Origin of the sequence: Campylobacter sp. RM12651, from assembly GCF_022369475.1 — a bacterium.
Classification (GTDB): Bacteria; Campylobacterota; Campylobacteria; order Campylobacterales; family Campylobacteraceae; genus Campylobacter_E.
Window position 1 is genome coordinate 2017138 of record NZ_CP059600.1, and the last position, 41227, is coordinate 2058364.

A 41227-nucleotide genomic window follows, 5' to 3' on the forward strand; every position below is an offset into this window, starting at 1 on the left:
GTAATTATTAGATTTGTTTTCCAATCTTTTGCGTTTGGTTGAATTACTACATCTTGATTGTCAGAAAACGATACTAAATTACCATTGCTATCTACCATAGTTTGCTCTTGTGCTTTTGCAATATATGCTTGTGGTTTTATAAATATAAAATTAGTATCTGATTTAATAGACCAGCCTTCCAAAAAACCGCAAACTATATTTATAATTCTTTCATCATGAGCAAATTTAAGCATTGAAATATAGCCATTTTTAGCTTTTATTTCATATACTTCATTAGCATTAAACTCTGCAACTTGAATTCTTTTATCTTCTTTTGTAGGTTTAGGAATATTTACACAAAAACCATAAATCGTAAAAACTGTAATTAATAATATAACTTTTTTCATATCATTGTCCTATTTCGTAATCTAATCTATAATTTAACACTTGAAAGCTAAGTGGGTTTTCAAGTCTTGTAGCTTCATCTAATCTTGTATTTGTTAAATAATCGTATGTAATAGTGGCGATTTTATTACTCTCTTGTTCTACACCACTTCTTAAATCTTTTGTTATTGTTTTAAACCTAACTGTAGCTAATTTAATACCAGCACTTTCACCTAAAACGATTGATTTTATTTTTACATTTATTTCATAAGAATTTTTTAATTTTTCTAATATAGAATCAGAACCTTCAAATAACCTTATATATTCTTTCTTAACTTCATCAGATGAATATAATTGAGTTTTTAAATAATCTTTTTCAAGTATATTGTAATAATAGCTTTCTCGTGTTTTAACATAATCACCAATAAAAAACTTATCTAAAGCTTCACTACTAGTAAAATTTTCTTCATTTAATATTGTAATAACACTTGTTTCACCCGTTTTATTATCAACTTTTATTACATAAGGCTCAACTGTTTTTAATGGTGTTAATAAACACACTGCAACTACACTAATGATTGCAATAATTATTGATATAAATGATATAGTCCAAGCTCTTTTATTTGATACATCTAGCAAATATCTAAGACTTGCTTCATAGCTTAAAGCAATATTTTCATCATTTGTTTTTTTCATTATTACTCTCCGTTTTATTTACAGCTTCCCAATTAGTTCCATCAAATAATTTGTCAAAATTTTTATTATTTATAGAACAAGCATTTAAGATTAATATTAATAGTATTGTTGGCAAATACTTCATTTGCTATTTCTCCATTTCGCAGTATTGTTTCTAATTGAATTAATTCCATGTTTGGTTTTGCTATAAGCATTTTTAGCCCTTTGGTATCCGTTTTTAACTGCTCCAAATTCTTTTTTACCTTGATTTACTATTCCACTAGGTAATAATCTACTCATATAACCTAATTTAGCAGTTGCACCAGCAGTTACTAAAGAGCCTACACTAGTTGAAGTTTGGGCTGACTTTACAGCACTATCTAGGCTAACAGATGATAATTGTTGTGCTAATTGAAGAGCTAATGTTGTTCCGGTGCGTAAAATTACACCTGAAACTATACAAGAAATAACCACTAAAATAATATTAGGATTTTTTCCATAAATTTCATCATTTGTTAAAGACATAACAAACTGAATAATAACGCTTGCAAAAATATTTATAAATAAAAGTGCTAAAAAATTACTTATTAACAATGATATATATTGTGAAAATACTTGTTTGGTTGATTTAAGCAATAAAAATGCAAACATTAATGGGGCTATCATTATTAAAATAGAATTAGTGATTTGAACTATACTTAATGCAGAAGCTAAAGATAAAGAACCAATAAGACCACCAGCTAAACCAAAAAGCCCAGATAGCCCAGCTACAATTTTTTCACCAGACCACCACGATGCATCATCTATCATCTTTGCAACAAGTTTTACTATAGAATCCATATAAGCTTGAACTTTTTCCCAAGCAGTCCAATTACTACCACTAAAGGCAAAATTACCGGCATAGTTCATTACATCATTTATTGCTGATTTAAATAAACCGATGAAATTACCGTAATTCATAAACAAAAATATCACTATAATCTTCATCATAAAATCCCACAATAAAGTTGCGAAACTTTGTTGTTTTATAGACATTGAAAATTGTAAAAACTCATATATTAGCCATATAGTTAAATAAGTAATAGCAGTATATTGCAGTGTAATTACAAAACCTTGAATAATAGAAGAAGCAGTATAAAAAGGACTAGAACTTGAATCAATCTCAAAAATATTTGATACAAGCTCTCCAACATAAATAAAAGCACCTGTATCTGGCTTATAAACAATCATTATTCAAACCTTACATCATCAAGTTTAAATTTTCTTGCTAGTTTTAAATTTCTATACTGATTGTTATTGTAATTTACTCGCTCATCTTCTTTTAACTGCTCATTAATTTGCATTGCTCTAGCATGTTTTTCGTTTAATATTTTTAATTGTTGTTCTTGTGTTTGTAATTTTGATTGAGCTATTTGCAGTGCAGTTTGAGCATCAGCTGATTCTTTCATTGTTGTAGCTTTTACTGCTTTTTTAGCTAAAGATTCAATTTCTTTTAATGTAGCATTAAAATTCTTATCTATTTCTTTCAGCTCTTCTTCATTTTGAAAAGTTGTGGCAACTTCTCTATAGCAAATTGCTTGTTTGTTTTTAGATTCATAGCTACTGCAATAATCGCTTAATAAAAATTTTGTAGATAACTCTTTACCACGCTGTTTTAAACCTTCGCTTGTTAAATCTTCTTTAACCATAGAGTGCAATTGCAATGAGTTGCTTTTGAATTTTATAGTTTCTTCATATAAACCTTCAGCACTATTTATTGCTGATACAATATCACTAATACCAGTAGTATTTTTTAATTCTTGTGCATAGTGTTCAACTACTTGTCTATACTGCATCAATGTAGTTGCCCAACGATTAGCTTCCACTGCATATTCCTTCAAATCATCTATATATGATTTAATATTTTGTGCAATTGCAGCAACATCAATTGTTGGTATTCCACTGGCAACAGCATTATTTGTAAAGCATAACAAAACAACTAATGATTTAAACAATGTTTTTTTCATTACAATCTCCAATACTTTCATTATAAAGTTCTAAAATCTTTTGAAATTTTGTTTTATAATCTACTTCTAATTTATTTATTTTTTCAAGTTTTTCAACATAAGCTTTGCCTGTAGAAATAATTTTTAAATATGTTTTACCGATAGAACTAAGATCAAGACTTACAATAGCTCTTTCTTCTGCTTTTTTGATTAATACTTGATACATTGAAGGAATTGTATTTTTTGCAAATTCATACTCTTCTTTAGAAAGATTTAAAACTTTACAATAATCATCTTCTTTTGCTTGTGGATTTGACAGTAATAATATAGTTGCACTTTGCTCTATTATTGCACTTGCAATAGGTGATTTGGCAAAATCTTCAACACTTTGAGTTCCAAGCACCAAAAATCCATTTAACTTTCTTATTGTTTTTTCTTTATTGTGTATTTCTTTTGCAACTACTGGATTTCTAATCCAATCCCAAGCTTCATCAACAAATAATGCAAATCTTCTACCATCGCACTTTTCAAATATTCTCCATAGAATATAAAATGATACAGGACCATTAATGTCATTATCACTTAATAAATCAGTTCCATCTATACCAAATAAATTGCAATCATCTTTAAAAGAAAAATTGTCATTTTCGTTATCAAACACCCAACCAAACTGCTTATTTTTACTCCATTGTGCCAATCTACTTCTAATTGAGTTAATCTCATTTGTTCCTTCAGTTAAATGCTCTAGCATTAATGTGATTCCATATTTTCTTTCTTCTTTATTAAAATTATTCATTATTGAAATAACTGCAAAATTTAAATCTTCTTCTTCTTTTACGGATATTTTCTCATCATTTCTAGTAACTAATAATTTCATAAGAATTTGTAAATTTCTTATATTTTCTGGTGTGTTATCACACATAAAAGGATTAAAGCCTGTTGGATTTCCACCATCAATAGTAATGTAAGTTCCATTTTGGGCAATAATATTACCAATAGCACCTTTATCTTTATCTAGGTAAAAAAAGGTGGCTTTTTTCTTGTCTTCTGGAATTGATACTGGGAAAGTTGAAGGATCAGAATATTTTGCAAGTTGATTTAATAAAAAATTCATTAGTGCTGTTTTACCACCACCTGATTTACCTAAAATCATAGTATTTGCTAATAATAATTCACCAAAATCATCATTATTAAATCTTGTTTCATGAAAATTAAAATAATATGGAGATCCATTAGGGGTTCTTAAAATAGATACTGCTTGACCCCAACAATTTTTATCCTTTTTACCTTTACCAAAATTATGCAAAGCAATCAATGAAGCATAATTTTTACTTGAAATTTTATGAAGTCGTGGTCTAATTTGATAATTTGCAGGTATTTGAGCAAAATAAGTTGCAGGTAAAGCAATATTAGCAATAGTAGTCAAAAAGCCTTCATCTGCAAGTTTTGATATTATTATATTTGTATTTTCTTCTACTTCTTTTATACTATCAGCATATACAATTAATGAAAAATGATAATTTCCGAAAGAAATTTCACCAGAAGTTAAATCATCTAATGCTTGATCAATATCTATTATTTGCGATATAGCATCATCTTCTGCACTAACTAATCTCTTTTTTTGCAAACCAATTGCTTCTTTTGCATCTACTTTCTTCATAGGAGTAAAACTTTGTGTAATAACATAATTTATATTTAAATACATAAGATGATCTAGCATACCAATATAGCTATAATTTGGATATTCTTTAATTTCAATTGCTTTTAAAAATCTTTTTTTACCATTGTTTAAATCAATTTGTGCAATATTATGTCCAAATAAAATTGCGCTCATATTACCTTGCAAATAATCACATAACACTGTATCATTCACACGCACTTTTGAAAAAGTTCCTGAAAGCAAAAAGTTATAAAACTCAAGTTGAGATGAATAAACTATATTATTTTCAATGTATTTACCAAGTCTTGCAACTCCAAAATCCTTTAAATTACCTTCAATCCCCAAAAGCAATTCTTCAAAATTTTTAACATGTTGCCTAATCTCTTGAATTTTTGTTTCTACGCTCAATTTTTTAAATTTTGAACTGGCAAGTTTATTTAATGGTGAATATATGACTGATAATACTAGCTTGTTTTCTTTCAATTGGTTAAAATTTGAATAATACCTATCATTAAAATCTTTTAAAAAATTATTTTTAAAAAGACTATTTAAATAATCGTTTAATTCAATTCTGCAATTATGAAAATAAAAAGATATGTTTTCAGAAGAATATGATTTTATTAACATATTTAATTTATTTTTATTAACTTCTAAATCCACACTATTTTCTACTTCAAAATCAACACCATCAATAACAAATGTTGCTACATATTCACATTCTTTAGTAGTTATAATATGATTATTTATGAGAGTTTGAAATGGAATGTGCGATGAAATATTTGCAAGACTATGTAATGCACTAATACTTAATTTTGTTAGATTATTATAAGTTTTATTATGTGTATAACTTGAAGTTACATATGCTTTGGTTTTATAAAATTTTTTTTGTGCAGGATTTGTAAAAAATTTTAATTTTAAAAATAAAAGCCTAAAAATCATATCATCTTTTTTAGCCATAAAACGCATTATAAAAAATATAGGTATAGCTAAAAAAAAGAAAAATAGATTGATATATATTGCAGAAAACAATATAAACATCATAACAGATAATAAAGGCATCATAGGAACGCCAAAAAGCATAGCAGGTCTGCTTAGTGCTTTAAAAAATAAATCTGTATTCATTTAAAAAGCGTAAATAGCACCAATAATTGCACTTGAAGAAGCTATAACAATAGAACCAACAATTACTCTTGAATATTCTTGAAACGGATGTCCGCCCCACATAACTTTAATTCCAGAATACACTAATGCAATTGTTGATATTGTGAAAGCAACTGCTAAAATCCAACCTAAAACTGTGTCAAATAAGTTATTTACTTTTGACAAACCACCAGCAGCTAAAACAAGATTTGGTGTTAGTAATAATAATAAAATCTTATTATTTTTCATAAAAAATCCTTTTATTTTTTAATTTTTATCTTATTATATAATATGATAAATTAATTTTTTATTAACCTGAAATTGCTACTATTTAAAAATAAAGGGCTGAAGTATGAAGACAAATGAAAATCAAATAGCAAAAGCTATACAAAACAAATATAAAGAAATAGCAGAATTTCAAAAAGAAGTAGATAACTTAAAAACTTTATTATCAAAAATAAAGCTTGATAAAGAAAAAGAATATATTCAACATACAATAGATTTTTTATTGCAAAAAATACAAGCTTTAGAAAACTCTGAAATAAACAGTGAAAATTTTGAAAGCATAATTAATATGAATATGTTTAACTATGAAACATTAGATAGTGATAAGTCAAAAATTGAATACATTATAAATAATTTAATTGTTAAAAACGAAATCACAATGATAGCTTCAAAGCCTAGTGGTGGTAAATCTTTAACTGCTTTAGGAATTTGCACTAGTTTTTTAAAACAATCAATAGAACATAAAGTTGTATATTTTGATTTAGATAATTCAATAGCTACATTGACAAATAGGAAAATCTATAAAATAAGAAACGAATTTGGAAGTAGATTTAATATGTTTTCATCTAGCAATTATTCAGCAGAAGAAGCAAATATATTCCTTAACAAATTTAAAAATGTAGATTTAACAAATACATTGTTTATCTTAGATAGCATAAAAAACTTTATTCTAGGCGATAGAGATAAAAACAAAGATGTAAGTGAATTTATGAGATTAGTAAAAGCTTTAAGAGATGCTGGAGCTACTGTTATATTTTTACACCATACAAATAAACCACAAAAAGATTTAGGAGAAAATTACGCGGGTTCATCTGCATTTTTAGAAGATACAACAAATGCTTTTATCCTTGAAAATAACCCAGATAAACAAACTTTTATATTTAAAACTATAAAAGCAAGAAATGGTGATTTAAAAAACAAGGCTTTTCAATTTGATTTAGATAAGCATAGATTGATAGAAGTTGACATATTATGGGCAAGTGAGAATAAAAACGATACCAAAATAGTAGATGAAATAATAGAATTTTTATCAAACAATAAAGAAGCTAATTATACACAAATTAAAAATTATTTAATAGGTGAAGGCATAGTTAAAGATAAAAGTAAAATTGCAAATATTTTAAATAATTATTGTGGTGTTTTATGGGCTAAAGAAAAAATCAAGGAAAACAATAAAAGCATTTATAAACTTATTAAAAACGATAATGCCAATACAATAGATGGTATTGTGAAGTGATTGATAATATAAGTAAGGCAATAAACACTAATAATTGTATAAACAAAAAAATGAAGTATAATCTAAAAACAAAATACCTAGCTAAAAGCTAGGTATGTAATTATTTAATTAGCTGATAGCCAAAATTAATTGACTTAACATCAATTTCACAGAATTTTAACTCTTCTTCTTCCTTTTCATTTTTAGGCTGAAGATCTACATCATCATACCACTTTTTACAATGGTCAGGAACACATCTATCACGAACAACAACACCTGTTTTTGTAATTCTACCACTTCTACTATCTTTTTCTAATACACACTTTTTACCATAATTCATATTACCTTGAGTTTCTATTCTTCCATCAGGATACTCCATTAAAATCATAGGTCTTTTTGTAATATCACTTTTACTATTATTATTATTTATTTCCGGTGCTTTTAACGCATCAGGAACAGGTGGTAATTTTGGCAAAACACAACCAGTAGAAAATAAACACACTATACCTGCAGCCACTAAATTAATTTTTTTCATACTTTCTTCCTTTATTTTGAATTATTTGTTTAATTATATTAATCATAAATTAATTATAGCTTAAATTAAACTATTTTAAATTATTTTAGCTTATTTTAATTTATTTTAATATATTATATACTAAAATATATTATTTAAAGGAATAAAAAATGATAATTTCAGTTATATCAAAAAAAGGTGGTGTTGGTAAAACTCCTTTTGCCTTTTCAATAGCAAAAGATTTAAATATGTATTTACAATCAAATGACAATAGCTGTATTGAACATATCTATCCAAATAAAGCTAAAATCTCTCAAGAAGTAAAACTAATAGATAATTGTGTATATGATTTTGGTGGATTTGTAGCAAAAGGTATTTTAAATATTGTTGAAAAGTCAAATTATATAATAATACCAACAAATCCAAATTTAAATTCAATAATTAGAACTTATGAAACTTATAATGAACTAAAAGAATTTAATAAAAATTTTATCATACTCGCTACTGGCTTTAAAGACAACAAAGAAGTAGCTTTTTTAATAAAAAACCTAAAAAAAATTAAAGATTGCAATATACCAATTTTTTATTTTAAAGACTCAAAAATAGTATTAAATTCTATGAATTATGGAAAAAGCTTTAATGAATTATATAAAGAAAACACACTATCAATGCATAGCTATAAAAATTTCATTAAATCTTATTATGAGCTATTAAAGTATATTAAAAACAATAAATTATTTTAATTTATTTTAAATTATTTTAATTGACTATAATTAATATAATTAGTAAAATATATTGACAAGGATAAAAAATGACTAAAAAATTAGAAGTAAGTATTGATGATATTTTAAAAGACAATGTTGTAAATACATATAAAGAAGCTCAAAAACAAACTAGAAAGAAAAAAAACTCTAAGTTAAAAGTTACTAAAGGTTTTACAGTTACATTAACAGAAGATGAATTTAATGCTTTAGAACAATATTGTGCAGAAAATTATATAAGCAGAAATAGCTTTTTTAGACAACTACTAAGAGAAAAAATGGCTGAAAACTAAAATAATTTAAAATAAACTATTTTAATCTATAAATTAATATAAATTCCAGATAAGTATTAATAAAATTCAGACTAGTGCATAAGATTACGGACTAGTCTATTTTATAAAGCAGACTAGTGGTCAGACTAGTGTCAGACAAGCGTTAAAAATACTTAAAATTCATTACTTTTTTTGCTATTTTTTAAATTTTAATAATTTTTATATGTAAAAAATATACAGACTAGTCAGACTAGTCTATTTTATAAAGCAGACTAGTGGTCAGACTAGTGTCAGACAAGTAACAGACTAGTGGTATTTATAAAGTAAAAAAAAATAAAAATTATTAGATTTTAAATAAGAAGGTAATGAAAGTATAAAACAAGTTCAGTATATTATTTTTTGACTTAAACATACTTTAAATAACTTTTTAAGTAACTTAAAACTATAAACTGTAAAAGGATAATAATGGGAAGAATTAGTAGCACTAATTTAACAAATAAAGATATTAAAAAATTACAAAATAACAATAAAGCATATATTAAATGTGTTGGTAATCCAAAAGAACTATATCTAAGAATTTATCCTAGTGGTATGAAAACATTTTGTATTAGGTATAAAAACAAAATGATAAAACTTCATGAATTTAGAGAAAATATATACTCTATAAAAGAAGCAAGAGCTGATGCAATTAAAATATTAAGAAAACTACTTATTGATGAAAACTACAATTTAAGCATCAATAGGGTAAATTACAATTTTAGTATTTTATATAAACAATATATAAAAATAGTTCAAAACAAATGTAGAAATGAAAGATATGTAAAACAAATAATGCAAAGAATTAATAAATACCTTTTACCCAAGTTAGGAGATAAAAACATTGCAGATATTAAACATAGTGAATTATTAGATATACTAACTAGTATATATAATCCAGCAAATAAAAATAAAAGTAGAATTGATATAATACACAGGCTAATATCATATTTAAAATCAATTTTTGATTTAGCGATAGCAGATAATTACATACAAAATAATCCAGCAAATAATTTAAAAGAACACTTTATTACTTTAAAAGAATTTAATAAAATTAACTCTCGTGATGGCAGAAGACCTGCTCTAATAAATAATGAAGATATAAAAAATTTTATAAAATGCCTAAAAGAAAATAATAAAATTGATTTAAATATTAAATATGCAATATTTTTACAAATTCTCACTGCAAATAGACCATTTAACACAGTATCTGCGAAATGGAGTTATATTGATTTTAAAAATAAATTATGGACTATTCCAGCAAGTGAAATGAAGAATAAAAATGAACATACAATAGCATTGAATACATATATGATTAAAATTTTATCTGAATTAAAATCAATTTCAAAAAATAATATTTATGTATTTCCTTCAAAATACAAAAATAAGCACATATCAACAAATACTATAAGTAAAGCTATTAGAGAAACTTTAAATTATAAATATTATGGAAAAGTAGTCCCTTATGGATTTAGAAGCACTTTTAAAACAATATGTAGTTTAAATATTACCGCTTTAAATAGTATGGGTATTAGTGAAAAAGTAATTGAAGAAGTTATGGATCATTCTACAAAAGGCATAGCGATGCATTATGAAAGAAGTAGATCATCTATAAAAGAAAAAATGATTTTAATGCAATGGTATGGCGACTATATTAACAATATAGAAAAATTATTATAAAATAAGAAAAAATAGGATTTTGCTATGATGAATTATGATGACTGGAATGAAGTTAAAAAGAAAACAAATGATAATAATAAACATAAAAATATAAAACTTGGGGAAGTTTATTGGGTTAAAATAGGATTAAATATAGGTTATGAAGTTTATGGCAAAGGTAAAGATTATGCTAGACCTGTGCTAGTGATTAATAAGCTTTTTGATAGTGCTGGTAATAGGCTGTTTTTAGGTGTTCCTTTAAGTTCTAAAGTATATGGAAAAGCTAATAAATATCGTTATGTTTTTGATAGTAATGGAAGCTTACAAACTGCTTTATTATCTCAAATTAAAGTGTTTGACAATAAAAGAGTTATGTATCAAGCTAAAATTAAATTACTAAAAAATGATTTTTTAAATATAAAACAAATAATTATAAATGAAGTAATAAATTAACCCCACACCTAAAAGGTGGGGGAAACCCGAGCCATTATCTTGCGATAAGGGGGCGACTAACCCAAAAAGGGTGAAACATTTTTATTATAGTATTTGTTTAGTTAATTTGCAAATAGCTTATATAATGTTTGTTTAATTCTTTTATTTTAGTTACTTTTAAATTAACTTTTGTAATTAAATTACCATATTATCTTTATTAATAAGCTTTTATGTATTTAAAAAATATCCTACATCCGGAGCCACTTTTTTATTTCCTTTAATTTTATTTTTAGCTCGTATCTAAAATCAAACAAATATTTTAAACATTAAATTCACAATATAATTATTTGCAAAAAAATAGAATTTAAAACTGATAGCACAATATAAAAATCATAGACAAAAACTATATTAAATATTAAGTATAAAACTTAGTGAAACTTCTAAATATTTTAACAAAACAAACATATAAAGCAAATAGTTAGAATATAACAAGCAATATTTTCAACTCACGCTACTATTCATAAAAATATATTTAAGTTTTTAAAAATTCTTAAATTATGATTTTGATAAAAATTATGTTGCAATGAGCAAAACAAGCAGTGGTATTTGTAATTTTATCTATTTTGCAAAAGTAATACAAAAATTATTGCTATTTTTCTTTAAATATCTAAAAAGCAAGCATTTGTAACAATATTTTTAATCAAGATTGTTCTAAAGTAATATAATAAAACTCTCTTTATTTTAACTTCAATTAAAATATATTAAATTACCTGTCGCGATTAGATTGGTATTTTATTTCGTTATTAAAATCAATGCAAATTGCTAAATACTCTTTAGGCAAAACAAATTCTTCAAAGCACAAAGCAGTGGAAAATACCCCGCAACTAAGCGTGTTTTCTCCTATTACACTAACTTGAGAATATTTAAAATCTTTTGTATTTATTATGTGATTTGCCCTTTCATATTGTGCTGAAGTTGTTAGCGATTGATTTAAGATTTGCCATTTTTTAATAGCTTCTTGTGGATTTTTAGGATTTTTAATATTTACAAATATTTCTTTATTAGTCTTTAAATCCCCTCCAAAATTAATCACATATTTGTATTTTTCACAAATTTTAGCACATTCATCAACTGCAAATTCTTTAATCACGCCACCTAAGTCAATTTTTGTATTTATATCTTCAAATTCTATAAATTTTTTAGATAAAAAATATGAATTTTTACCATATTTTGCATTATTTTTTAATTTTTTATTGATTAGTGTAATATCAAAAGCATAATTAGTAATTTCACTAAGACTTGAGAGTTTTTGCAAAATCATCATAGTTTGCTGGTCTAATTTTATACGATTTTTGCTTTTATTATTAATTTTAGATACCAGCGAAGAATTATCAAAATAATTATATTTTAAATGTAGATTTTTACAAAGCTCAAAACATTTAATAGCTAAATTAGAAGCTTCATATTCGCTAGCTTCTAATTTAACAACACATTTTGTGCTAAAGCAAGAAAAAACAAATTCTTTCACTTACTAACTTTTATATTAAATGGAGTTGTTAAAGCTTCTTCACGAATTATTTTGCCGTTTTCACATAGCTTTAATATAACGCTAAATTCCCCACTTAAATCATTTTTTGGTAAAGCAAAAATTTTACCTTTTTCATCAACAAAATCTGCAAACTCATCAGGTAAAAGATAAACAATATTTATCCCATCAATATGTTGTGGAAAAATAATATCTGATTTTATTTTTTCTTTTCCACCACTATTTTTCATCTTAATTTTAATGTTTTCCATATTTGGTGCAATAAAACTAAAAATATTTGCTTTTAAATTCTCAAATTTATCATCTATACTAATGCTTTTGCCTTTTGATAAATCATAAATATCAATATTTCTACGATTATTAGAAACAATTAATGTATTATTATCTTTAAATGTAGCGGCATAACTTACATTCCCACCCTTAATACTTCCTGCTAAATACGGCTTATTTTCAATATTAAAAATGCTAGTTTGCCCTAATCTATCTCCAAAAGTATAAGCCAAAGTTTTACCATCTGGACTAATAGCATAAGAGCCAGAATATAAAGCAAAACCTGTATTTGAACACTCTGTTGTGTGATTTAATACACTTACTTTACATAGCTTAGAATTATAATTATGTGGTGTTGCATAATAAATATTTTTTGCATCAGGACTTACTAAAAAAGGGCTTGTAGTAGCTTTTATAGGACGACCAAAATATTGTGCGTTAAAATCTACGATTTTATTTAGTTTAGATTTTTTAATATCGTATTCATAAATGCCTTTATTTTCGCCTTTTAAAAGCACAAATAATCTATCAAGCCTAACATCAGCCTTTACTACATCTTTAATCTTAAAGCTTTTTATCAATTTTAAATTCTTATCAAAAATACTAAAAGTTTCTTTATCATCTAAAGCAATTACACCATCTTTGTATTTTCTAAACAAAAAATATTCACCCTTTAAAAAGGCTAATTCCTTTAAATCACCGCTATTATCTAATTTTATTTTATGTAGTCCTGAATGGTGTAAATATGGTCTAGCATTTTTATTATCTCTTCCTAAATATTTTGGCATAGTATTTACAAAAGCAGTTTTATCATCTATAAATTCTACTTGCTCTACGAAAAGCTCACTTGCCCCACTCCACTCATCATCATCGTTATTATTATCTGTTTTGCTATCTTCTTTAACTTTTTCTTGTTTTTTTGCATCGTCGGTAGCTTCTGGATATTTCTTACCTAATTCAGAATGGTCAGCATCCTTTATCGCATAAAAATCATTATAAACAATATTGTCATTTTTTAAGTCAAATAACACTATTGATGAATGATAGCTCCCTGCTGCTAGTAATTTATCATTTCTTACACTAATATCTCTAAAATATAAATCAGTTTTTGATTTTCCTTCAAAATATCTTGCATAATGCCATTTAAAACTATCATCTGGATTTAAAGACTTAATAAGATTTGCTTGAATGCTAGTTTTATTAATACTATCATCATAAATATCAATCATTTCATTTGGTTTTACTACATAACTAGCATTTAAAGAACTTGCTAAAACACAAGCTAAAGTTGAGCTTAAGAATATTCTCTTCATTTAAACTTCCTTTCATAATTATTGATAAGTATTATAATAATTATTATTTAATATAAGTTTAAATATCATTCATTTTTTAGAATTTAAAATAAGCAAAAGCCTATTTTAAATTCCTTTTTTTCTACAAGTTTAAATAATACTCTATTTGTTCTTTTCCAAGAACTCTGATTAAATTCGTGCTACCTGTTTCTCCTACAGGATAACCTGCTGTAATAACATAATTTTTACTCTTATCCATAATGCCTTTTTTTACCCCTACTCTTACACAATTTTGTAAAAGTTCGTGCAAACTACCTGCCTTATCAACCACATAAGCTTCACTAAGACCCCAACAAATACTAAGGCTTTTTAGTGTTTTATCACAATGGCTCATTGTTATTATCTTTGTATCAGGTCTATATCTTGCCATTTTTTTAACACTCGCACCACTACTTGTAAGACAAATCAATGCGTCTGCATTAATATCTTTTGCAAGTTGCACAGCTGATGCTGCGATGGTATCAGTCATATCTCTTTTATCGTGATTAAAATTGCAATATGGATAGATTTTCTCTACTTCGCTAATCGTTGCAGCCATAATACTAACAGCATTTACAGGGTCAATTCCAACTGCACTTTCTTCGCTAAGCATAACTGCATCAGTTCCATCTAACACAGCATTTGCAACATCGCTTATCTCTGCTCTAGTTGCACTTTTGTTATTTGCTAAAGAAAATAGCATTTGAGTTGCAGTAATTACTGGCTTACCTATTTCATTAGCTTTTTTAATTATTGATTTTTGTATGCTTGGAACCTTATAAAAAGGAACTTCTATTCCTAAATCCCCACGAGCAACCATTATCCCATCGCTTACATTAAGAATTTCATCTATATTCTCAACAGCGTCAAATTTTTCAATCTTTGCAAAAACAGCAGTTTTATTTCCGTTTTCGGCTAATATTTGCTTAGCATTTTTGATATCATAAGCGTTTTGAACAAAAGATATTGCCATATAATCAACATCATTTTTAACACCCCACAATAAATCATCTTTATCTTTTTTAGTGATTACTTCTATATTGATTTTTGTATTAGGGAAATTTATACCTTTATTTGACGCTAATTTTCCATCGTTTTGAACTTGGCATTTTAAATAATCTTGATTTACATCTTCAACTATTACTTTAATAGAACCATCGCATAAATATATAGCCTCGCTAACTCTTACTGCACCTAGAATTTCATTATAATTTGTGCTTACTTCATAGTGATTTTGTGCTTTTTGATTAGCCTTTATTGTATGTCTATAAATATCTAATCTATCACCTTTTTTTAATAAAAATGGCTCAGGTAATTCTAATACCCTAATCTTTGGTCCTGAAATATCTTGTAATACTCCGATATTTTCGCCTAATTCTTCAGCTATTTTTCTTACCTTATCTAAATTCGCTTTATGATATTCATGAGAGCCGTGAGAAAAATTTAAACGAAATACATTAACACCTGCTTTTATCATTTCTCTTATACATTCTTCGCTATCGCTTGCAGGCCCTAAAGTTGCTATTATTTTTGTTTTTTTCATTTTATCCCCTTAGTTCTTTATTGAATAGTTCTTCGTTAAATTCAAGTTTTAAATAATCAACCACCATTCTTAAATCTCTTAAAGCATTTCCCATACAACTAGTCGCACCTGGACTTGGGGTCATATTAAAGATTATTCCTTGATTTTGTGGCACTATACTAGCTTCGCCTAGCATTAATTTCTTTTCAGTTTTGTTTAGCACTTGTGGGCGAACTCCACCAAAACCTTTTGCATAAGTTATATCATCAGTTGTAAGACTTGGGACGATTTTTCTAGCGTCTTTTACGAAAAGATTTTTATTAAGGTATGGCACTTCAAATAAGAAATTTCTTAAAATATAATTTCTAATAGTGCTATCTTTCATTAAATCAAGCAATATTTTAATAGTAGTTCCATCAAGGCGTAAAGTTGTAAAAAATTCAGGCAAACTCTTAAGCCCGTGATAACGCTCAAGCTTAGGTAATACTAAAGCAGTCGGACCAAAACGAGTATTCATATCACATAAAATATCAGGATCGCCGTGTAATGCTGCAAAAGGTAATTTTGGATTTTGAACCATATAAACTTTACCATTTAATAAATGCTTTTTAGTTAGATAAAAGCTACCTGCAACAGGCAAACAGGCATAATCAAGACCATAACCCATCTTATGTGCTAAAAACAATGAATGAGCACCTGCATTTACCACTACGAAATTCGCACTAAATTCAGTCTTGTTAGCACTAATTAGATAAAAAACATCGCCTTTTTTATAAATATTTACAATTTCTTCATTAAAAAACATTTGATTTTTTTGATTAGCTTTCATTGCTTCTTCAGCTAAACTCTCGCTCATTTTGCCAAAATCAACCGTTGTATAACAATCCCCTGCTAATGCACCCATTGCAAATATTTCTTCAGGTCTATCACCACCACCTAAAGCTTCTACTACTTTTGGCTCTATTCTTTTTATTTCTGCTTTATCAAACTTTCTAATATAAGGATAAATATCTTTAAATTCTTCATATCTTTTTTGCATAAAAGCACATTCTTCTTCACCAACAGCTAAAGCCATTTTTTGATGAGAAAACATAAACTTCTCTTCTGCTTTTACTAATTTTGCATAATTTACAATCATATCAGCGTTAGGTTTTACTTTTGAAGCTTTTTCATAAGTATAATTTGTCTCTATATCTCCGCTATGAATTGTTTGAGAATTGCTAGTGCCTTTAGAATTGAGAGTGCTTAATGCGTGATATTTTTCTATTAATGCCACTTTTTTTACATTTGTATATTTGCTAAGCTCATAAAACAAAGCCGCTCCACTAATTCCACCACCAACTACTATAACATCAAAATGTTGTGCCATACTCCATCCTTTTTGTAATTTTTTTAATGATAATTTTATTTATTTATAAATTCAAGTCTTTAATTAATTTTTGCATTCCTTGGAATACTAAATTTTTTTCATTTATTGCGTTTTTAAAAAACTGACTTAAAAAGCTTGCGTCTCCACCAGTTAGATAAATTATCTCATCATTAGCAAAATCATTAATACTATTTACAACACTTGAAATTATCCCGTAGCTAATAGCGTCTTTTGTGGAATTTGGTAACGAATTTAAATCAATAGATGTATTTAATTCATAATCTAATCTACAAGAAATATTCTTATAAGCATTAAGATATGATTGAATACCTGGCAAAATAAATCCGCCTAAATGTTTACCATCACTCATTTTATCAATTGTAATTGCACTACCAGCATCTACAATAATGCCAGAATCAATGCAATAACAAGAAGCAATTCTATCAACACCCAAACCAACATAAGAAGTATTAAGACTAAAATAAGGTTCAAGATTAATATAGTTATTAGGTAGTGTAGAAAAATTAGAATTTACACTTATATAAAATACTTTTTCTTTAAAAGAGTTTGGGATAAAGTCTTTTAACTCTATCCTTTTTGCATGTTCTTCTTTATAAACACAAGCTGTTGTGTTTCCAATATCAATTAAAGTCATTTCAATTCATAGCTTTTGTTATTATAAAATAAAATATTATCCTTAAAATAAGCACCTGAATTTATTTTAGAATCTAAATTATAAACAGCTAATTCATTTAATTTATCATCTAATTTTATCAAGTATCCATTATGCTCTAAAGCATAAATAAAGTTATTATAAACATAAACATCACTATAGTTTGCATATTTAAATTTAATTTTTATAATTTCATTTAATAAATAATCAAATTTATAAATTACGCCTTCGTTTGATAAAATATAAATATAATTATCTTTTTCTAAAGCCTTTTTAATATTGATTAGTTTAGTATATGTTTTATTATCAATTATTGTAAATACCTTACTAGAACTTGCTGCGATTAATTTTTCACTATCAGCTTTTAAAAATACAACATTATTAAAAAATTCTTGAGTTCCTACATTTATACTTCTTATAAAAGTATTGGTATTGTTATTGATAACGATTAATTTGCCATCTAAGCTAGGAATTATTATCACATTGTTATTAAAACTAGGATTTGCTAATTTTTTCACCACTCCATTTGCTTGTCCGTAGTTTTCACTAAATAAATATTTTTGTTCTAACAAATCAAATATTATTATATTATTCAAAGCATCAACCATTACAGCTTTATTGCCTTCTGTTGCGATACTTACAATTTTTGCATCAAATTTCTTATCAAAAATTACTTCTTTATCTTTTAAGATTTTTAAAAATCCTAAATCATTAGATAAATATAAGATATTATCTTGTTTGTTAATGATTTCATAACCTTTAAAATTCTTCAAGATATTCTCATTTTTCGTTTTAATTGTTGTAAGCTTTTGAGTATTTTCTGGCTTATAGTATTGTTTTGAACCTGAACAAGCCGCTAAAAATACTAAAGATAAAGCTATTAAAGAATATTTTTTCATTGGTTACCTTGATAATGTTTTAAATTATTAGCAATTCTTAAAAATACAGAATTTGCACTTATTGAATTAAGTTTTACTTCAGCTTCTTTAATTTTATTATCTTTTAACAACGCATAAGCTTCTTGTATTGTTTTTAAATCTGTTAAGAAAAAATCTGATTTAAATTCTCTAGCTTTATAAATTTCTAATAATAATTTATCCTCATTACTAGGATTAAATTGTAATAATTCATCTAAATATTTTTCATCTAAAAGCACTGCTAAATATAAATTAGGATTTAAAGATTTTAATTGATTTAATTTATCATTATTTTTAGTAATTAATAGCTCATTATATAAAGCATTTGCTTCTTCTTTTGTTTTTTGTTTTATAGAATCATTAATAGATGTTATAACAAAATAAGCAACAATTACGATTATCAAAAATATAAAAAGAAATTTGTATTTTCTAATAAATCTTTCAACTTTAATGCCAAATTCTTCTACGCTATATGAATTTTCTTTCAAATTAAATTCCTTAAAAATTAATAAAATTAAAGCTGAAATTGTAACAATTTTTCGTAAATCTTGATAAATTTAGTGCTATATTAAATTTTTATTATATAATCAGATGAAATTTTATTAAAGCAAGGTGAACTTATGGTAGTCAATGAAAAGCTATTAGAAAGATTAGAAAAATTATCATCAATTAGGTTAAATGATAATGTAAGAAAAGAACTAATTGCTGATTTTGATGATATTTTAAAATTCGTAGATAATTTAAATGAAATTGATACTAATAATTTAAAAATCAATAATTTAAATTATACTCCACTAAGAGAAGATATACCACAAAAATCAGAAGTTATTGAAGATATTTTAAAAAATGCACCATCTACAAATGGACATTTTTTCTCTGTACCTAAAATCATAGAATAAGGAAAATAAATGGAAGAAAATATTCAAACTCAAGATAGCGTTAATACCATTCAAATGAATGGAATTTTAACATTTATGAAAGAAAATGATGCGAGTGATTTGCACTTTATTCCTGGTAGAAAACCACTTTTAAGAATTCACGGAACTTTGAATGATTTGGAATTTGCTGTTTTAAATTCTGAAATTATTAAAGCTTCTTGTTATAGTATTTTATCAGACGCACAAAAAGCAACCTTAGAAGAAGAAAGAGAACTAGACTTCGCTTATGCAGTTGAAGGAGTAGGGCGTTTTAGGGCAAACTATTACTATGTTGAAGAAGGAAAACTTGCAGCTGCATTTCGTCTAATTCCTGAAAATATCCCTAGTTTAGATGATTTAAAAGCACCACCAATTTTTAAAGAATTAATCAAAAAAGAAAAAGGACTAATTCTTGTAACAGGTCCAACAGGTTCTGGTAAGTCAACAACTCTAGCAGCAATGTTAAATGAAATCAACGCAACAGAAAGTAAGCATATTTTAACCATAGAACACCCAGTTGAATTTATGCATAAAAACAAAAAATCAGTATTTTCTTACAGAAACGTTGATATAGATACTAAAAGCTTTCAAACAGCTTTAAAATATGCTTTAAGACAAGACCCTGATATTATCTTAATCGGTGAGATGAGAGATAGAGAAACAATAGCAGCAGCAATTACAGCAGCTGAAACAGGTCACTTAGTATTTGGAACCCTACATACAAACTCAGCTATGCAAACAATCAACCGTATCGTAGATAGCTTTAGTGGTGGAGAGCAAGACCAAATTAGAAATATGTTATCGTTTTCATTACAAGCAGTTATAGCACAAAGCTTAATACCTAAAAAAGGTGGTGGTCGTTTAGCAATTCACGAAATTATGATTAATAATATGGCTATTGCAAACCTTATTCGTGAAAACAAAAACCATCAAATATATTCACAAATGCAGTTAAATCAACAAGGCACAGGTATGAAAACCCAAACACAAAGCTTAGTTGAAGCGGTTCGCTCTGGTTTAATCACTCGTGAGCTTGCTTTAAGATATAGCACTCAATATAATGAGCTAGTGAATTTGATATGAATAGCGGCTTAATACTAGATTGTGTAATAATTGGCGTAACGCTAATTTTAGGTATTGGTGGAATTATTTCAGGACTTATTAAAGAAGGTTTTGGATTAGCTGGTATTTTAGTAGGCGTATATGTAAGCACTAGCAATTCAGAAAAAGTAGGGGCATTAATTAATCAATATGTTTATAAAAGCGATAATGAGCTTTTATTAAACCTATGTGGTTTTGTTATAACTTTAGTTATAGTTTGGGGAATTTTTCTTATTTTAGGAAGAATAATATCAAAACTAGTAGCCTTAAGCGGACTTGGAATAATTGATAAAATTATGGGATTTATATTTTGCGCTGGAAAAATATTTATAATTTTTTCTATAATTGCATCTTGTATAAATGCCTTACCTATAATAAATAGTAAAGTAAACCAATTTTTTGCAAATAGTATGATGTATCCTGTTTTAATTCAAACAGGTGGAGCAATTGCTAATATACAAGCGATTCAAAATACTATAAATACAAAAAAAGAAAATTTATTAAATAATGAATTAAAAGAAGAAAATTCAAAATAAAAGGAGAAAACATGGAAAATATGGAATACGATGTATTATTAGAAGAATTTAAAAAAATTCTAAAAACAAGTGGATTAAAATACACAAAACAAAGAGAAAGTTTATTAAAATTACTTTATAACAATGACGAACACTGCACTCCAGATGAACTTTATGAAGCATTAAAAGAAATGGATCCTAATCAAAACATAGGTATCGCAACAATTTATAGAACTTTAAATCTTTTAGAAGAATCAGGAATGGTAACTTCAATTTCTTTTGGAACTGCAGGTAAAAAATTTGAGCTTGCAAACAAGCCACACCACGACCATATGATTTGTAAATCTTGTAATAAAATTATAGAATTTCAAGATGATATAGTAGAGCAAAGGCAATTAAAAATTGCAAAAGAACATGGTTTTAAACTATCAAGCCATTTAATGCAATTATATGGAACTTGCAAAGAATGTCAAAAAAAATAATTTAATATAAAGAAAGGTAAAAATATGTTTGAAAACCCACTAGAACAGCAAAAAATTAGTAAAGCTAACGAGCTAAGGTCTTTAGGTATTAATCCTTATTCTCATTTTGTAACAAAACCGATGAGTATAAAAGAATTTAAAGATAAATATGATTTCATAAATGAACTTGAAGAAAAAAAAGCAGAAGAAATCTGTGAATTAATCGGTAGAATTAAATTTATGCGTGATGGTGGGAAAGCCGTTTTTGCGAACATTGAAGACTTTAGTGGCTCAATTCAGATTTATTTTAATAAAAGCACAATTGATGAAACTTGGTTTGATAATATTAAAAAACTCATAGAAGTAGGCGATATTATCAAAGTTCGTGGTTATGCTTTCGTAACAAAAAAAGGCGAATTTAGTATTCATGTAGATAAATTAGATTTAGTTACTAAAAGTATTTGCGTATTACCTGAAAAATTTCACGGCTTAGTGGATATGGAAAGCCGCTATAGACAAAGATATCTTGATATGATTATGAATGCTGAAATTAGACAAGATTTTGTTAATAGAAGTAAGATTGTTTCATTTGTTAGAAGATATTTTGAAAATCTAGGATTTTTAGAAGTTGAAACTCCTATGATGCACGAAATTGCAGGCGGAGCTAACGCAAGACCATTCATTACTCATCATAATACTTTAGGTGTTGATAGATTTTTAAGAATTGCACCTGAGCTTTACTTAAAACGCTTAATAGTTGGTGGTTTTGAAGCTGTATTTGAATTAAATCGTTGCTTTAGAAACGAAGGAATGGATCTTACTCACAATCCTGAATTTAGCACGATTGAGTTTTATTGGGCTTATCATAATTATAAGGATTTAATGAATTTAACTGAAGATTTATTAAGCAAATTAATAGCTCACTTAGGACTTAGCACTACTATTACATACGATGATAAGCAAATAGATTTTAGCACTCCATTTGCAAAAATTCCATATAAAGATGCCTTAGTTCAAATAGGTGGTATTGATGCTGCTATAGTAAATGATAAAGCTGCAATTTTAAAGAAATTAAAGGCTGATGGATTTGAAGCAAATGAAAAATTAGATTTAGGACATTTACAAGCAGAATTATTTGATAATTATGTAGAAGATAAACTTATAAATCCTACATTTATTACGGATTTTCCAGTATCAATTAGTCCATTAAGTAGAAGAAGTGATGAAAATCCTGAAATAGCTGAGAGATTTGAATTGTTTATAGCTGGAAAAGAACTAGCAAATGGATTTAACGAATTAAATGACCCACTTGATCAATACGAAAGATTTTTGGCTCAAGTAGAAGCTAAAAAAGCTGGAAATGACGAAGCATGCGAAATGGATGAAGATTTCGTAAATGCGTTAGGGTTTGGTATGGCACCAACTGCAGGTGAGGGCATAGGAATTGATAGACTTGTTATGATGCTAACTAACAAAAAATCAATCAAAGATGTAATATTATTCCCTGCTATGCGTCCTAAAAAGGATTGATAATTTCAATTTGTGAATGATTACTAGCGAGAATTTATATAAAAAAAAGGGGTTAAGATGATATTTGATACAGAAATTAATGAAATTATAAAAGAAGAATTTAAAAGACAAAATGAGAATTTAGAAATGATTGCTAGTGAGAATTTCACTTTTCCTGAAGTTATGATGGCTACAGGTAGTATTCTTACAAATAAATACGCAGAAGGCTATCCATCAAAAAGATATTATGGTGGTTGTGAAATCGTTGATAAAGCAGAAGTTTTAGCAATTGAGCGTTGTAAAAAATTATTTAATTGTAATTACGCAAATGTTCAACCCCATTCAGGCTCACAAGCAAATCAAGGTGCATACGCAGCATTATTAAATCCAGGAGATATTATTTTAGGAATGGATTTAAGTGCAGGTGGGCATTTAACTCACGGCTCAAAGGTAAATGCAAGTGGCAAAGTATATACTAGCTATAGCTACGGAGTAGATGAAAATGGTTATTTAAATTATGATGAAATTGAAAAAATTGCCCTAGAAGTAAAACCAAAATTAATAGTTTGTGGTGCTAGTGCTTATGCTAGAATAATTGATTTTGAAAGATTTCGTAAAATTGCTGATAAAGTAGGAGCATTTTTATTAGCTGATATTGCACATATTGCCGGTCTTGTAGTAGCTAATCTTCACCCAAGTCCATTTCCACACGCTCACATAGTAACTTCAACAACTCATAAAACTCTAAGAGGGCCAAGAGGTGGGATAATAATGACTAATGATAAAGAACTTGCAAAAAAAATAAATTCAGCAATCTTTCCTAACCTTCAAGGTGGTCCATTAATGCATATTATTGCAGCAAAAGCAGTTGGATTTAAATATAATCTTGATGAAAGTTGGAAAACATACGCTAATCAAGTTATAAAAAATTGCAAGGTATTAGCCGATGAATTGCTAAAAGAAGGATTTAAATTAGTAAGTGGTGGAACTGACAATCACTTGTTGTTAATGGATTTTAGTGATTGTGAATTTAGCGGAAAAGATGCTCAAATAGCATTAGAAAAAGCAGGTATTACAGCTAATAAAAATAGCGTTCCTAACGAAAAGCGTTCTCCTTTTATTACAAGTGGATTAAGACTTGGCACTGCTGCACTTAGTGCTCGTGGTATGAAAGAAGAAGAAATGAAAATAATAGCACAGACAATAAGCCTAGTGCTAAAGAATTTAAATAACGATGAAATTATAAAAAAAGCAAAAGAAACTACGCTAAAATTAAGCGAAAATTTCCCATTATATAAGGACTTAAAATGTTAACAAGCAATGAATTAGCCTTAATTAAAATGATTAATTCACATTATTTTATAAAAAGAGATACTATAGTAAGCAAAATTGAGCATAAAGGTAGAACTTTTTTTAATAAGTATGAAAGAGTTAATGAGTTTTTATCTCCAAGCTTAATAAGAGAACATTCAGAAGGTAAAATAACAATAGCTCACAATTTAATAAACGCACAAGATAAAGTAGAAAATATAGTATTTGACTACAATGGTTTTAATACTGAAAAATTTTGGCATAGAGCTCAATTATTATTAAGAGAAGAAGGTTTTATTAATTTCACAGCTTATAAAAGCAAAACGCCAGGTCATCTTCATTTATATATTCACAAAGGTCATACTGCATTTGCCGAAGGTTGTGGATTAGCTAATAAACTAAGTGCAATGTTGGCTCAAAAAATGCCCGTTGAATGGAGAGTATTTCCAACACTTGATATGCCTAAGGAATACAATATTTTAGCATTACCTTATGAAATTTATCAAAAAGAGCGTGGGGCATCTTGGTCAAAACATATGTAAAGGATTGAAAATGCAAGAACACAATAAATTTGAAGATTTAGTTTTAGAAAGTAACAACAAAAAGAATAAACAAAAACAAATGTTATTTAAGATAATTATAGGCATAATAGTTTTTCTAATTGCCTTGATTATATATAAATTAATAAGCAATGGAGATAGTCAAAAAAGCCCATTACCACCGATAGAACCTAATGCTACATTTGAACAAAAAGCTCAAGATAATGAAGTTTTTGAGAATTTAAAAAGTGAAAATGATGGTTTTAGTGATGATTTTACATCTTTAGAAGAAAGATTAAAAAAAGAAAATAATATAGTAGAACCAGAACCTAAAAAATCTCAAGAAGTTCAAAATGTTGTAAAAGAATTAGCAAAAGCAAATCAACAACCTACGCCAGCACTTGAAACTCCTAAAGAAGAAGTAAAACCTGCTGTAGTTGAAGAGAAAAAGCCTGTGGTTGTAGAAGAGAAAAAGCAAACTACTCAAACAACAAAACAAGAAAACTCAGTATTTGATACATTAAATGTTAAAAAGCCAGTTGCTCAACAAGAAAAACCAGCAAATAAAGCACCTACTACAAGTGATAATGGAAGCTATATTCAAGTATATGCAGGTAAAAATATTGACCTAAAATCACACGAAATTAAAAAACTAGATACGCTAGGATTACAATATAAAGTAGTTACTGATAATAAAGGTATGAGTAGAGTAATTGTAGGACCTTATTCAAATTCTGATAAAGCAAATGCCTTAAAATTTGTAAGAGATAATGTGAAAAAAGACGCATTTTATTATCATGCAAAATAATATTTACGGAGTGATAGGAAATCCTATCGCTCACTCAAAATCTCCTATAATTCATAATCTATGGTATGAAAGATTAAATATAAATGCTAATTATGAGAAAATTTTAGTAGAAAATCCAAATGATTTAAAAAACACAATTTTAAAATATAAAGGTGTTAATGTAACTTTACCTTATAAAGAAGAAGTTGCAATACTAGCAAATTATAAAGATGAAGGCGTTATAAACACAAAAGCGGCAAATACTATAATAAATGATAATGGAATTTTAAAAGCTTATAATACTGATATATTTGGGTTTTATGAACCTATAAAAAATTACAAAATAAACAATGCCTTAATAATAGGAGCTGGTGGGGCTGCTAGGGCTGTTTATTATTCTTTAGCAAAAAATAATATAAAAACCAAAGTAATTAATAGAAGTAAAAAAGATGATTTTTTATGCGAAGTTCATACGGCATTAGATGAATTTGAATTTGATTTAATTATAAACTCAACAAGCGCAAGTTTAAAAAATCTACTACCTTTAGAAGAAAATCTTTTAGAAAAACTAGCAAAAAATACAAAAATTGCTTATGATTTAGCATATAATCACGATATATTTTTAGATTTTTGTAAGTTAAAAAATCCAAATATTATTACTCAAGATGGACTTGATATGCTTATTTTTCAAGCAGCCCTTGCTTTTGAATATTTTTGCGGAATTTATCCTAACGAAGATTTAATAAATGAAGCAAGAGAACTTATTAAATAAGAGTATAAAAGGACTAAAATCATATATTTTTGGCTATGAAAACGAACAAAAAGCTAAAAAATACTTAGAAAAAAATAATTTTAAAATAATTAAAACAAATTATAAAACCAAATTTGGAGAAATTGACATAATCGCTTTAAAAGATAAAACCTTGCATTTTATTGAAGTAAAATCAAGCAAAAATTATGAAAGCGAATATTATTTAACACCAAAAAAATTAGAAAGAATTATAAAATCTATTTATATTTTTAATCAACATTATGAAGATTACAATAATTTAAATTATTGCATAGATTTAATAGCAATAAATGATAATAACATTAATTATATAGAAAATATAACATAGAAAAAATGATAATTTGAGATTTAAATTCTCAAATTAATCCTAAAAATTTCTTGATAGAATATTTTAAATCTTCATCATCTAAATTATTCATAGCCCACAACAAATATCCATTATCAACAGCTCTAACCTCATCAAAACTTTTGCCCTTGTATTTTCCAAAGCTAAATTTAGTACTAATTAATGGGGCTTTTGTAATTTCGTGCAATTCTTCATAATTTTTATGTTTTAATAATTCATCTAATAATAATTTCATAACCAAAACATCGCCTATCGCATCATGAGCTTTTATAATTATTCCTAATTTTTGTGCCTCTTCTTGCTCAATTTTATAAAGCCCTAAAAAATATCTTAAATATTGCAATCTGTGATGATTAAAGTCAGGAAAAATAGCCTTAGCGCACTTATAAGTATCAATTAATTTAAAATTATTTTGAAAGCCTTCTTTTTCTAACATTCCTAAATCAAACTTAATATTATGAGCTATTAAGTAATTTTCGTTTGAATTAAGCTCATTTAGCATTTTTGAAAATTTCGTTTCACTAAATTTTGGCTTATTAATAAGCATTTCAGGGGTTATGTTATGAACTTCCATAGATTCAAAAGAAATATTTACTTCACTACTGCATAATTCATCAAATACTAAAACTTTTCTTTCTTGTATATTGTCAAAAATATTTTCAGCATATTCTATTTCATTAAATTCATATTTTTCACTATCAATTACCAAAGCACCTACTTGAATAATCCTATCTAATTCTGTATTTCCTGTAGTTTCTGTATCAAATAAAACATATTTCATAATTATCCTTAAAAGTTTTTTTAATTCTAACAAGTAAGTTTAAAAAGTAGGTTGAATAAAAGGGATTATTAAAATCCCTTGTAGCGTTTTAAATTCTCATCAATTTTGATTTTTTCTCCGTTTTCATCAACATTTACATAAGTTAAAAGTGCACTTGTAACAGGCACACAAACTCCATATAATTTAGGAGTGCAGCGTTCAGCGATAACTTCTACTTGAACTTGTATTGATGTGCTTCCAACTTTTACAATATCAGCATAAAAGCTCACAATATCTCCAACATAAACAGGTTTTTTAAAGGTCATTTGTTCAACTGCAATAGTAACTACTCTACCATTTGCTATTTCTTTAGCTGCAACTGCACCAGCTAAATCTATTTGACTCATTATCCAACCACCAAAAATATTGCCTGCAGGATTTGTATCTTTTGGCATAGCAACTAATCTAAGCCTTGCTTCTTTTAATTCTTTCATATATTCTCCTTATAAAAAAATGTAAATATTAAACATAAAAGATTAAAATTGTCGTTTTTAAATTGAAAATTTTCATCAAAATTACAATTTTTTACAAAAATTTTAAAAAAATTGAAAAAATTTTTATAATTTAAGAAAACTTTAAGAATTTTCACATATAATAACGGCTTTTACATCACAAGAAAAAACTTCTTGAAAGGCCCATTCGTCTAGCGGTTAGGACATCGCCCTTTCACGGCGGTAACACGAGTTCGAGTCTCGTATGGGTCACCAATCCTCCTTTATGTTTATTTAATTTAATGAAAAAAATCCTTTTTTACCTTACCCCTGTGAGATAATAACTCAAAATAAAAAAGGATTTTTTTATGATTAAAGACGCGATATCTGGACTTCAGATTTTATTCGTAGCCTTTGGTGCAATGGTATTAGTTCCTTTACTTACCGGACTAAATCCTGCAATGGCTCTTTTAGGTGCTGGGTGCGGAACGATTATTTTTCAAATCATTACGAAATTTAAAGTTCCTATATATCTTGGCTCATCATTTGCATTCATAACCCCTATAATTTATTCTATGAAAGAATGGGGAATTAATTCAACTATGTTTGCCTTATTTTGCACAGGATTTGTTTATTTTATCTTTGCTGCAATTATCAAAACAAAAGGCGAGAGTTTTATTAGCAAACTTTTTCCCGCAGTTGTAATTGGCCCTGTAATCATCGTAATAGGTCTTAGCGTTGCTGTAAGTGCAGCTGGAATGGCTATGGGTATGAGTGGCTCAACTCAAGTAATTGATAAAGATATAGCTTTAATGCTTTCTACTTTTTCATTCTTAGTTACTATTGTAATTGCTATTTTTGGCTCAAAAATGTTTAAATTAGTTCCTATTTTAATAGGTGCTATTTGTGGATATATTTTAGCCTTTATTTTAGGCTATGTTGATACTAGTGCAATTAAAGCTGCACCTTGGTTTGCAATCCCACATTTTGAAACACCTAGCATTAATTTTAGTGCAGCAATTTTTATGATACCTGTTGCAATTGCTCCTGTAATTGAGCATATTGGTGCGGTTATGGCAATAGGTGCAGTAACTAAAAAAGATTACACAAAAGACCCAGGTCTTCATAGAACTTTAAGTGGAGATGGTGTTGGAGTTTGTGTTGCAGGTTTAATAGGTGGTCCTCCAGTTACAACTTATTCAGAAGTTACAGGTGCAATAATGATTACAAAAAACGCACAAGTAAAAATTATGACTTGGGCTGCAATATTTGCAATATTACTTGCATTTGTGGGTAAATTTAATGCTATTTTACAATCAATTCCATTACCTGTAATGGGTGGAGTTATGATACTTTTATTTGGAACAATTGCTAGTCTTGGGATTAAAACCTTAGTTGATGCTAAAATAGATTTAACTAATAATAAAAACCTAGTAATTATTAGCTCTACTTTGATTGTAGGTGTTGGTGGGCTTAGTGCTAGTTTTGGAAGCGTTTCGTTTTCAGGAGTTGGACTTAGTGCCTTACTTGCAATTATTCTAAATCTAATCTTACCTAACAAACAAGATTAATTATTAATTCAAATTCTTTTTAGAATTTGAATTATTATTTTTTAATTTTTTCTTAAATTCTAAAATTTGTTACGAAACTTAACACTTTTTAAAAAAATTATCCATTTTCAATTATTTCAAATTGTAACTTTGTTAAAATCTAACATTTTTTTATGGAGGTTAAAAATGGATTTATTTTTATCGCTTACAGGCTTTATTGGGCTTGGATTTATTGTATGGCTACTCTTAAAAGATAAAACCACTCCTGCAATAGCATTTATTTTAGTTAGCTTTGTAGTTGCTGCAATGCTTATGATAATGGATTATTGTGGGTTAGAAGTCGGAAAAGCTTTAGGGGTTAAAGGAGATGTTTTAAACTTTAAAGCAATGAAAGGTTTTATAAAAGATGGTGTAAACACCGTTAGCGATACAGCAGCTTTATTTGTATTTTCTATTCTTTTTTTTAGTGTGCTTAGTGCTAGTGGATTTTTTAATAAAATTATTAATTTCTTGCTTAGTAAAGTTACACCAAATGTATTTGTAATCACAATTCTTACTTCACTTATGGCAATGTTTGTTCATCTTGATGGTAGTGGAGCAGCTACATTTTTAATAGTTATTCCGGCTATGCTTCCAATTTATGAAAGACTTGGAATGAGAAAATCATCGCTTTTATTAATTTGTGCTAGTGCAATGGGTGTTATGAATGTTCTTCCTTGGGGAGGTCCAACTCTAAGAGCTGCAACGGTTATTAAAGCTGACGCGAATGATTTATGGCATCAATTAATCCCTATGCAAGTTTTAGGTCTTGTTTTAGCACTAGCTTTAGCTATTTTTATCGGTTATCAAGAAAAAAGGCGTGGTGCTGGTGGTAATCTTGAAGGAATTAAACTTGAAATTGAAAAAAGCGAATTTCAAAACGATAAATTTTTCTTAGTAAATGTATTTTTACTAATAGCTGTTATTGCTGCTTTAGTAATTAATGTATTACCTTCTTATGTTTGTTTTATGATAGGTTTTGCAATTGCGTTGCCACTAAATTATCCTAATTTAAAAATAGCTAAAAAAGTTTTAGATAAAGCAAGTGGTGGAGCAATAATGATGTATATTACTTTAATTGGTGCAGGAATTTTAATTGGTGTATTTGATAAAAGTGGAATTATGAATAAAATGGGAGCTTCAATTCTAACTCTAGTGCCTAATGAATATGGTAATTTAATTCCTTTAGTAGTAGGCTTGCTTGCTGTTCCTATGGCATTAATCTTTTGCACGGATTCTTATTTTTATGGCGTTATGCCTGTGGTTTTAAGCGTTACAAATGCTTTTGGAATTGACCCAATGAACCTTGCTATTATTATGGTTTTAGCTAGAAATTGTGCTACATTTATAAGCCCTGTTGTTCCTGCTACATTGCTTGGATGTGGTCTTGCTGATGTATCTATAAAAGAACATATTAAACGCTCATTCTTTTATATTTGGGCAATTAGTATTATTTGCTTAATTTTTGGATATGTTGCAGGAATAATCCCACACTTATTTTAATATCTCTCCTAAGAGAGATATTAGATATTTGCTAGTATATTTTGAGCTTTCTTAATTACTGGCAAATCTATCATATTGCCTTTATAATTAAATACAATATCATCAGTATTTTTTGCCAATTCTACTATTTCTTTAGCCCATAGAATTTGTTCTTTAGTAGGACTAAATACTTGATTGATTATTGGAATTTGATTTGGATGAATGCTTAAAGACCCGCCAAAACCCATAGAAGATACAAATTCTAATTCAGATTTTAAACCAATTTCATCTTTAATATTAGGATATACTCCATTAATTGGTGGTAATAATTTATATTTTGCACTTTTTATCACTATTTGATTTCTTATGTGATTTAATAAATTTTCTCTTCCACTGCCTTCTTTTAATCCTAATTCTAAAGAAATATCTAAAGCACCAAAACTTAATAATTTAATTAATTTTGAACTTGCAATATCATCTAAACTATCAACGCCCAAAGCACTTTCAATAATTGGAATTATTATTAAATCTTTAAAATCTTTAAATAATTCAAATTCTTTTGAGCTCTCACTCTTAGGCAATACAATTGCATATAATTTTTTCATTTTATTTAATTCATCTAATAATTTCATATCATCATTAAAATATTCACTCTTAGTATCATTAATTCTTATAAAAAAATTAGCATCTGTATTATTTGCAAATTCTAAAATATTAGCCCTGCCTTTATCTTTTTGATTAGGGCTAATTGAATCTTCTAAATCAATAATAATATAATCAGCTCCGCTATTTAAAGCCTTATTAAATCTATCATTTTTAATTGATGGAACAAACAAAAAACTCTTAGTTTTCATCTCTTACCTTTATTATATTTTTTGATTGTAGTTGAGAAATTTCATCTTTAAATCCAAATTCTTTTAAGATTTTATGAGTATGTTCTCCTAACGCTGGGATTTTATCCATTCTAGGCTCATAATTATTATTTGTAGCCGGTGGCAATAATGCTGGGATTTTACCTACTTCAGTATCAACTTCTCTCCATCTATTTCTACTTTTTAATTGAGAGTGATTCCACACATCTTTTAATTCATTTACATTACCATTTGCAATTTTTGCTTTTTCTAATCTATCCACCACATCTTTTGCCGTTAGATTTTTAAATTTATTTTCTATTATTTCTTTAATCTTTTGTGCGTTTTTTGTTCTTAATGTGTTATTTTTAAATTCTTCATCATTAATTAAGCTTTCATCTTCTAATACAATCTTACAAAAATTACTCCATTCTCTTTCATTTTGAAGACCAAACATAACAACATTACCATCACCAGCCTTATAAGGACCATAAGGGGTAATACTAGCGTGAAAAGCACCTTTTTTAATAGGCGGATTAGCACCCTTATAAGTATAATATATTGGATACCCCATCCATTCAGCCATACATTCTAACATTGATATTTCTATTCTTGAGCCTTTATTTGTTTTTTCAAGATATAAAAGCGCTTGTAAAATCCCACTATAAGCATACATTCCAGCAGATATATCAGCTATACTAATTGGCACTTTTACACACTCATCGCCAGTTCCTGTTATAGATACTAAGCCACTTTCTGATTGAATTAATAAATCATAAGCTTTTTTGTGTTCGTATTCTCCACCTTCTCCATAGCCAGAAATATCACAAACAATCATTTTTGGATTATATTTAATTAAATTTTCATAATCTAATCCTAGTCTTTTTGCAGCCCCAAATGCTAGATTTTGAACGAAAATATCCACCTTAGGTAAAATTGATTTTATTATTTTCATACCTTCTTCGGTTTTTAAATCAATAGCTAAACTCTCCTTACTTCTATTAGTCCATACAAAATGACTTGCAAGTCCATCTACTCTAGTATCATATCCTCTTGCCAAATCCCCTACATCAGGGCGTTCTATCTTAATAACTCTAGCACCTAAATCAGCTAATTGTCTAGTGCAAAATGGTGCTGCTATTGCTTGTTCTATACTTAATACTAATTTTCCTTCTAATGGCAACATTTTTTCTCCTTTATTTATAATTTATAATGCCTTGATGAGCTATAAAGCCGTCTTTATTTATCCACACATTTGCTTCGTTTTCACTAATTATTTTTGACTCGACGCAAAAACTACTAGGAGTGCAAACTGCGTGTAATCCTCTATAACTATATTTTGTGATTTTTTTATCTTTATGATTTTTTGCAAAACAACTAATCATCTTAGTAGCTAATAAAGGTCCGTGAATTACTAAGCCGCTATATCCTTCAACCATAGTAGCGTAAGGATAATCATAATGAATTTTATGCCCATTAAAAGTAAGTGCTGAATATCTAAATAATAAAGTAGAATCAGGGCAAAAACTTTCAGAAAAATCAGCTTCGCTTACAGGTTTATTGCTAGTTAATTTTGGTGGAGTTGGCTCTTTATAAACTATATCTTGTTCTTCAATAATTTTTAAATCTTCATCTTGATAATATTTATGCTCTAAAGTAACAAAAATTAATTTTCCTGTATTTCCAATTTTTTCTTGAATATCTTTTATAGTAGTAATTTTAGTAGCGATTTTGCCTATAATCAACGCTGAATTAAAAGTAAATCTACCACCAGCCCACATACGATTAACATTTCCAAAACTAGGTAAAAAACTATCATCACTTCCGCCTAATTTAGGGTGTCCGTCTTTGCCTAATTTATCTTTATTTAAAGCCTTATTAAAAAAGCACCATTGCCATAAATAAGGTAATTCATCACCTAATTTTAAATCTTTATAATCAAGTGTTGCGACTATTTTTTCAACTTGAGTAAGACTTATTTCTTCTTTTATAATTTCTTGTTTGCCTATATAATTTTTAAATTCCATAATTTTCCCTTTCATAAATTAATTAATAACACCTAAAAACAATAACAAAAACCCAAATAACACAAGCAAAATAGGTAATATTAATAACCTAATAAATAAATATTTTCTTTCTTGCTCATCTTGTGTCCCTGCTAAAACCAATGCTCCACCTGATGAAAAACTTGAATACCCCGTAAATGTTGCAAATGTTGCGATAATAGAAAATGCCAAAGATGGCTCTAATACGCTAAGACTTGGAACAATAGGAAAAAATGTCGGCATTACAACGCCCATACTAGATGCAAATGCACTCATTGAAGAAGATAAAACGCCTAATAAATAATATATCCAGCTACTATCATTGCCACCTTGAGCGCTTAAAAAATTGCTTATTATTTGCATAGCACCAGTAGATTTTCCAAGTGCTATTAGCATAGTTAATGCACCAATCATAAAAATTAAATTCCAAGGTATATTTTTAAAAGCTTGTGTTTCATCTCCTATCTTAAATACAATAGCTAAAATAATTCCTAAGAATGAAACAAAAGTAGGATTAAAAAATATAGTCATTTTACTCATCAATAAATTTTCAGGTTGAAAAGATAAATAAATTGATGGAACCATAACCAAAGAAAATACAAATGTAACTATTAAAATCGTTTTAATTTGTATAGAATTTAGTTTTTCAGGTTTATCAATATTTGATGAATATACAACCTTATACCCCTTTAATAACACATATCCTAAAATAAAAATTAAAGTATGTGCTATAAACATATTTTTTCCAAGATTTAATTGCATAATTGCTGATTGTTCAGGTGTAAAACCTAAATTCTCAATTAGATTATAAGTAACCCTACCACCTAAAGTAAAAGGATTAAATCCCCCAGCACAAGAACCTGAATAAATTATAATAGCAGCTAAAATTTTATTCATTTTAATCTTATTAGCTATGTATAAAACTAATGGGCTCATAAAGGCAAATCCAGCATAATGCCCTGGTCCAATACCGACAAAAATTACAACAACAATATATAAAACTATAGGAATACTCCAAGGATAGTTTCTTACCCCATAAACTGCTTTTGAAGCTAGATTATTTAAAGTTCCATTATTTATGACAAAGCCATAAAAATAAGTAATAGAAACTAAGATAAAAAATAAATCAAGCCCCCATAATTTTACAATTTCACTAGGTTTTAAGCCATAAATATAAGCAGCAATAAAGCATAATACAATTGCAAAAATACCAATATTTGCTTTAAATAAATAGCCTAAAACTATTGACAATAATAAAAAAAATAAAATGATTAAGTTAATTTGTTCAATCATAAATCCTCCTTGCTTAAATACTATAAGAAAAGAAAATCATTAAGATTAATATAAGAATAAAATATAATAAAAATAAAAATCATTGTTACAATTTTACACAATTAATAATAATTTTTATCCTTTAATATATTTTCTTAAAAAATTATAATTATTTTATTAATTTGACATTTTGATTTTTTATTTAATTGAAAGAATTTATTTAAAAGAATTTAAAACTAACTCGTTTTAAATTCTTAAAAAGTTATTTTTTTAATTCGTTAGCTTTATCGCAACCAATTGCTAAGCCAAAAGAACAAGCTAATTGATAGTAATAACCTGCTGCTTGAATGTTTTGAGAAGTTGAAGTGCCTTGTAATAAAACATTTGCAATATTTAAACAAGAACTTGCATTTTTGTTAGTAATGCAGTTAGTTTGTTCGTCTTTTAAGCTAGGATTTAAAGCAGTTTGTAAAGCAAGATTCATTAAATTGTTTTTTACAACTTCATTTTCTTGACTAACACAAGCACTAAAAACAAATAAAGAACTTGTAATTAAAATTAATTTTTTCATATAATCTCCTTAAAAAATCGCTAATTATATGCAAAATAACATAAATTTATATTAATTTTGTATGATAAATAAAATTTATTTTAAAGGCTTTTAAATGACATTTTCAGAAATTATTTTAAACTTACAAAAGTATTGGTGTGAGCAAGGTTGTGCTTTAATTCAGCCTTATGATTTTCCTGCAGGTGCAGGGACTTTTCATCCACAAACATTCTTAAAATCACTTGGAACAAAACCACATAATGTTTGTTATGTTGCTCCATCTCGCCGTCCAACTGATGGAAGATACGGAGAAAATCCAAATCGTTTAGGTGCTTATTATCAATTTCAAGTATTAATGAAACCAAGTCCAGCAAATATTCAAGATTTATATTTAAATAGCTTAAAAGTTTTAGGAATTGATTTAAATAAACACGATGTAAGATTTATAGAAGATAACTGGGAAAGCCCATCTTTAGGAGCTTGGGGGCTTGGCTGGGAAGTATGGCTTGATGGAATGGAAGTTACTCAATTTACTTATTTTCAACAAGTTGGTGGATTTTCTTGTGATTTAATTAGTGCAGAGATTACTTACGGACTTGAACGCTTAGCAATGTATATTCAAGATATTGATAATGTTTATGATATTAATTGGGGCGGTGGGCTAACTTATGCTGATGTTCATAAGCAAGGTGAGTTTGAATACTCTAAGTTTAATTTTGAATTAGCAAATGCTTCAAGACTTAAAGAAATGTTTGATATTTCATATAATGAAGCAAGAAGTGTGCTTGATAGTGGTTACTCACTACCTGCGTATGATTATTGTCTAATGTGTGCGCATTTATTTAATACCCTTGATGCTAGGGGTGCAATTAGCGTTACTCAAAGACAAGATTTTATGCTAAAAATAAGAGAACTTAGCAAAGATTGTGCTAGTGTGTATTTAAAAAGCCAAGAGAATTTAAAATAAATTATAATTTGCTTATTTTGGTTTATATTGATTTTTCAATATAAACCAAGTAAAAATATTAAAATCAAATTCCATAAACTAAAAAATTGAATATTTAATTTTGTTACTTTTAGTAACAAATAAATGGTTAAAACAAAAGCAAACTCATCTTTTTCAATCTAAAATATTAAAATAAAATCACTATTTAAAATTAGGAGTTTAAAGGTGATTAGTAAGGTTTTAATAGCAAATAGGGGAGAAATTGCTGTTCGTATCATAAGAGCTTGTAGGGATTTGCATATTCAAAGTGTAGCTATCTATACAAAGCCTGATGAAAATTGTCTGCATGTAAAAATCGCAAGTGAAGCAAAATGTATAGGTGAAGATGCCATTAAGGGCTATTTAGACGCAAAAATAATAATTCAAACTGCAAAAGAATGTGGTGCTGATGCAATCCATCCTGGATATGGATTTTTAAGTGAAAATTATGAATTCGCAAAAATGGTAGAAGATGCAGGATTAATTTTCGTTGGACCAAAATCTCAAGTTATTAAAAATATGGGAAATAAAAATATAGCAAGAGAATTAATGCAACAAAACGGCATTCCAGTAGTTCCAGGAACAAAAGTATTAAATGAATGCAAAGAAGAAGAAATAAAAGAATTTGCCAAAAAAATTGGCTATCCTGTAATATTAAAAGCTAGTGGAGGTGGCGGTGGTCGTGGGATTAAAGAAGTCTGGAATGAAGATGAATTAATACCTGCATTTAATACTTGTAAAAGAGAAGCTAAAGCATATTTTAATAATGATGATGTCTTTATGGAAAAACTCATAGAAAATCCACGCCACATAGAATTTCAAATATTAGGCGATAATTATGGCAATATAATTCATTTATGTGAAAGAGATTGTTCTATTCAAAGACGCCATCAAAAAATAATAGAAATCGCACCTTGTCCATCAATAAGCGAGCATTTAAGAAAAAGTATGGGAGCTACTGCAGTAGCAGCCGCAAAAGCGGCTGGATATACTAATGCAGGAACGGTTGAGTTTTTGTTAGATGATTACAATAGATTTTATTTTATGGAGATGAATACTAGAATACAAGTTGAACACGGCGTTACAGAAGAGATAACAGGGGTTGATTTAATAGTAAGGCAATTAAGATATGCAGCAGGACAAATTCAAGAATTAGAACAAAGTGATATTAAATCAAATGGTTTTGCTATTGAAGCTAGAATTACCGCAGAAGATGCTAATAAGAATTTCATACCAACACCAGGAATGGTTACAGAATATTATCCTGCTTTAGGACCTTCAGTTAGGGTTGATAGCCATCTTTATAAAGGTTATAAAATCCCGCCATTTTACGATTCTTTAGTCGCAAAATTAGTTGTAAAAGCGTCTAGTTATGATTTAGCGGTAAATAAATTAGAAAGAGCTTTAGAAGAATTTACAATAGAAGGCGTAAAAACAACAATTTCATTTTTAAAAACTATTGCAAAAAGTAAAGAATTTAGAAAAGGTATTTTTGATACGAGTTATATAAAAACAAATTTAGAAAAAATTCTAAGCAATATTGATGATAAAAATAAAAAAGATAAAGATGAAATAATCGCTTCAATTTGTGCGGCATTAAAAGATAAATTAAATTAAAGGAGAGAAAAATGGCTAAAAAATATATAGATATTATGGATACAAGTTTTCGTGATGGCTTTCAATCAGTTTATGGAGCTAGAGTTTTAATGAATGATTTTTTCCCAGCATTACAAGCTGCAAAAGAAGCTGGGATAAGGCATTTTGAATTTGGTGGCGGGGCAAGATTTCAAAGCCTTTATTTTTATACAAACGAAGACGCATTTACTATGATGGATAAATTCCGTGAAATTGTAGGAGATGGTATTAATCTTCAAACCCTTGCTCGTGGAGTAAATACCGTTACACTTGATACTGGTAGTCGTGAAATAATAGATTTACACGCAAAATTATTCGCAAAACACGGAACTACTACGATTAGAAATTTTGACGCTTTAAATGATGTTGAGAATTTAAAATATAGTGGCGAAAGAATAGTGCATTATGGTTTAAAACACGAAATTGTAATAACTATGATGGATTTACCAATAGGTTGCAAAGGCGCTCACGATACTAAGTTTTATGAAAAAACCTTAAAAGAAATTTTAAAAGCTAATATCCCATTTCATAGCATTTGTTTTAAAGACGCATCAGGGACAAGTAATCCACAAAAAGTATATGAAACAATAAAAATGGCTAGAAAACTTTTACCTGCAAATACTCATATTAGACTTCATACTCACGAAAGTGCAGGTGTTAGTGTAGCTTGTTATTTAGCAGCACTTGAAGCTGGTGTTGATGGAATTGACCTTGCAGCAGCTCCTGTTAGTGGTGGAACAAGTCAGCCTGATATTCTTACAATGTTACACGCTGTAAAAGGTAAAAATTATGATTTAGGTGGGCTTGAAGTTGAAAAAATCTTAAAATATGAAGAAGTATTTAAAGATTGTATGAAAGATTATTTTATGCCACCTGAAGCTATACAAGTTAGTCCATTAATACCGATTTCACCTATGCCAGGTGGAGCATTAACAGCAAATACTCAAATGATGAGAGATAATAATGTATTAGATAAATTCCCTGATACTATAAAAGCTATGAGTGAAGTGGTAAAAAAAGGTGGCTTTGGAACTAGTGTAACTCCTGTTAGTCAATTTTATTTCCAACAAGCATTTAATAATGTAATGTTTGGCGAATGGAAAAAAATCGCAGAAGGCTATGGCAAAATGGTTTTAGGCTATTTTGGAAAAACCCCTGTAGCACCAGATCCAAAAATAGTAAAACTTGCAAGCGAACAATTAAATCTAAAACCAACAAAAGAAAAAGCAATAGATTTAGCCGACCTTGATGAAACCAAATCACTTAAATACATTGAAAAAATACTTAAAAAAGAAGGTATTTTAGTAACTGATGAAAATCTATTCATAGTTGCAGCTTGTAAAGAAAAAGGATTAGCATTTTTAAAAGGTGAAGCAAAAGTCAATGTTAGAAAAATTTCTCAAAATACTAAATCAAATTCTAATAATCTTTATTCAGTGCAAGTCAATGATAAAACCTATGATGTAGAAATTGAAAAAGATAAAATTTTAGTAAATGGCAATAGCTACGAAGTAAAAGTAAAAGAAAAAGAAAATACTTCAAAAATTATTGAAAAACAAGAAATTTCACAATCAATAGCTAATGATAAAAGCATTTTAGCCTCAATGTCAGGAAATGTGTTTAAAGTACTTGTAAAAGCAGGAGATAAAGTAAAAGCAGGGCAAGAATTATTCATTCTTGAAGCTATGAAAATGGAAGTTCCAATTGAAGCAACAAGTGATGGAATAATAGATAAAATACTTGTAAAACAAGGAGATAATGTAGAAGCTATGCAAATTTTAGCTAGTTTAAAATAAATTTTAGAATCTGTTTTTACAGATTCTAATATATCTTTAAGTTAATATTTTAAGTATTTTTTATATAAAAACTATGAGTTAATGCAACCGCCATTGCGTCGGTTATATCAAGTGGTTTTATTTCTTTATTGATTTTTAAAAGCTTTTTAACCATAAAAGCTACTTGTTCTTTCTCTGCTTTTGCTTTGCCTGTGATTGTTTTTTTAACTTGTAAAGCTGTATATTCACTAAAATTCCCATAAGTTTGCAAGATTTTAAGCAGCATTGCTCCACGAAATTGTGCGAGTTTTAAAACACTTTGCGGATTATAAGCAAAAAATATATTTTCAACCGCCACACTAGCATTTGGGACTTTTTTAAAAATCATTTCTAAAGCTTCGTTTAATTCTAAAATATTATCTATTAATTCTTTACTCTTAAATCTTATTAAACCTGCTTCTAAAAGAGTATTTGTGCTGCCATTTTTTTCTAAAAGGCAATATCCACAAAATCTAGTTCCTGGGTCAAATCCTAAAATTTTCATATGTGAAATCCTTGTGAAATTTAAAATTATTTTTTTATGAAATGCTTATTATTACGATAAATTTCTTAATGAAATAGAATTTCACATAAACTGATTTTTATAGAATTTCACGAAAATTTATAAGAATTTTAAAAATTACAATAAAAATTCATAAAAAAATTTCACTAAATTAAAGAATTTTTTAAAGAGCTTGTGAAATTTATGATGAAATATTGTAAATTGTTTGTATATTTTTGGTATATTTTTTCACTATTAAAAGCATTGATATATAGGTATTTTAAATATTTTTAAACAAATATTACTAGATTTTCACATCATCAAAGGTAATAACAAAAAAGAGGAATAA

The 41227-nt window shown here is 27.5% G+C and carries 43 protein-coding genes and 1 tRNA gene (1 of these 44 cut by a window edge); 21 read left to right on the forward strand and 23 right to left on the reverse strand.

The genetic code is table 11. From position 1 onward, the window contains the following. The 7 genes in view from AVBRAN_RS10140 to AVBRAN_RS10170 are tightly spaced (at most 1 nt apart) and all read right to left on the reverse strand, a layout consistent with a single transcriptional unit that may run on beyond the window. Window positions 1-386, reverse strand: partial view of a TrbG/VirB9 family P-type conjugative transfer protein gene (locus AVBRAN_RS10140; RefSeq protein WP_239803205.1) — the 5' end (the start) only. The gene continues 523 nt to the left of window position 1, outside the view; the window shows 386 of its 909 coding nt (coding positions 1-386); the start codon lies at window positions 384-386; its stop codon lies beyond the left edge, outside the window. A gap of 1 nt (window position 387) precedes the next feature. Beyond that, window positions 388-1059, reverse strand: a complete 672-nt coding sequence (locus AVBRAN_RS10145; protein ID WP_239803206.1) for a type IV secretion system protein — start codon at window positions 1057-1059, stop codon at window positions 388-390. Further along, window positions 1043-1183, reverse strand: coding sequence for a hypothetical protein (locus AVBRAN_RS10150; RefSeq protein ID WP_239803207.1), 141 nt, complete (start codon window positions 1181-1183; stop codon window positions 1043-1045). The genes AVBRAN_RS10145 and AVBRAN_RS10150 overlap by 17 nt, the downstream gene beginning before the upstream one ends. Beyond that, on the reverse strand, window positions 1180-2268 hold the full coding sequence (locus AVBRAN_RS10155) for a type IV secretion system protein (RefSeq protein ID WP_239803208.1): 1089 nt from the start codon (window positions 2266-2268) through the stop codon (window positions 1180-1182). The genes AVBRAN_RS10150 and AVBRAN_RS10155 overlap by 4 nt, the downstream gene beginning before the upstream one ends. Then, a complete protein-coding gene (locus AVBRAN_RS10160) occupies window positions 2268-3044 on the reverse strand; it encodes a type IV secretion system protein (protein ID WP_239803209.1) in 777 nt (258 codons plus the stop codon). Before AVBRAN_RS10160 ends, AVBRAN_RS10155 begins: the two co-directional genes overlap by 1 nt. Beyond that, the gene (locus tag AVBRAN_RS10165) at window positions 3025-5805 is read right to left on the reverse strand and encodes a VirB3 family type IV secretion system protein (protein ID WP_239803210.1); all 2781 of its coding nucleotides are present in this window, start codon (window positions 5803-5805) and stop codon (window positions 3025-3027) included. The genes AVBRAN_RS10160 and AVBRAN_RS10165 overlap by 20 nt, the downstream gene beginning before the upstream one ends. Next, a complete protein-coding gene (locus AVBRAN_RS10170; protein ID WP_239803211.1) occupies window positions 5806-6072 on the reverse strand; it encodes a TrbC/VirB2 family protein in 267 nt (88 codons plus the stop codon). Window positions 6073-6175: 103 nt separating this feature from the next. Between AVBRAN_RS10170 and AVBRAN_RS10175 the strand changes: the two genes are divergently transcribed. After that, window positions 6176-7345 carry an AAA family ATPase gene (locus tag AVBRAN_RS10175; RefSeq protein WP_239803212.1) on the forward strand — a complete coding sequence of 390 codons (1170 nt, stop codon included), beginning with the start codon at window positions 6176-6178 and terminating at the stop codon, window positions 7343-7345. 100 nt (window positions 7346-7445) lie between these two features. Here AVBRAN_RS10175 and AVBRAN_RS10180 read toward each other — a convergent pair whose 3' ends face one another. Further along, on the reverse strand, window positions 7446-7859 hold the full coding sequence (locus AVBRAN_RS10180) for a hypothetical protein (RefSeq protein ID WP_239803213.1): 414 nt from the start codon (window positions 7857-7859) through the stop codon (window positions 7446-7448). Between the two features lie 149 nt (window positions 7860-8008). On the opposite strand from AVBRAN_RS10180, the gene AVBRAN_RS10185 reads away from it, so the two are divergent. The 4 genes from AVBRAN_RS10185 to AVBRAN_RS10200 all read left to right on the forward strand — a co-directional run bounded on the left by AVBRAN_RS10185 (window position 8009) and on the right by AVBRAN_RS10200 (window position 11019). After that, window positions 8009-8581 (forward strand): hypothetical protein, encoded by a 573-nt coding sequence (locus AVBRAN_RS10185; protein WP_239803214.1) that lies wholly within the window; start codon window positions 8009-8011, stop codon window positions 8579-8581. Between the two features lie 68 nt (window positions 8582-8649). Then, window positions 8650-8892, forward strand: a complete 243-nt coding sequence (locus AVBRAN_RS10190) for a hypothetical protein (RefSeq protein ID WP_239803215.1) — start codon at window positions 8650-8652, stop codon at window positions 8890-8892. A 444-nt stretch (window positions 8893-9336) separates the two neighbouring features. Continuing rightward, window positions 9337-10587, forward strand: coding sequence for a site-specific integrase (locus AVBRAN_RS10195; RefSeq protein ID WP_239803216.1), 1251 nt, complete (start codon window positions 9337-9339; stop codon window positions 10585-10587). Between the two features lie 24 nt (window positions 10588-10611). After that, a complete protein-coding gene (locus AVBRAN_RS10200; protein WP_239803217.1) occupies window positions 10612-11019 on the forward strand; it encodes a type II toxin-antitoxin system PemK/MazF family toxin in 408 nt (135 codons plus the stop codon). 745 nt (window positions 11020-11764) lie between these two features. Here the strand turns inward: AVBRAN_RS10200 and AVBRAN_RS10205 are convergent. The 7 genes from AVBRAN_RS10205 to AVBRAN_RS10235 all read right to left on the reverse strand — a co-directional run bounded on the left by AVBRAN_RS10205 (window position 11765) and on the right by AVBRAN_RS10235 (window position 19114). After that, window positions 11765-12526: an FAD:protein FMN transferase gene (locus AVBRAN_RS10205; RefSeq protein ID WP_239803218.1), complete on the reverse strand. Its 762-nt coding sequence runs from the start codon at window positions 12524-12526 to the stop codon at window positions 11765-11767. After that, a complete protein-coding gene (locus AVBRAN_RS10210; RefSeq protein ID WP_239803219.1) occupies window positions 12523-14127 on the reverse strand; it encodes a hypothetical protein in 1605 nt (534 codons plus the stop codon). The genes AVBRAN_RS10205 and AVBRAN_RS10210 overlap by 4 nt, the downstream gene beginning before the upstream one ends. 121 nt (window positions 14128-14248) lie before the next feature. Further along, complete coding sequence (pyk, locus tag AVBRAN_RS10215; RefSeq protein ID WP_239803220.1) at window positions 14249-15688, reverse strand: pyruvate kinase; 1440 nt, start codon at window positions 15686-15688, stop codon at window positions 14249-14251. 1 nt (window position 15689) lies between these two features. Then, window positions 15690-17036: an FAD-dependent oxidoreductase gene (locus AVBRAN_RS10220; RefSeq protein ID WP_239803221.1), complete on the reverse strand. Its 1347-nt coding sequence runs from the start codon at window positions 17034-17036 to the stop codon at window positions 15690-15692. 43 nt (window positions 17037-17079) lie between these two features. After that, window positions 17080-17691, reverse strand: a complete 612-nt coding sequence (locus AVBRAN_RS10225) for a type III pantothenate kinase (RefSeq protein WP_214119659.1) — start codon at window positions 17689-17691, stop codon at window positions 17080-17082. Further along, window positions 17688-18608 (reverse strand): hypothetical protein, encoded by a 921-nt coding sequence (locus AVBRAN_RS10230; RefSeq protein WP_239803222.1) that lies wholly within the window; start codon window positions 18606-18608, stop codon window positions 17688-17690. Before AVBRAN_RS10230 ends, AVBRAN_RS10225 begins: the two co-directional genes overlap by 4 nt. Further along, entirely contained in the window at window positions 18605-19114 is a 510-nt protein-coding gene (locus AVBRAN_RS10235; protein ID WP_214116215.1) for a hypothetical protein, read from the reverse strand. The genes AVBRAN_RS10230 and AVBRAN_RS10235 overlap by 4 nt, the downstream gene beginning before the upstream one ends. Before the next feature lie 132 nt (window positions 19115-19246). Between AVBRAN_RS10235 and gatC the strand changes: the two genes are divergently transcribed. Genes gatC through AVBRAN_RS10285 form a run of 10 tightly spaced genes read left to right on the forward strand, consistent with a single transcriptional unit; the run spans window position 19247 to window position 26884 of the window. Then, the gene (gene gatC, locus AVBRAN_RS10240) at window positions 19247-19525 is read left to right on the forward strand and encodes an Asp-tRNA(Asn)/Glu-tRNA(Gln) amidotransferase subunit GatC (RefSeq protein ID WP_214116213.1); all 279 of its coding nucleotides are present in this window, start codon (window positions 19247-19249) and stop codon (window positions 19523-19525) included. A gap of 54 nt (window positions 19526-19579) precedes the next feature. After that, window positions 19580-20626 (forward strand): PilT/PilU family type 4a pilus ATPase, encoded by a 1047-nt coding sequence (locus AVBRAN_RS10245; protein WP_275592004.1) that lies wholly within the window; start codon window positions 19580-19582, stop codon window positions 20624-20626. Then, window positions 20623-21180 carry a CvpA family protein gene (locus tag AVBRAN_RS10250; RefSeq protein ID WP_214116211.1) on the forward strand — a complete coding sequence of 186 codons (558 nt, stop codon included), beginning with the start codon at window positions 20623-20625 and terminating at the stop codon, window positions 21178-21180. Before AVBRAN_RS10245 ends, AVBRAN_RS10250 begins: the two co-directional genes overlap by 4 nt. A gap of 11 nt (window positions 21181-21191) precedes the next feature. Further along, a complete protein-coding gene (locus AVBRAN_RS10255) occupies window positions 21192-21641 on the forward strand; it encodes a Fur family transcriptional regulator (RefSeq protein WP_214116209.1) in 450 nt (149 codons plus the stop codon). A 24-nt stretch (window positions 21642-21665) separates the two neighbouring features. Beyond that, complete coding sequence (gene lysS / locus AVBRAN_RS10260) at window positions 21666-23150, forward strand: lysine--tRNA ligase (RefSeq protein ID WP_214116207.1); 1485 nt, start codon at window positions 21666-21668, stop codon at window positions 23148-23150. A gap of 57 nt (window positions 23151-23207) precedes the next feature. Beyond that, entirely contained in the window at window positions 23208-24443 is a 1236-nt protein-coding gene (gene glyA / locus AVBRAN_RS10265) for a serine hydroxymethyltransferase (protein ID WP_239803223.1), read from the forward strand. Then, the gene (locus tag AVBRAN_RS10270) at window positions 24437-24982 is read left to right on the forward strand and encodes a DUF1882 domain-containing protein (RefSeq protein WP_214116202.1); all 546 of its coding nucleotides are present in this window, start codon (window positions 24437-24439) and stop codon (window positions 24980-24982) included. The genes glyA and AVBRAN_RS10270 overlap by 7 nt, the downstream gene beginning before the upstream one ends. Before the next feature lie 10 nt (window positions 24983-24992). Continuing rightward, window positions 24993-25787, forward strand: coding sequence for an SPOR domain-containing protein (locus AVBRAN_RS10275; RefSeq protein ID WP_214149936.1), 795 nt, complete (start codon window positions 24993-24995; stop codon window positions 25785-25787). Then, window positions 25777-26538, forward strand: a complete 762-nt coding sequence (locus tag AVBRAN_RS10280; RefSeq protein WP_214149948.1) for a shikimate dehydrogenase — start codon at window positions 25777-25779, stop codon at window positions 26536-26538. Before AVBRAN_RS10275 ends, AVBRAN_RS10280 begins: the two co-directional genes overlap by 11 nt. Further along, window positions 26513-26884, forward strand: a complete 372-nt coding sequence (locus AVBRAN_RS10285) for a YraN family protein (protein ID WP_214119971.1) — start codon at window positions 26513-26515, stop codon at window positions 26882-26884. The genes AVBRAN_RS10280 and AVBRAN_RS10285 overlap by 26 nt, the downstream gene beginning before the upstream one ends. A 28-nt stretch (window positions 26885-26912) precedes the next feature. On the opposite strand, the gene AVBRAN_RS10290 is transcribed toward AVBRAN_RS10285, so the two are convergent. Together AVBRAN_RS10290 and AVBRAN_RS10295 are read right to left on the reverse strand one after the other, a co-directional pair. Continuing rightward, window positions 26913-27686 carry a 3'-5' exonuclease gene (locus AVBRAN_RS10290; protein ID WP_239803741.1) on the reverse strand — a complete coding sequence of 258 codons (774 nt, stop codon included), beginning with the start codon at window positions 27684-27686 and terminating at the stop codon, window positions 26913-26915. Between the two features lie 65 nt (window positions 27687-27751). Further along, entirely contained in the window at window positions 27752-28156 is a 405-nt protein-coding gene (locus tag AVBRAN_RS10295; protein ID WP_214116195.1) for an acyl-CoA thioesterase, read from the reverse strand. Window positions 28157-28354: 198 nt separating this feature from the next. Between AVBRAN_RS10295 and AVBRAN_RS10300 the strand changes: the two genes are divergently transcribed. The 3 genes from AVBRAN_RS10300 (at window position 28355) to AVBRAN_RS10310 (ending at window position 31245) form a co-directional block, all read left to right on the forward strand. Next, a tRNA-Glu gene (locus AVBRAN_RS10300) sits at window positions 28355-28429 on the forward strand. 92 nt (window positions 28430-28521) lie between these two features. Next, the gene (locus AVBRAN_RS10305; RefSeq protein ID WP_214116193.1) at window positions 28522-29724 is read left to right on the forward strand and encodes a uracil-xanthine permease family protein; all 1203 of its coding nucleotides are present in this window, start codon (window positions 28522-28524) and stop codon (window positions 29722-29724) included. Between the two features lie 165 nt (window positions 29725-29889). Continuing rightward, on the forward strand, window positions 29890-31245 hold the full coding sequence (locus AVBRAN_RS10310) for an SLC13 family permease (RefSeq protein WP_239803224.1): 1356 nt from the start codon (window positions 29890-29892) through the stop codon (window positions 31243-31245). 20 nt (window positions 31246-31265) lie between these two features. Here the strand turns inward: AVBRAN_RS10310 and AVBRAN_RS10315 are convergent, their stop codons facing one another. From AVBRAN_RS10315 to AVBRAN_RS10335, 5 genes are all read right to left on the reverse strand, one after another. Beyond that, entirely contained in the window at window positions 31266-32078 is an 813-nt protein-coding gene (locus AVBRAN_RS10315; protein ID WP_239803225.1) for a CoA ester lyase, read from the reverse strand. Then, window positions 32068-33261, reverse strand: coding sequence for a CaiB/BaiF CoA-transferase family protein (locus tag AVBRAN_RS10320; RefSeq protein WP_214116188.1), 1194 nt, complete (start codon window positions 33259-33261; stop codon window positions 32068-32070). The genes AVBRAN_RS10315 and AVBRAN_RS10320 overlap by 11 nt, the downstream gene beginning before the upstream one ends. Window positions 33262-33271: 10 nt before the next feature. Beyond that, window positions 33272-34102, reverse strand: a complete 831-nt coding sequence (locus AVBRAN_RS10325; protein WP_239803226.1) for a hypothetical protein — start codon at window positions 34100-34102, stop codon at window positions 33272-33274. A gap of 18 nt (window positions 34103-34120) precedes the next feature. Then, window positions 34121-35410 carry an SLC13 family permease gene (locus AVBRAN_RS10330; protein ID WP_214116450.1) on the reverse strand — a complete coding sequence of 430 codons (1290 nt, stop codon included), beginning with the start codon at window positions 35408-35410 and terminating at the stop codon, window positions 34121-34123. Window positions 35411-35654: 244 nt separating this feature from the next. Further along, window positions 35655-35963 carry an SEL1-like repeat protein gene (locus AVBRAN_RS10335; protein ID WP_239803228.1) on the reverse strand — a complete coding sequence of 103 codons (309 nt, stop codon included), beginning with the start codon at window positions 35961-35963 and terminating at the stop codon, window positions 35655-35657. A gap of 94 nt (window positions 35964-36057) precedes the next feature. Between AVBRAN_RS10335 and glyQ the strand changes: the two genes are divergently transcribed. The 3 genes from glyQ (at window position 36058) to AVBRAN_RS10350 (ending at window position 40358) form a co-directional block, all read left to right on the forward strand. Continuing rightward, complete coding sequence (gene glyQ / locus AVBRAN_RS10340; protein WP_214116180.1) at window positions 36058-36909, forward strand: glycine--tRNA ligase subunit alpha; 852 nt, start codon at window positions 36058-36060, stop codon at window positions 36907-36909. A gap of 204 nt (window positions 36910-37113) precedes the next feature. Beyond that, entirely contained in the window at window positions 37114-38544 is a 1431-nt protein-coding gene (locus AVBRAN_RS10345) for an acetyl-CoA carboxylase subunit A (protein ID WP_214116178.1), read from the forward strand. Between the two features lie 11 nt (window positions 38545-38555). Then, complete coding sequence (locus tag AVBRAN_RS10350) at window positions 38556-40358, forward strand: biotin/lipoyl-containing protein (RefSeq protein ID WP_239803229.1); 1803 nt, start codon at window positions 38556-38558, stop codon at window positions 40356-40358. Window positions 40359-40407: 49 nt separating this feature from the next. On the opposite strand, the gene ruvC is transcribed toward AVBRAN_RS10350, so the two are convergent. Continuing rightward, window positions 40408-40881: a crossover junction endodeoxyribonuclease RuvC gene (gene ruvC / locus AVBRAN_RS10355; protein WP_214116175.1), complete on the reverse strand. Its 474-nt coding sequence runs from the start codon at window positions 40879-40881 to the stop codon at window positions 40408-40410. Window positions 40882-41227: the final 346 nt, after the last annotated feature.

What these genes read in the sequence shown, in the direction of transcription:
- AVBRAN_RS10145 (WP_239803206.1), bottom strand. Translation starts at nt 1,059, where the DNA reads ATGAAAAAAACAAATGATGAAAATATTGCTTTAAGCTATGAAGCAAGT.
- AVBRAN_RS10150 (WP_239803207.1), bottom strand. Translation starts at nt 1,183, where the DNA reads ATGAAGTATTTGCCAACAATACTATTAATATTAATCTTAAATGCTTGT.
- AVBRAN_RS10155 (WP_239803208.1), bottom strand. Translation starts at nt 2,268, where the DNA reads ATGATTGTTTATAAGCCAGATACAGGTGCTTTTATTTATGTTGGAGAG.
- AVBRAN_RS10160 (WP_239803209.1), bottom strand. Translation starts at nt 3,044, where the DNA reads ATGAAAAAAACATTGTTTAAATCATTAGTTGTTTTGTTATGCTTTACA.
- AVBRAN_RS10165 (WP_239803210.1), bottom strand. Translation starts at nt 5,805, where the DNA reads ATGAATACAGATTTATTTTTTAAAGCACTAAGCAGACCTGCTATGCTT.
- AVBRAN_RS10170 (WP_239803211.1), bottom strand. Translation starts at nt 6,072, where the DNA reads ATGAAAAATAATAAGATTTTATTATTATTACTAACACCAAATCTTGTT.
- AVBRAN_RS10175 (WP_239803212.1), top strand. Translation starts at nt 6,176, where the DNA reads ATGAAGACAAATGAAAATCAAATAGCAAAAGCTATACAAAACAAATAT.
- AVBRAN_RS10180 (WP_239803213.1), bottom strand. Translation starts at nt 7,859, where the DNA reads ATGAAAAAAATTAATTTAGTGGCTGCAGGTATAGTGTGTTTATTTTCT.
- AVBRAN_RS10185 (WP_239803214.1), top strand. Translation starts at nt 8,009, where the DNA reads ATGATAATTTCAGTTATATCAAAAAAAGGTGGTGTTGGTAAAACTCCT.
- AVBRAN_RS10190 (WP_239803215.1), top strand. Translation starts at nt 8,650, where the DNA reads ATGACTAAAAAATTAGAAGTAAGTATTGATGATATTTTAAAAGACAAT.
- AVBRAN_RS10195 (WP_239803216.1), top strand. Translation starts at nt 9,337, where the DNA reads ATGGGAAGAATTAGTAGCACTAATTTAACAAATAAAGATATTAAAAAA.
- AVBRAN_RS10200 (WP_239803217.1), top strand. Translation starts at nt 10,612, where the DNA reads ATGATGAATTATGATGACTGGAATGAAGTTAAAAAGAAAACAAATGAT.
- AVBRAN_RS10210 (WP_239803219.1), bottom strand. Translation starts at nt 14,127, where the DNA reads ATGAAGAGAATATTCTTAAGCTCAACTTTAGCTTGTGTTTTAGCAAGT.
- pyk (WP_239803220.1), bottom strand. Translation starts at nt 15,688, where the DNA reads ATGAAAAAAACAAAAATAATAGCAACTTTAGGGCCTGCAAGCGATAGC.
- AVBRAN_RS10220 (WP_239803221.1), bottom strand. Translation starts at nt 17,036, where the DNA reads ATGGCACAACATTTTGATGTTATAGTAGTTGGTGGTGGAATTAGTGGA.
- AVBRAN_RS10225 (WP_214119659.1), bottom strand. Translation starts at nt 17,691, where the DNA reads ATGACTTTAATTGATATTGGAAACACAACAGCTTGTGTTTATAAAGAA.
- AVBRAN_RS10230 (WP_239803222.1), bottom strand. Translation starts at nt 18,608, where the DNA reads ATGAAAAAATATTCTTTAATAGCTTTATCTTTAGTATTTTTAGCGGCT.
- gatC (WP_214116213.1), top strand. Translation starts at nt 19,247, where the DNA reads ATGGTAGTCAATGAAAAGCTATTAGAAAGATTAGAAAAATTATCATCA.
- AVBRAN_RS10245 (WP_275592004.1), top strand. Translation starts at nt 19,580, where the DNA reads ATGAATGGAATTTTAACATTTATGAAAGAAAATGATGCGAGTGATTTG.
- AVBRAN_RS10250 (WP_214116211.1), top strand. Translation starts at nt 20,623, where the DNA reads ATGAATAGCGGCTTAATACTAGATTGTGTAATAATTGGCGTAACGCTA.
- AVBRAN_RS10255 (WP_214116209.1), top strand. Translation starts at nt 21,192, where the DNA reads ATGGAAAATATGGAATACGATGTATTATTAGAAGAATTTAAAAAAATT.
- lysS (WP_214116207.1), top strand. Translation starts at nt 21,666, where the DNA reads ATGTTTGAAAACCCACTAGAACAGCAAAAAATTAGTAAAGCTAACGAG.
- glyA (WP_239803223.1), top strand. Translation starts at nt 23,208, where the DNA reads ATGATATTTGATACAGAAATTAATGAAATTATAAAAGAAGAATTTAAA.
- AVBRAN_RS10270 (WP_214116202.1), top strand. Translation starts at nt 24,437, where the DNA reads ATGTTAACAAGCAATGAATTAGCCTTAATTAAAATGATTAATTCACAT.
- AVBRAN_RS10275 (WP_214149936.1), top strand. Translation starts at nt 24,993, where the DNA reads ATGCAAGAACACAATAAATTTGAAGATTTAGTTTTAGAAAGTAACAAC.
- AVBRAN_RS10280 (WP_214149948.1), top strand. Translation starts at nt 25,777, where the DNA reads ATGCAAAATAATATTTACGGAGTGATAGGAAATCCTATCGCTCACTCA.
- AVBRAN_RS10285 (WP_214119971.1), top strand. Translation starts at nt 26,513, where the DNA reads ATGAAGCAAGAGAACTTATTAAATAAGAGTATAAAAGGACTAAAATCA.
- AVBRAN_RS10295 (WP_214116195.1), bottom strand. Translation starts at nt 28,156, where the DNA reads ATGAAAGAATTAAAAGAAGCAAGGCTTAGATTAGTTGCTATGCCAAAA.
- AVBRAN_RS10305 (WP_214116193.1), top strand. Translation starts at nt 28,522, where the DNA reads ATGATTAAAGACGCGATATCTGGACTTCAGATTTTATTCGTAGCCTTT.
- AVBRAN_RS10310 (WP_239803224.1), top strand. Translation starts at nt 29,890, where the DNA reads ATGGATTTATTTTTATCGCTTACAGGCTTTATTGGGCTTGGATTTATT.
- AVBRAN_RS10315 (WP_239803225.1), bottom strand. Translation starts at nt 32,078, where the DNA reads ATGAAAACTAAGAGTTTTTTGTTTGTTCCATCAATTAAAAATGATAGA.
- AVBRAN_RS10320 (WP_214116188.1), bottom strand. Translation starts at nt 33,261, where the DNA reads ATGTTGCCATTAGAAGGAAAATTAGTATTAAGTATAGAACAAGCAATA.
- AVBRAN_RS10325 (WP_239803226.1), bottom strand. Translation starts at nt 34,102, where the DNA reads ATGGAATTTAAAAATTATATAGGCAAACAAGAAATTATAAAAGAAGAA.
- AVBRAN_RS10335 (WP_239803228.1), bottom strand. Translation starts at nt 35,963, where the DNA reads ATGAAAAAATTAATTTTAATTACAAGTTCTTTATTTGTTTTTAGTGCT.
- glyQ (WP_214116180.1), top strand. Translation starts at nt 36,058, where the DNA reads ATGACATTTTCAGAAATTATTTTAAACTTACAAAAGTATTGGTGTGAG.
- AVBRAN_RS10350 (WP_239803229.1), top strand. Translation starts at nt 38,556, where the DNA reads ATGGCTAAAAAATATATAGATATTATGGATACAAGTTTTCGTGATGGC.
- ruvC (WP_214116175.1), bottom strand. Translation starts at nt 40,881, where the DNA reads ATGAAAATTTTAGGATTTGACCCAGGAACTAGATTTTGTGGATATTGC.